57 protein-coding genes and 2 tRNA genes (2 of these 59 cut by a window edge) are annotated in these 57,671 nt (G+C 43.0%); 19 read left to right on the forward strand and 40 right to left on the reverse strand.

Annotated elements, in window-relative coordinates; all coding sequences use genetic code 11:
• The 8 genes from NZ583_05020 to NZ583_05055 all read right to left on the reverse strand — a co-directional run.
• A protein-coding gene (locus NZ583_05020; GenBank protein ID MCS7280974.1) for a 2-oxoacid:acceptor oxidoreductase family protein crosses the window boundary here: on the reverse strand, positions 1-455 show its 5' portion. 124 nt of this gene lie to the left of the window's left edge; only the first 455 of its 579 coding nucleotides appear in the window; the start codon lies at positions 453-455; the stop codon falls past the left edge of the window.
• Positions 452-1,294, reverse strand: coding sequence for a 2-oxoacid:ferredoxin oxidoreductase subunit beta (locus NZ583_05025; protein MCS7280975.1), 843 nt, complete (start codon positions 1,292-1,294; stop codon positions 452-454). The genes NZ583_05020 and NZ583_05025 overlap by 4 nt, the downstream gene beginning before the upstream one ends.
• Positions 1,294-2,439, reverse strand: coding sequence for a 2-oxoacid:acceptor oxidoreductase subunit alpha (locus NZ583_05030; protein ID MCS7280976.1), 1,146 nt, complete (start codon positions 2,437-2,439; stop codon positions 1,294-1,296). Before NZ583_05030 ends, NZ583_05025 begins: the two co-directional genes overlap by 1 nt.
• Positions 2,390-2,632 (reverse strand): 4Fe-4S binding protein, encoded by a 243-nt coding sequence (locus NZ583_05035; protein ID MCS7280977.1) that lies wholly within the window; start codon positions 2,630-2,632, stop codon positions 2,390-2,392. The genes NZ583_05030 and NZ583_05035 overlap by 50 nt, the downstream gene beginning before the upstream one ends.
• Positions 2,629-3,081 (reverse strand): D-aminoacyl-tRNA deacylase, encoded by a 453-nt coding sequence (dtd, locus tag NZ583_05040; GenBank protein MCS7280978.1) that lies wholly within the window; start codon positions 3,079-3,081, stop codon positions 2,629-2,631. Before dtd ends, NZ583_05035 begins: the two co-directional genes overlap by 4 nt.
• Positions 3,078-5,171, reverse strand: coding sequence for an elongation factor G (gene fusA, locus NZ583_05045; GenBank protein ID MCS7280979.1), 2,094 nt, complete (start codon positions 5,169-5,171; stop codon positions 3,078-3,080). The genes dtd and fusA overlap by 4 nt, the downstream gene beginning before the upstream one ends.
• A 68-nt stretch (positions 5,172-5,239) precedes the next feature.
• On the reverse strand, positions 5,240-6,292 hold the full coding sequence (locus NZ583_05050) for a hypothetical protein (protein MCS7280980.1): 1,053 nt from the start codon (positions 6,290-6,292) through the stop codon (positions 5,240-5,242).
• Positions 6,246-7,232 (reverse strand): NlpC/P60 family protein, encoded by a 987-nt coding sequence (locus NZ583_05055; GenBank protein MCS7280981.1) that lies wholly within the window; start codon positions 7,230-7,232, stop codon positions 6,246-6,248. The genes NZ583_05050 and NZ583_05055 overlap by 47 nt, the downstream gene beginning before the upstream one ends.
• A gap of 113 nt (positions 7,233-7,345) precedes the next feature.
• On the opposite strand from NZ583_05055, the gene NZ583_05060 reads away from it, so the two are divergent.
• Positions 7,346-8,731, forward strand: coding sequence for a radical SAM protein (locus tag NZ583_05060; GenBank protein MCS7280982.1), 1,386 nt, complete (start codon positions 7,346-7,348; stop codon positions 8,729-8,731).
• A 4-nt stretch (positions 8,732-8,735) separates the two neighbouring features.
• Here NZ583_05060 and NZ583_05065 read toward each other — a convergent pair whose 3' ends face one another.
• Positions 8,736-9,443, reverse strand: a complete 708-nt coding sequence (locus NZ583_05065) for a protein-L-isoaspartate(D-aspartate) O-methyltransferase (protein ID MCS7280983.1) — start codon at positions 9,441-9,443, stop codon at positions 8,736-8,738.
• A 136-nt stretch (positions 9,444-9,579) separates the two neighbouring features.
• Between NZ583_05065 and NZ583_05070 the strand changes: the two genes are divergently transcribed.
• The 3 genes from NZ583_05070 (at position 9,580) to NZ583_05080 (ending at position 12,036) form a co-directional block, all read left to right on the forward strand.
• A tRNA-His gene (locus tag NZ583_05070) sits at positions 9,580-9,653 on the forward strand.
• 137 nt (positions 9,654-9,790) lie between these two features.
• Positions 9,791-10,711, forward strand: coding sequence for a serine hydrolase (locus tag NZ583_05075; protein MCS7280984.1), 921 nt, complete (start codon positions 9,791-9,793; stop codon positions 10,709-10,711).
• Positions 10,712-10,785: 74 nt separating this feature from the next.
• Complete coding sequence (locus NZ583_05080; protein MCS7280985.1) at positions 10,786-12,036, forward strand: M48 family metalloprotease; 1,251 nt, start codon at positions 10,786-10,788, stop codon at positions 12,034-12,036.
• On the opposite strand, the gene NZ583_05085 is transcribed toward NZ583_05080, so the two are convergent.
• Positions 12,014-12,844 carry a hypothetical protein gene (locus NZ583_05085; GenBank protein ID MCS7280986.1) on the reverse strand — a complete coding sequence of 277 codons (831 nt, stop codon included), beginning with the start codon at positions 12,842-12,844 and terminating at the stop codon, positions 12,014-12,016. The two genes, NZ583_05080 and NZ583_05085, sit on opposite strands and share 23 nt — an antisense overlap.
• A gap of 111 nt (positions 12,845-12,955) precedes the next feature.
• On the opposite strand from NZ583_05085, the gene NZ583_05090 reads away from it, so the two are divergent.
• Positions 12,956-13,444 (forward strand): metallophosphoesterase, encoded by a 489-nt coding sequence (locus NZ583_05090; GenBank protein ID MCS7280987.1) that lies wholly within the window; start codon positions 12,956-12,958, stop codon positions 13,442-13,444.
• Entirely contained in the window at positions 13,445-15,583 is a 2,139-nt protein-coding gene (locus tag NZ583_05095; protein MCS7280988.1) for a glycoside hydrolase family 57 protein, read from the forward strand.
• 7 nt (positions 15,584-15,590) lie between these two features.
• Here the strand turns inward: NZ583_05095 and NZ583_05100 are convergent, their stop codons facing one another.
• Entirely contained in the window at positions 15,591-16,214 is a 624-nt protein-coding gene (locus NZ583_05100; GenBank protein ID MCS7280989.1) for a response regulator, read from the reverse strand.
• 5 nt (positions 16,215-16,219) lie between these two features.
• A complete protein-coding gene (locus tag NZ583_05105) occupies positions 16,220-17,167 on the reverse strand; it encodes an AAA family ATPase (GenBank protein MCS7280990.1) in 948 nt (315 codons plus the stop codon).
• 78 nt (positions 17,168-17,245) lie between these two features.
• Here NZ583_05105 and NZ583_05110 point away from each other — a divergent pair, with 78 nt between their 5' ends.
• Positions 17,246-17,938 (forward strand): glycosyltransferase family 2 protein, encoded by a 693-nt coding sequence (locus NZ583_05110; GenBank protein MCS7280991.1) that lies wholly within the window; start codon positions 17,246-17,248, stop codon positions 17,936-17,938.
• Here NZ583_05110 and NZ583_05115 read toward each other — a convergent pair.
• The gene (locus tag NZ583_05115) at positions 17,931-18,917 is read right to left on the reverse strand and encodes a flippase-like domain-containing protein (GenBank protein MCS7280992.1); all 987 of its coding nucleotides are present in this window, start codon (positions 18,915-18,917) and stop codon (positions 17,931-17,933) included. The genes NZ583_05110 and NZ583_05115 overlap by 8 nt on opposite strands.
• 89 nt (positions 18,918-19,006) lie before the next feature.
• Between NZ583_05115 and NZ583_05120 the strand changes: the two genes are divergently transcribed.
• Entirely contained in the window at positions 19,007-19,993 is a 987-nt protein-coding gene (locus NZ583_05120) for a ketoacyl-ACP synthase III (protein ID MCS7280993.1), read from the forward strand.
• 22 nt (positions 19,994-20,015) lie between these two features.
• Positions 20,016-20,103: transfer RNA gene (locus tag NZ583_05125), tRNA-Ser, on the forward strand.
• Positions 20,104-20,163: 60 nt separating this feature from the next.
• Here NZ583_05125 and NZ583_05130 read toward each other — a convergent pair.
• The 5 genes from NZ583_05130 to NZ583_05150 all read right to left on the reverse strand — a co-directional run bounded on the left by NZ583_05130 (position 20,164) and on the right by NZ583_05150 (position 24,297).
• Positions 20,164-20,901: an amidohydrolase family protein gene (locus NZ583_05130; GenBank protein MCS7280994.1), complete on the reverse strand. Its 738-nt coding sequence runs from the start codon at positions 20,899-20,901 to the stop codon at positions 20,164-20,166.
• The gene (locus NZ583_05135; protein ID MCS7280995.1) at positions 20,901-22,202 is read right to left on the reverse strand and encodes a dihydroorotase; all 1,302 of its coding nucleotides are present in this window, start codon (positions 22,200-22,202) and stop codon (positions 20,901-20,903) included. The genes NZ583_05130 and NZ583_05135 overlap by 1 nt, the downstream gene beginning before the upstream one ends.
• On the reverse strand, positions 22,199-23,122 hold the full coding sequence (locus NZ583_05140; GenBank protein ID MCS7280996.1) for an aspartate carbamoyltransferase catalytic subunit: 924 nt from the start codon (positions 23,120-23,122) through the stop codon (positions 22,199-22,201). The genes NZ583_05135 and NZ583_05140 overlap by 4 nt, the downstream gene beginning before the upstream one ends.
• Positions 23,123-23,127: 5 nt before the next feature.
• Positions 23,128-23,661, reverse strand: a complete 534-nt coding sequence (gene pyrR, locus NZ583_05145; GenBank protein ID MCS7280997.1) for a bifunctional pyr operon transcriptional regulator/uracil phosphoribosyltransferase PyrR — start codon at positions 23,659-23,661, stop codon at positions 23,128-23,130.
• A 108-nt stretch (positions 23,662-23,769) separates the two neighbouring features.
• Positions 23,770-24,297: a ferritin family protein gene (locus tag NZ583_05150; GenBank protein MCS7280998.1), complete on the reverse strand. Its 528-nt coding sequence runs from the start codon at positions 24,295-24,297 to the stop codon at positions 23,770-23,772.
• Between the two features lie 149 nt (positions 24,298-24,446).
• Between NZ583_05150 and NZ583_05155 the strand changes: the two genes are divergently transcribed.
• The 3 genes from NZ583_05155 to ruvB are packed head-to-tail and all read left to right on the forward strand — an operon-like array spanning position 24,447 to position 26,551.
• Positions 24,447-24,959 (forward strand): crossover junction endodeoxyribonuclease RuvC, encoded by a 513-nt coding sequence (locus NZ583_05155; protein ID MCS7280999.1) that lies wholly within the window; start codon positions 24,447-24,449, stop codon positions 24,957-24,959.
• The gene (locus NZ583_05160; GenBank protein ID MCS7281000.1) at positions 24,928-25,563 is read left to right on the forward strand and encodes a helix-hairpin-helix domain-containing protein; all 636 of its coding nucleotides are present in this window, start codon (positions 24,928-24,930) and stop codon (positions 25,561-25,563) included. The genes NZ583_05155 and NZ583_05160 overlap by 32 nt, the downstream gene beginning before the upstream one ends.
• Positions 25,538-26,551, forward strand: coding sequence for a Holliday junction branch migration DNA helicase RuvB (gene ruvB, locus NZ583_05165; protein MCS7281001.1), 1,014 nt, complete (start codon positions 25,538-25,540; stop codon positions 26,549-26,551). The genes NZ583_05160 and ruvB overlap by 26 nt, the downstream gene beginning before the upstream one ends.
• Here the strand turns inward: ruvB and NZ583_05170 are convergent.
• Positions 26,543-27,919 carry a S1 RNA-binding domain-containing protein gene (locus tag NZ583_05170; GenBank protein ID MCS7281002.1) on the reverse strand — a complete coding sequence of 459 codons (1,377 nt, stop codon included), beginning with the start codon at positions 27,917-27,919 and terminating at the stop codon, positions 26,543-26,545. The two genes, ruvB and NZ583_05170, sit on opposite strands and share 9 nt — an antisense overlap.
• Positions 27,920-28,031: 112 nt before the next feature.
• Here NZ583_05170 and NZ583_05175 point away from each other — a divergent pair, with 112 nt between their 5' ends.
• The gene (locus NZ583_05175; GenBank protein ID MCS7281003.1) at positions 28,032-28,682 is read left to right on the forward strand and encodes an HAD family hydrolase; all 651 of its coding nucleotides are present in this window, start codon (positions 28,032-28,034) and stop codon (positions 28,680-28,682) included.
• On the opposite strand, the gene pssA is transcribed toward NZ583_05175, so the two are convergent.
• Genes pssA through ilvB form a run of 5 tightly spaced genes read right to left on the reverse strand, consistent with a single transcriptional unit; the run spans position 28,645 to position 33,238 of the window.
• Positions 28,645-29,391, reverse strand: a complete 747-nt coding sequence (pssA, locus tag NZ583_05180; GenBank protein ID MCS7281004.1) for a CDP-diacylglycerol--serine O-phosphatidyltransferase — start codon at positions 29,389-29,391, stop codon at positions 28,645-28,647. The genes NZ583_05175 and pssA overlap by 38 nt on opposite strands.
• A complete protein-coding gene (locus tag NZ583_05185; protein ID MCS7281005.1) occupies positions 29,351-30,028 on the reverse strand; it encodes a phosphatidylserine decarboxylase family protein in 678 nt (225 codons plus the stop codon). The genes pssA and NZ583_05185 overlap by 41 nt, the downstream gene beginning before the upstream one ends.
• Positions 30,025-31,023 (reverse strand): ketol-acid reductoisomerase, encoded by a 999-nt coding sequence (ilvC, locus tag NZ583_05190; protein MCS7281006.1) that lies wholly within the window; start codon positions 31,021-31,023, stop codon positions 30,025-30,027. The genes NZ583_05185 and ilvC overlap by 4 nt, the downstream gene beginning before the upstream one ends.
• The gene (gene ilvN / locus NZ583_05195) at positions 31,016-31,534 is read right to left on the reverse strand and encodes an acetolactate synthase small subunit (GenBank protein MCS7281007.1); all 519 of its coding nucleotides are present in this window, start codon (positions 31,532-31,534) and stop codon (positions 31,016-31,018) included. The genes ilvC and ilvN overlap by 8 nt, the downstream gene beginning before the upstream one ends.
• A 9-nt stretch (positions 31,535-31,543) precedes the next feature.
• Entirely contained in the window at positions 31,544-33,238 is a 1,695-nt protein-coding gene (ilvB, locus tag NZ583_05200; GenBank protein ID MCS7281008.1) for a biosynthetic-type acetolactate synthase large subunit, read from the reverse strand.
• Positions 33,239-33,458: 220 nt separating this feature from the next.
• Between ilvB and NZ583_05205 the strand changes: the two genes are divergently transcribed.
• The 6 genes from NZ583_05205 to NZ583_05230 all read left to right on the forward strand — a co-directional run bounded on the left by NZ583_05205 (position 33,459) and on the right by NZ583_05230 (position 38,948).
• On the forward strand, positions 33,459-34,202 hold the full coding sequence (locus NZ583_05205; protein MCS7281009.1) for an MBL fold metallo-hydrolase: 744 nt from the start codon (positions 33,459-33,461) through the stop codon (positions 34,200-34,202).
• A 9-nt stretch (positions 34,203-34,211) separates the two neighbouring features.
• Complete coding sequence (locus NZ583_05210; protein MCS7281010.1) at positions 34,212-35,672, forward strand: menaquinone biosynthesis decarboxylase; 1,461 nt, start codon at positions 34,212-34,214, stop codon at positions 35,670-35,672.
• Positions 35,648-36,541, forward strand: a complete 894-nt coding sequence (gene ubiA, locus NZ583_05215; GenBank protein MCS7281011.1) for a putative 4-hydroxybenzoate polyprenyltransferase — start codon at positions 35,648-35,650, stop codon at positions 36,539-36,541. Before NZ583_05210 ends, ubiA begins: the two co-directional genes overlap by 25 nt.
• Before the next feature lie 9 nt (positions 36,542-36,550).
• A complete protein-coding gene (locus tag NZ583_05220) occupies positions 36,551-37,495 on the forward strand; it encodes an ABC transporter substrate-binding protein (GenBank protein MCS7281012.1) in 945 nt (314 codons plus the stop codon).
• Positions 37,492-38,226, forward strand: a complete 735-nt coding sequence (locus NZ583_05225) for an ABC transporter ATP-binding protein (protein ID MCS7281013.1) — start codon at positions 37,492-37,494, stop codon at positions 38,224-38,226. Before NZ583_05220 ends, NZ583_05225 begins: the two co-directional genes overlap by 4 nt.
• Before the next feature lie 95 nt (positions 38,227-38,321).
• Positions 38,322-38,948 (forward strand): ABC transporter permease subunit, encoded by a 627-nt coding sequence (locus NZ583_05230; protein ID MCS7281014.1) that lies wholly within the window; start codon positions 38,322-38,324, stop codon positions 38,946-38,948.
• A 4-nt stretch (positions 38,949-38,952) separates the two neighbouring features.
• Here NZ583_05230 and NZ583_05235 read toward each other — a convergent pair whose 3' ends face one another.
• From NZ583_05235 to NZ583_05310, 16 genes are all read right to left on the reverse strand, one after another.
• A complete protein-coding gene (locus NZ583_05235) occupies positions 38,953-40,665 on the reverse strand; it encodes an FAD-dependent oxidoreductase (protein MCS7281015.1) in 1,713 nt (570 codons plus the stop codon).
• A complete protein-coding gene (locus tag NZ583_05240; GenBank protein MCS7281016.1) occupies positions 40,662-41,342 on the reverse strand; it encodes a heterodisulfide reductase-related iron-sulfur binding cluster in 681 nt (226 codons plus the stop codon). The genes NZ583_05235 and NZ583_05240 overlap by 4 nt, the downstream gene beginning before the upstream one ends.
• Positions 41,339-41,800, reverse strand: coding sequence for a (Fe-S)-binding protein (locus NZ583_05245; protein ID MCS7281017.1), 462 nt, complete (start codon positions 41,798-41,800; stop codon positions 41,339-41,341). Before NZ583_05245 ends, NZ583_05240 begins: the two co-directional genes overlap by 4 nt.
• Positions 41,787-42,797: a 4Fe-4S binding protein gene (locus NZ583_05250; GenBank protein ID MCS7281018.1), complete on the reverse strand. Its 1,011-nt coding sequence runs from the start codon at positions 42,795-42,797 to the stop codon at positions 41,787-41,789. Before NZ583_05250 ends, NZ583_05245 begins: the two co-directional genes overlap by 14 nt.
• Complete coding sequence (locus NZ583_05255; GenBank protein ID MCS7281019.1) at positions 42,787-43,182, reverse strand: hydrogenase iron-sulfur subunit; 396 nt, start codon at positions 43,180-43,182, stop codon at positions 42,787-42,789. Before NZ583_05255 ends, NZ583_05250 begins: the two co-directional genes overlap by 11 nt.
• Complete coding sequence (locus NZ583_05260) at positions 43,167-44,858, reverse strand: CoB--CoM heterodisulfide reductase iron-sulfur subunit A family protein (GenBank protein MCS7281020.1); 1,692 nt, start codon at positions 44,856-44,858, stop codon at positions 43,167-43,169. Before NZ583_05260 ends, NZ583_05255 begins: the two co-directional genes overlap by 16 nt.
• A complete protein-coding gene (locus NZ583_05265; protein ID MCS7281021.1) occupies positions 44,855-46,147 on the reverse strand; it encodes a CoB--CoM heterodisulfide reductase iron-sulfur subunit A family protein in 1,293 nt (430 codons plus the stop codon). The genes NZ583_05260 and NZ583_05265 overlap by 4 nt, the downstream gene beginning before the upstream one ends.
• A gap of 2 nt (positions 46,148-46,149) precedes the next feature.
• Positions 46,150-47,091, reverse strand: a complete 942-nt coding sequence (locus NZ583_05270) for an electron transfer flavoprotein subunit alpha/FixB family protein (protein MCS7281022.1) — start codon at positions 47,089-47,091, stop codon at positions 46,150-46,152.
• Positions 47,088-47,867 carry an electron transfer flavoprotein subunit beta/FixA family protein gene (locus tag NZ583_05275; GenBank protein ID MCS7281023.1) on the reverse strand — a complete coding sequence of 260 codons (780 nt, stop codon included), beginning with the start codon at positions 47,865-47,867 and terminating at the stop codon, positions 47,088-47,090. Before NZ583_05275 ends, NZ583_05270 begins: the two co-directional genes overlap by 4 nt.
• Positions 47,864-48,961 carry a (Fe-S)-binding protein gene (locus NZ583_05280; GenBank protein ID MCS7281024.1) on the reverse strand — a complete coding sequence of 366 codons (1,098 nt, stop codon included), beginning with the start codon at positions 48,959-48,961 and terminating at the stop codon, positions 47,864-47,866. Before NZ583_05280 ends, NZ583_05275 begins: the two co-directional genes overlap by 4 nt.
• A gap of 148 nt (positions 48,962-49,109) precedes the next feature.
• Complete coding sequence (locus tag NZ583_05285; GenBank protein ID MCS7281025.1) at positions 49,110-50,453, reverse strand: sigma-54 dependent transcriptional regulator; 1,344 nt, start codon at positions 50,451-50,453, stop codon at positions 49,110-49,112.
• Between the two features lie 4 nt (positions 50,454-50,457).
• Complete coding sequence (locus NZ583_05290; protein ID MCS7281026.1) at positions 50,458-51,822, reverse strand: PAS domain-containing sensor histidine kinase; 1,365 nt, start codon at positions 51,820-51,822, stop codon at positions 50,458-50,460.
• A gap of 111 nt (positions 51,823-51,933) precedes the next feature.
• Positions 51,934-53,511 carry a long-chain-fatty-acid--CoA ligase gene (locus NZ583_05295; protein ID MCS7281027.1) on the reverse strand — a complete coding sequence of 526 codons (1,578 nt, stop codon included), beginning with the start codon at positions 53,509-53,511 and terminating at the stop codon, positions 51,934-51,936.
• A 15-nt stretch (positions 53,512-53,526) separates the two neighbouring features.
• Positions 53,527-55,047, reverse strand: a complete 1,521-nt coding sequence (locus NZ583_05300; GenBank protein MCS7281028.1) for an acyl-CoA/acyl-ACP dehydrogenase — start codon at positions 55,045-55,047, stop codon at positions 53,527-53,529.
• 15 nt (positions 55,048-55,062) lie between these two features.
• Positions 55,063-57,357, reverse strand: a complete 2,295-nt coding sequence (locus tag NZ583_05305; protein ID MCS7281029.1) for a xanthine dehydrogenase family protein molybdopterin-binding subunit — start codon at positions 57,355-57,357, stop codon at positions 55,063-55,065.
• 3 nt (positions 57,358-57,360) lie between these two features.
• Positions 57,361-57,671, reverse strand: partial view of a (2Fe-2S)-binding protein gene (locus NZ583_05310; protein MCS7281030.1) — the 3' portion only. The gene runs 169 nt beyond the window's last position; 311 of the gene's 480 nt are visible here — the last part of the coding sequence; the start codon falls outside the window, past its right edge; the stop codon is at positions 57,361-57,363.

Below are 57,671 nucleotides of genomic sequence, written 5' to 3' on the forward strand. Positions count from 1 at the left end.
CGTCGTGATAATGCTTCTTTTAAAGAGCTCGGTTTTACAAACTCCGTAAGGACAGAAAAAGCGCCAAGAGCGACTATGTTTGCCACAAAGTCTTTTTTGAGCTTTTCTTTCGCTAACTGAGTAAATGGGATCCTGTATGCTTTTTGAACTGCCACCTGTTTGACAAAAGTGGAATCAACTATTAGGATACCCTCTGGCTTCAAGTCCATGTAGTAGTCATCGCAGGACTTTTGGCTCATCGCAAGGAGACAGTCCAGTCTCTGGGCTTTTGGATAGTCTATCTCTTCGTCGCTTATCACAATCTCCGATTTACTCGAACCCCCTCGCGCCTCGGGCCCGTAACTTTGAGTCTGGGCCACGTTTAGTCCTTCGAGAATTGCAGCCTCCGCAATTATGATACCTAGAAGTACTATTCCTTGGCCTCCCGACCCACTGATCCTTATGTCGTACCTCATAGTGGAACTTGCGCCAACTCTTTTGCCTTCTTTCTTATCTTTTCGTATTCTTCTTCAAAGACCGGAAAGTCCCTGTCCACAAGAACACCTATTAAAAACTTGCCCTCCAAATCCTCTTCTTTCATTTCCCTTGCCCTATCGACTTGCACTGCATGCTCTTTTTGCCAAAGGAGCATATCCACAGCAGATCCGATCTTGTTTATCTTTCCGTAATGAGTATGGCAGTGAGAAATCACTTCTACAACTGAAAACCCTTTTTTTAGAAAGGCCAGTTTTAAAACTTCGTCCAAAAGCCTTACGTGGTAAACTGTTGACCTTGCAACGAAGGCGGCCCCACTTACAACTGCAAGCTCAGCCACCTGAAACGGTCTCTCAATATGGAAGAACTGTGAGGTCGTTGTTCTTGCACCATAAGGAGTCGTTGGAGAATGCTGTCCACCTGTCATTCCGTAAATGCTATTATTCACCACTATAGCTTTTAGATCAACGTTTCTTCGCGCAGCGTGGATGAAATGGTTTCCACCTATAGCCATCGCATCCCCATCGCCCATGATCACAATAACTTTAAGGCTAGGTTTGGCAAGCTTTATACCTGTCGCAAACGCGAGTGCTCTTCCATGGGTCGTGTGAAGGGTGTTAAAGTCGACGTAGACTGGCAATCTTCCCGTACAACCTATTCCAGAGACAAGAACTATCTCATCCTTTTTAAACTTACATTCATGAATTGCCCTTATGAGTGATCCAAGAAATATCCCTATCCCGCATCCCGGACACCAAACATGGGGAAACTTTTTGTCGTGCCTTAAATACTGGTGGATGAGCTTTGTTACTCCTTCCATCAGTATATCTCCTTTATTTTTAAGAGAATCTCATCCGGGGTGATTGGGGTTCCATCCACTTTGTTTATTGTAAAGATCTTCGATGTCCCCCTGTTTACCCTTTTTACCTCTCTAGATATCTGACCCATGTTCATCTCCGGAACAAGAACGATCTTTGATCTACTGAGCACCTTTTCAACCTCCGTTCTCATAAAAGGCCACAAGGTGTTGAGTTTTAAAAGACCAACCTTCATCCCCCTTTCTCTTGCTTCAACACAGGCTCTCTTGGCAGATCTTGCAACGCATCCGTAAGCTACTATTGTAAGGTCCGCATCTTCGGTTAAGAAACTCTCCCCGATCTGCACATCATTAAAGTTCTGGCTTATCTTTCTAAAAAGCCTCCTTATGAACGGATCGACCTCTTCTGGCCGATTCGTCGGGAAACCTCTTACATCGTGGGTGAGCCCAGTTACGTGGTAGCGATAACCTTCTCCGAAGTTTGCCATAGGAGGTACCCCGCTTGGGGTATCCTCATATGGAATGTACCACTCAGGAGGGACAGAAGGCTTAACACGGTTTACGATTTCTATTTTTTCATCATCCAGGCAAATATTCTCCCTCATGTGAGCCACAACTTCGTCAACAAGCAAAATAACAGGGATTCTATACCGCTCAGAAAAATTAAACGCGGTGATGGTGAGTCTATAGCATTCTTTAACAGTAGATGGGCAGAGTACTATAATTGGATGGTCGCCATGGGTGCCCCACCTTGCCTGCATGACATCGCCCTGAGCTGGAGATGTAGGAAGCCCGGTGCTCGGTCCTGCCCTCATGCAATTGACGATCACACATGGAATTTCCGCCATTATTGCAAACCCAATATTTTCCTGCATAAGGGAAAACCCGGGACCGCTTGTTGCAGTCATCGCTTTGACTCCGCAAAGGGAGGCACCTATAACTGCCGCAATACTTGCAATCTCGTCCTCCATTTGAATAAACGTGCCGCCAACCTGCGGAAGCCTAACGGAGAGAACCTCGGCTATTTCAGTGGCAGGAGTTATAGGGTAACCGGCAAAGAATCTGCAACCGGCCCTTATTGCCCCTTCCGCTATAGCCTCATTTCCCTGTAAGAGAATTTCGTTGCGTCTGTTCTTTTTTTTCAAAATCTTCTTGTCCTTCAAGAACGGTTATTGCAAAGTCAGGACACCTAAGTTCACACCACCTACATCTTATGCATTCGTCGGGCTTTTCAACGAAAGGATATCCTAGTTCATCTTTTGCGAGAACCCCTTTGGGACAAAAAGCTACACAGATACCACAGCATTTACACCAGGCCCTATATATGTCGATTTTTGTCACGATTTTGACCTTTTAGAATCGACGATCAAGGTTACAGGACCCTCGTTTACAAGGTAGACATCCATGTGGGCTCTAAAAACTCCTGTCTCTACCTTTTTAACCCTCCTTTTTACCCTCTCTACGAAATCGTTAAACAGTTCTTCCGCCTTTTCTTTATCCATAGCTTCAGTGAAAGACGGTCTTCTTCCTTTGGAACAGTCACCGTAAAGTGTGAACTGGGAAACAACTAAAAGTTCCCCATCCACATCGAGGAGCGAATAGTCTAGCCTCCCTTCCTCCTTCTCAAAGATACGAAGATTTACTATTTTTTCTGCCATCCACTCGGAGTCCTCTTCGGTATCATCCCTTCCCACGCCAAGAAAGACAAGAAGACCTTTCCCTATACTCCCTTTCGGCTTTCCATTTACTTCCACGCGAGCCTCTTTGACCCTCTGAACTATGGCTTTCATTTTTCCTGTTCTTTCTCTTTTTTCGCCTGCTCGATTATTTTTTGCGCAATGTGGGGAGGAACTTCTTCATAATGCGAGAATTCCATAGTGAATGTCCCTCTTCCACCTGTCATCGACCGGAGATCCGGAGCGTACTTTAGGATCTCTGCCATCGGCACATAGGCCCTGATTATCTGGTTACTCCCCTTTCCCTCAACACCTAAGATCTTTCCCCTTCTTGAGTTTAGGTCTCCCATAACATCGCCCAAGTTTTCTTCGGGTACTATTATCTCCATCTTCATAATCGGCTCAAGAAGGACAGGATTAGCCATCTCCATGCATTTTTTAAATCCTATAGAAGCAGCTATTTTAAACGCCATCTCCGATGAGTCAACTTCGTGATAGGATCCATCGTAAAGGGTGACTTTCACGTCTGTTACTGGGTAACCCGCCAAAATCCCTTGCTGCATCGCCTCCAAGACACCCTTTTCCACTGCAGGAATGTACTGTTTTGGAATAACGCCACCAACTATCTTATCCTCAAATACGAAACCTTCTCCCCTCGGAAGAGGAGAGATCTCAAGCCATGTATCCCCGTATTGTCCTCTTCCCCCAGACTGCCTTTTGTATTTTCCCTGCGCCTTAGCAGTCCCTTTGATAGTCTCTTTGTATGGAACCTTAGGTTCTTTGAGCTCAACTTCAACCCCAAACTTTCTTTTGAGCCGTTCAACTATGACCTCTATGTGAACCTGTCCCATCCCAGAAAGGATGAACTCCTTTGTCTGTTCGTCCCTTGCGTATCTTATGGTTAGGTCTTCGTCCATAAGTTTTCCAAGTGATGCATTAAGCTTATCCTCATCCCCCTTTGTCTTGGGCCTCAACGAAAATGAGATGAGGGCCGGTGGCACTTTCACTGTATCGTATCTTATTGGAGATTTCTCATCACAGAGTGTGTCCCCTGTGCTCACATTTTTCAGCTTGGCCACAACCCCGATGTCTCCCGTTGTTGCGGAGGGTATGGGTTTCTGTTTCTTTCCTACAAGCGAAAATATTTGCCCTATCTTTTCTTTCTCGTCCTTTGTGGAGTTAAGCACACTTGTGTCAGGGTATAGTTCTCCAGAGTAGACCTTAAAAAGATTTAGCCTTCCGGCGAAAGGATCGCTTATCGTTTTGAATACATATGCGCTAAAGGGTTCATCCAATGAGATCTTCCGTTTCACCTTTTCTCCTGTCTTTAAATCGTAGCCCAAGACTTCCTTTCTGAAGGTAGGAGGGGGCATGAATTTGATTATAAAGTCAAGAAGGTGCACGATACCGATATTTTTTAATCCAGACCCACAAAGGACGGGGATTATCCTCGTTTCCCAAATTCCCTTCCTTAAGCACTCTTCAATCTTTGATGGTTCTATCTCCTCACCGTTTAGGTATTTCTCCATCGTTGCGTCATCGATTTCTACAATCGCTTCCATAAGCTTTTCCTTAAAATCCTCGTAAGTTCCTCTCAATTCTTCCGGTATCTCTTTTTCTTCAAAGTTTCCCTGGAAGTCATTGGAGTAGATATACGCTTTGGCATCGAGAAGGCTTACTATCCCCTTAAAGCTTTCCTCTCTCCCTATGGGAATCTGAACTGCTAAAAAATTAGCGTCTTCAAAACTGGCCTTTAGATTCTCTAAAGTTCTATAAAAATCTGCCCTCTCTCTATCTAGTTTGTTGACGAAGACACATACCGGGTTTGAGTTTTCTCGAGCAAAGTTCCAGACCTTTTCTGTCTGAACCTTAACCCCATCGATTCCACTGACAACTATTACAGCGGAGTCAACAACTCTCATACACAGTTTGGCGTCCCAGATAAAGTTATCGTCTCCGGGCGTATCGATCAAATTCACTTTATGTTTCTTCCAGTCAAAGAATGCCAAAGAGGAAGAGATGGTAATCTTCCTTGTAATTTCCTCCGGTTCATAATCCATTATTGACGTTCCTTCATCCACACTGCCTAGTCTCGTGTTTTCACCGGCCAAAAAGAGCATTGCCTCGGCTATGGATGTCTTTCCGTCTCCACCATGGGCAAAAAGTCCCACATTCCTTATCAGCTCAGGTTCATACCTTTTCATGCCGACTCCTTTCAAAAACTAAGATGGAAGAAAATTACGGTGAATTTTACCTGTGGTTTCCGCAAAAATCAAGAGCCGGAATAGACATAGAAAGGTCCAGAACTCGAAAGAAGGGGTGGGAACTTCTTCCATTTTAAAAAATGTACTGCATCTAGGTCGATGTAATCTAACTCTCCCTTTCCCATAGCAAAGAAAATCCCCGCTTTAAGACCGATTATGCTCTCCATCATGCACCCGATCATGAGTTTTAAATTTTGAGCTTTTGCAAGGTCATAAATCTTTTTCGACTCTGAAATTCCACTTTTTGGAATCTTTATGTTGATACCACCTTTGAATCCAATAAGCCCGATCCTATCTAAATCCTCCACTGACAACACAGATTCATCTAGGATGATTTCGAAATCTGACCTCTTTATAAGCTCTTTCAAACCGCGATAATCTTCTTTTGGTAAAGGCTGTTCTATGAACTCAATCGAAATTTCAAGTTTTTTTAGGCTCTCTGAAAAACTGTAAAAATTTTTAAGACTGTAACTTCCATTCATGTCCAGCCTTATTGAGTGCTTGTCTTTTAAAATCCTCTTTAGAGTTTTCGATATCCCTTCCAAAAAACGGAGATCCTCTGTAGGATCACCTTTTAGCTTTATCTTAAAAGAGCGAAACCCTTTTTTTGCGAAAAATGAAGCCCAGTTTTTCGAAAGGTTGATCTCAATATTGGGAATAGTAATATCTGTCTCGAGTACCCTTCGCTTACCTCCCCAGTAGGAAAATTCGGAAACACCTATTAAGGCGAGGTATGCCCGAAAAAGAGCAACTTCTAGACCTGAAAGTGCAAATATACTCTTATCCTTCCTTTTTTTGAGCTCCTCAATTAGAACCGGGTAATCTTCGATCTCATTGCCCACTAAATTGGGAATTACGGTTTTTATAAAGCCTTCTATTCTTTCTATAGATTCTGACTTATAGACAATCGATGTCGGTGACTCCCCTACCCCTTCATGTCCGTCTTCAAGGATGACTCTCACAATGAGACTTTCTGCGGCTCGAGATGCACCAGATGCGGTCTTAAATGTGAGTTTAAGAGGTATCTTCTGTCTTTTTGTCTCGATCGCCTTTATTCTCATTTTCTTTCACGAATCGTCCAAAATAAAAAGTCGTGTCCTTGAAGTGAAAAAGTTTATTATCCACTTTTTTTGGATCGACAGGTAATCCGTCTTTTACAGATAAATACCGAACTTTTCCTTCTTTGCCTGATGCCTCAACGATGAAACCATCCCCGCAGTAGATCATTACGTGATCGATTTTACCTCTTTCCTTCGATGAAACGAATATGAGATCCCCCTTTTCCAGTTCCGATCCCTTTATCTTTTTTGCTTTCATAAACTGCTCATGGGCATCTCTGGGGATGTCAATTCCAACTCCCCTAAATACGAGATTCACAAGTCCAGAACAGTCGACTCCGGTAAGGCCTATACTCTTCTCAGTCGGTAAAAAAGAAGGGCTTCTCCCTCCCCAGAGATATTTGCATCCCACAAACGTAAGAGCCAAAGTTACAGGGTCTTTAGCTTTCCGTTCATTTCGTATTTCGCAATTTAGCAGACTGATTTTACTTGGTTCCAGATATCCTTCACCTTCTTCCTCCAAAAAAAACAAGCTACCATCGGTCATATATCTCACAAAAATGCGACTTCCAAAGGGGATGTAGAAGGGTCCTGTCTTTCCCTTCACAGAAGTAAAACTCGATATCACTACGGCGTTTACACGATTCACCCCACAAGTTTTCCTCAAAGCGTTCATCTTTACCCAGCCCCTATACGGAGCCCATCTCCTTCTTTGACGGAACGATAGCTGTTCCGGCGCCTCAACGAAACACCATTCTCCTTCATTTCGGATTATGCGAACTTCTTCATTGTAAAGGAGCTGTGTTAACCTTTTTCTGTCAAAGTAATTCTGGATTTTTGGCTCGGAGGGTCTTCGTAAAAGGTCAGTAAAGGGAACACATACGTAATATCTAGGTTCCACGTTCAAATTATAGCACACTATTTTTGCAGATCCCTCATCCAACCTAATTTTTTCTTGAATTATTTACAAAATGGTGTAAATAGTTAATTACGAGAGGTTGGTACTGAGAAGTTTAGGACTTAGTTTTTTGCGCATCTAAAAAAGGAGGTGGGGGGATGGATGTCATAAGAGAGCTTGAAGATTTTGCAACGAAAAAGATAGCTTCAACAATAGTCGACCTACTCGGTACCATTTCCGATGAAAATTTCATACGTCTTACCTACCTAGCTGAGAAATTAACTAACGATAAGGAGATACTTGCGGGCATTAGAGGAATAAGGCACTACTTGCAAAACCCTGACCATGCTGCAAGAAAGCTCTTTAGAAGAGTCTTCGACTATCTGCCGGAGAGAAATAGAAGGATAATTTTCGAAACTCTCTTCCTTAGGGCATGGTTTTTGGGAAACAAGAAGAGAACCCAGTTTCAAAAGGAGTACGGCTACAGACCTCCCTTTGTAATGATCCTTTCCCCCACCCTCAATTGCAACCTAAGATGTAAGGGATGCTATACATTGGGCTACGGAACAAAGCCGGAACTTTCATACGAAGTTGTAAGTAGAGTTTTAAAGGAATGCGAAGAACTGGCTATTCATTTCATAACCATCCTTGGAGGAGAACCTCTCACATATCCACACCTTTTGCGAATGATAGAAGAACATCCCACAATCTTTTTCCAGGTTTATACAAACGGAACACTCATGACCAGAGAGATAGCCAAGCGATTTGCCGAGCTGGGTAATGTGATGGTGGTAATAAGCATTGAAGGTTACGAGGAAGAGACGGACAGATGGAGGGGAAAAGGTGTATTTAAAAAGATTATGTCCGCTTTCGAATATCTTAGGGAAGCGAGGGTCCTTATTGGGTCATCCGCTACGGTTACAAGTCAGAATGCAGAAGTCGTGGCTTCAGAAGAATTTGTGGATTTCATGATAGAGTGCGGTTCTTTCCTTCAGAACTACTTTTTGTACGTCCCCGTAAATGGGAGGGCAGACTTTTCCTTAATGGTTACGCCAGAGCAGAGGAATCTCTTAAGGAAAAATGTAGCTTATTTCAGGCATACTAAGCCCATGTTCTTTTTGGATTTTTGGAATGATGGTCCCCATGTAGAAGGATGTATCGCAGGAGGTAGACGTTACTTCCACGTGAACGCAAAAGGAGATGTGGAACCGTGTGTTTATACACATATCGCATACGACAACATAATGAATACAACTCTTAAAAAGGCCCTAAACAGTCCCTTGTTCCAAGCAATAAGGAAGAGGCAGCCCCACTGTTCTAACCATCTGAGACCATGCATGATCATAGACAACCCGAAAATCATGAGGGAAATAATAGAGGAGGTCAAACCTTACTTTACCCACCCCGGCGCAGAGGAGATTTATACCGTAAAAAGCAAGGAGATGGATGAGTACGCCGAAGCCTATAGAGTATTTGCAGACAAAATATGGGAAGAGGAGTACCTGAAAAAGCAGGCAAGCTGCGCAAATGTCGGAGGGGGCTAAATTTTTACCTTTTCTTGGCTTTTCCTGCCATCGGAACAAATACCACTTGCTGAAGCTCTCTAACTCTCAAACCTTTCTTTTCTTTTATGACAAGAGTCAGGTTCTGGTAAAAAACTGTACTTCCCAACGGAATGATCAATCTTCCCCCTTCCTTTAGCTGGGAGAGTAAGGGTGGGGGTATGTGGTTGGCAGATGCGGTAATCATTATTGCGTCAAAAGGAGCATATTCGGGCCAGCCAAAATAGCCATCTCCATGTTTAACAAAAACATTTTTATAACCCAGACTTTTCAATCTTTCTTTTGCGGTCTCGCAAAGCCTCTTTCGGATCTCGATCGTGTAAACCTCCTTGACTATCTCGGCTAGAATTGCAGCCTGGTAGCCTGATCCGGTTCCAATCTCCAAAACTTTTTCATCTCCTTTAAGTTCTAAAGCTTCCGTCATAAGGGCCACAACGTACGGTTGGGATATTGTCTGGCCTTCCCCAATCGGCAATGGGTGATCTCCGTACGCTTTATCAACGTATTTATTTTCAACGAAGAGATGCCTTTTGACTTTAAGCATCGCATTTATTACTTTTTCGTCCTTTATCCCCCTTGCCTTTATCTGCTTTTCAACCATCTCTATCCTTTTTCTTTCGAATATGTCATGGTCTGCCTTTGGAAAGGACTCGTTCGGAATAATTATGAAGATAGCGAAGATTAAAAGGATCATAGTTCAAATTTAGCACAAAATCGTTGCATAATCGAGGAAGTTCCATTCCGAAGTCAAAAAGGAACTTCACGTTGAAACTTTTACTTTCAGTCTGTTTGACTCCACTTGATGAGGTGTGTTACATAAGAGGGCAACGGTGGGTGTAGCTCAATTGGATAGAGCATCAGGCTGTGGCCCTGAGGGCTGGGGGTTCGAAGCCCCTCACCCACCCTGAACCTTCGAGATCTCTTTTAAATCGCGCAAATATCGAAGATTTTTAGCCTTGTGCAGCTAAAGTCAGCTTTCGACATAAGTTAATACTTTTCCTTGCCTTGACAAGAGAGGGCAAAAGTTGTATGGATTGATTGGTGAAATCGGTTCTTGTCCGTTTCTTTTTTACTTTTTTTTTCGTTTCCTCTTCCTCTTTTGGACATTACGACTTCATTACTGCCCAAGCCTACCTTCTAGTTGAAAAAGACTCATTAGAGATAATAGACGGCAAAAACTTTGATAAAGAGTTTCCGCCCGCGAGTACAACGAAAGTGGTCACATCGATTGTTGCTTTAGAAAGGCTGTCTCCCAACGAGTGGATTGTGGCTCCAAAAGAGGTTCTATCCATACCCCCTTCAAAGATGGGGTTAAAACCTAAAAAGAAATACAGAGCTATAGACCTTATAAAAGGCATGCTCGTAAAATCAGCAAACGATGCAGCCTACGCCATCGCTTGCCACGTGTCAAAAACTGAAGAAAGGTTTACCGAAATTATGAATGCTACGGCGCGAAGACTCGGTGCATTAAAGACCAATTTCAAAAACGCATCAGGCCTCTACGACCCGGAACAGTACACAACGTGCCGCGATCTTGTCCTTATATTCAGATATGCCTTGGATTTGGAACCTTTCAGAAGGATCGTTTCGGCCAAATTTTTCGATTTTCAGGATGGTCGGAATCTCGTAAGATTCCAAAACCGTAACCGCTTCCTTTTCTGCTTCGAGCCCGCCATAGGGGGGAAAACCGGCTACACGAAGGCCTCAAGGCACAGTTACGTAGGAGCATTTGAAAAGGATGGAAAGATCTACATTCTCTCCATTCTTGCAAGTGAGGATCTTTGGGGTGATGCAACATTAATTCTTTCAAATCTTTACGATTCTGTTCCAGGAAAGGAAGAGATTGAAAAGGCGAAGGCAAAAGACGTAGTTCTCGCATCCTATAAGCCGAAGAAACATTCTGCGATGAAGGATCGTATAAAGCTCAAATCTGCAAAGCCCAAAAGGAAGCAAAGGAAATGAAGTTTTTAGTTTGCATTTTTTTTACCTTTGTATCTTTGTTTCTTTTTATATCCCAAAAGGTCTATCCTTTGACTTTGGAAGAAGAGAAAAAATACGGCAGAGAACTCCATAGAGAAATCTTAAAGAGCGTAAAAATAAATTCTGATTTCTTTGTAGCTTTCTACGTAGAAGAACTTAAACGGAAATTGGAAGAGGTGGCAGATCCTCCTCTCCCTGTCAAATTAACAGTGATAGAGTCGAGAAGCGTTGAGGCATTCGCTACAATCGGCGGGTATCTGTACATAACAACTGGCCTTTTGGAATTCTGCGAGACGGAGGAAGAACTTGCCGGTGTTTTAGCACACGAACTCGCCCATATCCAGAGAAGACATATTGCAAAAAGGTTTGAAAAGGAAAAATACATAAATATAGGCAGACTGGCTACAGTCCTTTTGGCCTTACTCGTTGGTGAGCCAAAGACCAAAGAGGCGATCATAGCATCTGGAATGGGAACTTTGCAGTCAGTATCACTTATGTACTCTAGGGAAGATGAATTAGAGGCAGATTTTGTTGCGGCCACAATACTTGAAAAGGCAGGTTTTGGGTGTTTAGGGATTGTGGAATTCTTAAAAAGACTTCGCCTTAAAGGTAAGGATCCTGGACTTCCCCAATACCTTCTTACCCACCCCCACCATGAAGAGAGAATGTCAAAACTAGAGCCTTTCTGTAGAAGAGATGAGAAAAGGGAGAGAAAGGATGATCTTTTCAAATTTATATCCGTAAGAACGAAAATTTTAAATTATCCCTCAAAGACTGAGCTTTTAGCTCATTACCTGCGAAAGTACCAGGAGAATGGAAGTGACGTGCTAGCCGCTTACGGTGCCTCTCTGATTAAGAGCATTTTGGGAAAGAGAGAGGACGCTTTAAAGATAATTGAGTCTATCAACTCCCGTTTTAAAAAGATTTTTCTAGGAGAAATCCTCTTGCGGATTCGAAATTACGAAGAAGCTGCTCAAGTCCTAAAAGGCGAAGAGTCACCTTACGGAAAATACCTTCTTGCTCGTGCTATAGAGGAGTCCGGAAAGTTAAAAGAGGCAAATAGGCTTTACAGTGAGCTACTTTTTTTTGCTGATTCATTTCCCGAAATTTATTTTAGACTCGGTATGAACTATGGAAGATCTGGAAACGAGGCAAAAGGTTTCGAATATCTCGGAAGATACTACCTAGGGATTGGAAGGGAAGATGAAGCAAAAACTTACCTAAAAAAGGCAATTTCTAAGTACGGTGTGAACTCCTCGGAGGCGCAGGAGTTGCTAAGCCTCCTCAGTGGTTTAAGCAAAAGGTAGAGATTACATCTAAGATCGCTTTTTCTAGCATTTCAGAAGACAATCTTTCTGCTTTTAGGCTAAAGCTTATGTTTTTTCCCCTTGGATGCCATATGTCGGGGTCGGAAGCTGAAAAGATCGTAAAAGTAGCAAGTCCGCACACACCAGCAAGATGAGCAATTCCCGAATCATTGGAGACAAAGACCCCACCGTTTGACTCGAAGAATTTTTTTAATTCCTGAAGGTCCTCTATGTAGAGCGCATCCGGATCATCTGTTTTAGCCTCAATCTGTCCAAGCCTTATCGTTTTAACCCCTTTTTCTTTGAGTTTCTTTTCGAGCTCTAAGAAATTCTCGATTTTCCAACTTTTCTTCTCGGACCATCTTTCCGGATAGAGAATCACCAGTGGCTTTACATTTGGTTCGATCTTTTTCTTTTTTGCTCTAAGTCCGTAAGTTTCGATCTGTCTTAACTGATATTCCTCAACATGGATCTTTTCTCGTTGAGGATACATATCCACAAAGATCAGCGGATCCTTAGAATAACGCTCCCATTTTTCTCTTAGCCTGCCTTCTCTGTCTTTACCGATAAAGACTATTCGTTTCCACGCAAGGTCTCTTTCTTCTTGGGAAAAAAGGAAAAGCCACCTTAGCGACTCAATGTTTTCTACCCGCACAAAGTATTGGGAAAAAAGGGAAAGATATCTTTTAACACCCAAGGCCACTAGCTTATTTTGAAACTCCAGACTCAAGGACAAAAAGAGCGATTCAGAAAGACAGACATCACCGAGACCTCCCAAGTGGATCAAAAGAACTTCATCAAATTCCATATGATTTTGAGAGATAGTTTACCGAAAAATCGATCAGTTGCAAAATTCTCGCCCATAGCTTCCAAATGATGTTGGGTTGACAGAAAGGCCACTTCTAAGTAAAGTTAAGCTATGGTTTTAATTGGAGTGATCTCTGATACCCATCTTAGGTACCCTACTGATGAATTCAAAAGCTTTATTGAAAGAACTTTTGGCCAGATGGACATGATCTTACACGCAGGCGATATGACTTCGATAGAAGTGTACGAGTTTCTGAAAATATACAACCTCAAAGCCGTGAGAGGAAACATGGACGACTTCCAATTGCGCTCCCTCCTTCCAGATAAACTCTCATTCGAAATTGAGGGTTTAAAGTTCGGACTCATACATGGACAAGGTGCACCTTTCGGAATTGAACATGTTGTCTTGAAAGAGTTCGATAATGTCGATGTGATAGTCTTCGGGCATTCCCATGTCCCAAAAGTTTCAAAAATAGGAGAAGTTCACCTTTTCAACCCAGGATCCTTCAAAAAACCTTATAGCCCACCTCCAACGGTAGGCATCTTAAGAGTGGAAGGAAAAAAAATAGAGTTTGATCACATTCCAGTGACCGGACTTTAAATGGAACCTCTCTACGTTCTCTTTCTCTGGCACATGCATCAGCCATTCTACAAAAATCTTCGCACCAACCAGTATTTATTACCGTGGGTCCTCCTCCACGGAACAAAGGATTACCTGGATATGCTTCTTATAGCCCAACCCTTTGACACTATTAGGCAAAACTTCAACCTTGTTCCCTCGCTTATCGTTCAAATTATGGATTATGCAAATGGCACGGCCGAGGACATCCACTTCTCCCTTTTTAAAAAACCGGCGGCTGCCTTAAGATTGGAAGAAAAAGTTTTCATTCTCAAGAACTTCTTTAACTCCAATTGGGATAACATGATTAGACCATTTAGCCGTTATTTCGAACTTTTAAAAAAGAGAGGATTCTATTACCGGGAAGGTGACCTTTTTCGGATCGCAGAAGGATTTACAGAAGAAGAGCTCAGAGACTTACAGGTCCTTTTTTTCCTTTCCTGGATAGACCCGTACTTCTTTGAGGAGAACGGAAACCTAAGGTACTTAAAGGCCAAGGGTAAATTCTTCTCCGAAGAAGATAAAACCATAATTGAGGAAGCTCAAAAAGAAATAATAAAAAGGATACTTCCCACATACAAAAGATTAAACGATGATGGAAAGATAGAGCTTACAACTAGTCCCTTCTACCATCCAATAATTCCACTTCTGATAGATACGTCCATAGCGAAAGATTCGTCTCCGGACATTTCTTTCCCAAAAAAGGGTTTCTCTCACAGAGAAGATGCGAAAGCCCAAATTGTCAAAGCAAAAGAGCTTTTTTTTGAAGTCTTCGGATTTTATCCAAGGGGTATGTGGCCTCCCGAAGGTTCGGTAAGTTACGATGCCTGTCTTTTATACAGTGAGGAGGGTATAGAGTGGCTAGCAACAGATGAAGGTATCCTATTTAAGACTTTACGTATGGATTTAACTAGAAGCGCTTTAGGAAAAGAAGTCTATTCCGATCTTCTTTACAGGCCGTATCTTTTCGAAAGTGAGGAGAAACGCTTAATCCTCCTTTTTAGAGACAAGGTTCTTTCAGATCTCATATCCTTTCATTACGCTAAGCTCGATCCAAAAGAGGCCGTATCCGATTTCTTAAGAAGACTGAGAAAAATAAGAGACTGTGTGGAAGGTAAAGTCAGAAACCCGTGCGTTCTTATCGCTATGGATGGAGAGAACGCATGGGAGTTTTACAAGAACGACGGAAGGGATTTCCTAATGTTTCTTTACGAAGCAATTTCAAAAGAAAAATATCTAGTCTCAAGCACCGTATCCTCATACCTCGACAATTTTTCAGACTATGAGACCTTAAACAACATATATCCTGGATCATGGATTGATAGCAACTTTAAGATCTGGATTGGCCACCCGGAGGACAATCTGGCCTGGGAACTGCTCTCTAAAACCAGAGATTTTCTAGAATCTCAAGACAGAGAAAGGCGAAATACTTTGGCCTGGGAATCGATGTACATTTCTCAGGGGAGCGACTGGAATTGGTGGTTTGGCGATGAACACTCCTCGGAGAATGATGAGGTATTCGATTTCCTATTTAGGGAGAATCTTTCCAACGTGTACAGATTTTTGGGTGTCGAGCCCCCCAATGAGCTCAGTATCCCGATAATCACCGAAGAAAGAGAAATAAGGCCTAAATACGAACCGACAGCTTTTATCTATCCAAAAATAGACGGTCAGGTTACCAACTATTTTGAATGGCTCGGATCGGGATACTTCGAGTCTTGGGCGAAGGGGGTTGCCATGCATGAGCCATCCCATTTGATGAGAAAGCTTTATTTTGGTTTCAATGATAAATCGTTCTTTATCAGGGTAGATGTGGATAGAAAGTTTCTTCAGGAAGAAAGCGATATGGTGTTTGAAGTCTCCCTTATCGGAAAGGAGACTATTACGATTTTATATCACACCCAAGAGGAAAGAATCGAAGCCCCTTTCCCTGCAAAAGCTGCTTTTAGTGATTGTCTTGAAGTCGAGATTCCAAAAGAGGCATTGGGAAGTGTGGATCGCGTACTTTTTTGGTGTACGTTGAAGTTGAAAAATCTAACCTGTGACAGGATCCCGAAGAAGGGGTATATCCGGGCAAGAGTACCTGACGAAAAATTTGAGGCTGAAATGTGGTATGTCTGAAAGTTTCTCATTTCTTTAGCAGAGCTATCATTTTTTCTATTTTTTTCTTTAAGACCTTCTCTGCAATCTCCGGGAGCTTTTTTTCGACGTAAGTTTCGATGTGGTTTTTTACGAGAGGTTCAAGTTTTGCCAAAAGCCTGCTTTTTGCCTCATTCACTGTCTCGTAAACTACCATTTCTAAATCTTTTTTCAAGTCTAAAAGCTCTTTTTCCAGTTCCTCCTTTTCAAATTCCCGAAACACTTCCTCGGTCTTTGCCCTTCTCTTCTCCCTCAAAAGTTCGGATTCTTCTACGCCTCGCAAAAGGAGGTCGATGACGTAAAGATAATTTATCGGTTTTTCAATAATCCCATCTATTCCCTCCTCTTTCAGGTCCAAGTCTTCTGACTCTTCCTTTAACACGTAAAAACTTCCTTTTATCCCTTTTTCTTTAAGGTTCTTTAATAAATCCTTTCCCCTCATATCAGGAAGGTTCAGGTTCACAATAAATACGGATGGTCTTTCTTTGAACGCGAGCTCCATGCCTTCTTTTCCTGTTTTTGCATAGAGTATGTCGTACTCCTCTCTAGGAAGGATAAGTCTGAAAGACTCTTTCAAAGTCTCATCTTTGTCCACGAGAAGTAGTCTTTTCATCAAGTCTACCTCCCAAAAAGATTGAAGAAGCCAGAAATCAAGAGTCGGAGGAAAGATTCTTCTCCAAAAATCAAAACCAAAAAAAGAAAACTGTAAAGGATAACAAAAAACAACACCCGCAGAGTCTTTAGTGTACCTTTTGAATCGGTTCTTCCACTTTCAAGTGCAAGATTTGCTATCTTTTCGTCGATAATTTCGGATCTCCGGTATTTAGCAAGACAATACGCCTCACTCAGAGTCTTATTGAACTTGTAAAGATTTCCTTTCGATTCAGAAAAGATCATCTCCAAAGCTTTTTCTTTTATAGTCAAGGTAAGAGAAAGAGCCATATTTAGCCTGTGATTTATGTAGAATTTTGCCTCAGAATAGAGCATAGGGCGCATAAAGTGTATGACGCTTATCCTTTTTACTATTTCCGCCATACCTTTCTTTTTGAGTCTTTCTAGAAGAAGCCAATTTCCCGCAAGAATAATGTGAAAAAGTCTATAAGGACCAAACTCGAGCCCGGAAAGACAAAGGAGGAATTTAAGAGTTTCCTTACTTAGAAAATGGGCGTCGTCTACTATCAAGACGAGCTCTTTACTGATCTTTAAACTGATCGATACAATATCCGCCAAAACCTCTTTAAAATCCATTCGAGTTGAAGTGACTGGCCTATTTATGAATCTTTCAAATATCTCATTGACCAGTTCTTTTTTCTCTTTGTGTTTTCCGTCAAGAAAAATCGGGAGATATTTATCTGCTACCCGATCCGCGAACTTTTTCAAAACTGTGGTCTTTCCTGCTCCATCTTCTCCTATAAGGAGGGCAATCCCCTCTCTCAGGTTCAGAAAGAAGAAGAGGTGCTCTAAAGCCTCTTTGGAAAATCCCGTTTCGTAAAATATATCTTCTTCAGTCTCACAAAAGAACGGGTTTCTTATTGGACCAAACGCGACTCTAGTGTGAAAATCCACTCAATAACATTACTTCAGCCCTACGTCACTTTTCAACGAATTGTTTGAATCTTCCCATTTTTCCAGATAAAATTAAGAATGCTCCTTTCTGTGATAATCCCTGTGTACAACGAGGCAAAAACAATTATTGAGATCGTAAAAAAGGTCCATGGGTCTCCCTATGAAAAAGAGATAATAGTAGTAGATGACGGATCCACTGACGGTACAAAAGAGATACTTGAAAATAGTTTGGAACTCAAAAAGATCCCCAACATCAAGATCATTTTTCACAAAAAAAACATGGGAAAAGGGGCTGCCATAAGATCAGGTCTAGAAGTGGCGACCGGTGAAATAATCCTCATTCAGGATGCAGATTTTGAGTATGACCCAATTGAGTACCCGAACCTTCTTTCTCCTATTCTGGAAGGAAAGGCCGACGTTGTTTATGGATCGAGATTTCTCGGTGGCCCCCACAGGGTTTTGTATTTCTGGCACTACGTGGGGAATAAACTTATTACCCTTTTATCGAATATGTTTACTGATCTTAACCTTACGGACATGGAAACAGGATTCAAGGTCTTTCGGCGAGAGATTATAAAGGACATAAACATCGAATCTAACGACTTCTGTTTTGAGCCCGAAATAACAGCAAAGGTGGCAAAGAAAAGATGTAGGATATATGAGGTGCCCATATCCTATTACGGTAGGACTTACGAAGAAGGTAAAAAGATCACTTGGATTGACGGAATAAAAGCCATATTTGCCATACTTAAGTACAACCTTTTTAGGTAGCCTTATCATCTTTCAACGAATAGAGTTCCTTAAATCCTAGGTGTTCTGATACAAAAAATATGGCCCCAAGGAAGGTGTAAGGGAAATACCATGTGGCATGATAGATGATAGACACTGAAAATCCTTCGTGTTTTGGTACGTCAAAAATTGAAAGAAGGTAAACAAGGAGAAACTGATATAACCCCACGTACCCAGGTGAAGAGGGAAGGGTTATTCCTATGTTTAAAAAGGCGCAGACAAAGGGTACGTAGAATGGATTTATGGAGATCCCAAAAGATTTGATTACCATATAAAGGCTAAAGCTCATACAAAGCCACTGAAAAAAGGAAATGAATGATATGTAAGCGAGTGAAACTGGAGAGTTTATTCTTCTTACGTTTTTGTGGATCTCTCTAATTCTGCTTACAATCTTTCCTGAGCACTTCTTACCCTTTTTCGTGATTTTTTCGATTATGTAAGAAAAGACCGTATCCTTACCTGCAGAGATGAGGATTATGACACCCAAAACCATAAATCCAACAAAACCCACAAGCAACTTTGAAATCCAAAGGGGAAGACCGGTTCTAGGAAAAAAAACGAATACCAAAAGTAAAAGCCCTACAAGGTCGAAAAACCTGTCAATGATAACCGTGGAAAAGGAATAAGAAAAGGGTATGGCCCTCTTTTTTGCGAGGACATACGCTCTTACTATCTCTCCGATCCTTGCAGGAAGAACGTTGTTTATAAAGAGTCCTATAATAAGTGAAACAAAGGTCTCTTTCACAGAAACACCATACCCTACTATCTTTGACCATTTGGCTGCGCTGAGAAAAGAGGCAATTAAGACAAAAAAAACGGGAATAAAAAGCATTTTTATATCTAGTCTCCGTAAGGTCTCGAGAACTAGTTCTGGCTTTACACCACGAATTGCTAGATAAAGGAGTGCTAAACTCAGCCCTATACCTGATATCTTTATCCACTTTTCCTTTTGAATCTTCACCTCTGGCGCTAAGTATAACACATGTTCTTAGGTTTTGCTTGACAAGTCTGCCTTTAATGTTATCTTAAATTAACGCCTGGAGCTGTGCAATGAAGAAGATATCGATTGTCGGAACGGGTTCTTACGTACCTGAAAAGATTCTTTCCAACCACGATTTGGAGAAAATTCTCGACACAACCGATGAGTGGATCTACACCCGAACCGGAATCAAAGAAAGGAGGATAGCCGAAAGTAATGTAGCAACTTCCGACCTGTGCAAAATTGCATGCGAAAGGGCAATGGAGATGGCAAAAATCAAACCTGATGATGTAGATCTAATCATTCTTGCAACTATTACTCCTGATACCCACTGCCCCGCTGGAGCGAATTGGCTTGAGGCTAAGCTCAGGTGCAAAAATGCAGTATCTTTCGACATTACGGCCGCATGTAGCGGGTTCATCTTTGCCCTCCATGTGGCTGTAAACCTCATAAGAGCAGGGACAAATAAAACAGCTCTCGTCGTCGCCGGAGAGATAATGAGCAGGGTTGTGAACTGGAACGAGAGGGAGAGTTGTATCCTCTGGGGGGACGGTGCTGGTGCGGCTGTTGTGACGGAGTCCGAAGAAGGAGCTGAGATTTTATCTACCCATATCCATACGGACGGAGAAAACGGAGATACTCTCCTTATGCCTGGAGGTGGCTCAAAAACCACTCCAATAAGCCACGAAAGCGTAGATAAAGGTCTCCATTACCTCAAGATGATAGAGGCAAACAAATCGTTTAGAGTCGCTGTTAACAGGTTCGCTGAAGCCTGTGAGGAGGCTGTGAGGGCCAATAACGTGAGATTGGAGGATATTTCCCTCATAATACCCCATCAAGCAAATCTAAGAATAATCCAGGGAATGGCTAAAAAACTCAATTTTCCCATGGAGAAGGTCTATGTGACGATCGAAAAATACGGCAACATATCATCGGCAACAGTTCCTATTGCCCTCGACGAAGCGGTCCGTGACGGAACGATAAAAAAAGGAGATTTGGTCCTTCTTACCGCCTTCGGTGGCGGACTTACGTGGGGAAGCTCGTTGATAAGATGGTAAATTGTGGTTATAATTGAAAAAAGGAGGGGTGGCTGAGTGGTCGAAAGCGGCGGTCTTGAAAACCGTTAGGCGCATTGGGCGCCTCGTGGGTTCGAATCCTACCCCCTCCGATTTGACACCTCAAACATCTCCAACCCTTAGAAAAATTGAACAATCTACAAGTTTTTCAGCTAGATGTTAAATCCTGTAAGTCTTATGAAGTTTCCGGAAAGGATAAGTGACTTTTCTCTGTGGGACAAAGGAAGACTCAGCACTTTATCAAGCTCTGTCTCCATCCGTCCAAAGGGGACGTCGGAGGCAAAGAGTATCCTTTCCGGCCCAACTGTATCACAGAATTTAAGAATGGTTTCCCTTGGTGCAAGCGAGGTATCAAAGTAGACGTTCTCCTTGTCTTTAAAAGCACGTAAAAAATCTATTGGATTTCCACCGAGCATGCCAAGATGGGGTATTATTATTTTGAGATTCTCTGCCATCTCAACGAAGATCTCAGTGAATTTTAACTCTTCCTCGAAAAGGATAGGTTTACCTTTCTCCTCCAATTTTTTTATGAGTTTTGGGAGACTTTTCTCTTTTAGTACCGAGTAGTTAGATGCCATGTCTTGTTTACCCCGCATCCAGTGCCATTTTCCACCGTAATAACCCGAGGGGATTGGATCAAAATCCTCCCTGTCGAAGTCTTCCCTTATATAGTGATACGGAATGAAGGATTTTATCTTCTCTGCCTCAATGAGGATCTGGCGATTGATCTCGTCTGAGGCAATGGCAGTTGATGGGAATGGGATTATCACTACGTAATCTATCCCACATTTTGCCATCTGGGATAAGAGATCGGACTCGCTCACCTCTATTCCTAAGGTGAGTGAGGGTCCGAAATGAGAATGGCTGTCGATTATTAGGCCTTCTTCCATCAATCCTCTTCTACTTCAAAATCTGGATCTTTATAGACTATTCTTCCTCCAACCATCGTTAGAAGATTCTTCCCCTTAAGCCTCATTCCGTGGAAAGGCGTGTTTTTCCCTTTGGATGCAAACTCTTCTTTATTGACGATCCACTCCAGATATGGGTCAAAAACGATGACGTCAGCAATCTTTCCTTCCCCAAGAGTTCCGTAGGGAACATTTATGAGCCTTGCTGGATTTACCGTCATCTTTTTTATTATTTCTTTAAGGTCCAACACACCTTCGTGAAAAAGTGAAAGGGAAACGGCAAAGGCGGTCTCCAGACCAGAGATCCCCGAAGAAGCAAGAGCAAATTCGACCTCCTTTGATCCAGTTTCGTGGGGTGCATGGTCAGTGGATATAATATCTATCACGCCCTCTTTAAGAGCCTCTTTTATGGATTCCACATCTTTTTTAGACCTAAGCGGTGGGTTAACCTTGTAATTCGCGTCAAATGTCAAGATCGATTCGTCCGTTAGGGTGAAGTAATGTGGACACGTATCGCATGTTAGTTTGTCAAACTTTTTTTTCTCCTCCCTTATTACGTTTATGCTTCCTTCAGTAGAGACGTGGGTTATATGAATACGGGAGTTCACATACCCCGCTATTTTTATGTCCCTTATGACCATCAACTCTTCTGCTATAGGTGGGGAAGCTTCAAGTCCAGTAAGAAGGGAAAAATAACCTTCGTTCACGCATCCAGTGGAAAGGTCAGGATCTTCACAATGGGAAAGAAGGGGAATTGAAAATATTTTTATGTACTCGAGTGCCCTTCGTAGGACAGCTGAATTCCTAATGGGATATCCATCATCGGAGACGGCTACTATTCCTGCTTTGACCATCTCTCCTATTTCCGACAATTCCTCACCTTTTAGCCCCTTCGTTACCGCCCCGCATGGAAATACCCTCGCGTACCCTTCCTCCTTCGCTTTTCTTATTATGTACTCTGTGACACTTTTATTGTCGTTTACTGGATCAGTGTTGGCCATCGAGACTAAGGATGTGAAACCACCTTTTACCGCGGCTAAAGTACCAGTTTTTATCGTCTCCTTGTACTCGTATCCAGGCTCCCTCAAATGGCAGTGAATGTCTATTAGGCCCGGACAGACAACCAGCCCTTTGGCGTTTACAATTACGGTCTTATCCTCTGGCTTTACATCTATCTTTTTTCCAATCTTCGATATCTTTCCTTCTTCTATCAGGACATCCCTTTCGGCGTCGAAATCTGTTTCAGGATCTATTACCCTTCCGCCTTTTATCAAAATCCTCACTGTTCCCTTCCTAAAAGCAAATAAAGGATTGCCATTCTTACAGCTACTCCATTTTCCACCTGATCTAGAATTACAGAGTAAGGACCGTCCGCCACATCATCCATAATCTCAACTCCCCTATTCATCGGCCCGGGATGCATTATAATCACGTCTTTTTTGGCGAGATGCAAGTGTTCAGATCGGAGGCCATAAAGGGAAGAATACTCTCTCACAGAAGGTATAAAGGATATACCTCCCCTTTCCTTTTGGATTCTCAGCATCATAATTACGTCTGTATCTTTTATCGCTTCTTCGATCCTAAATTCTACTTTCACCCCAAGTTGGTCAAGGCATGGAGGGATAAGACTCGGTGGTCCGCAGCATACAACTTCGTTGCCAAATTTCTTAAGACAATAGATGTTCGATCTAGCAACTCTACTGTGAGCTATATCTCCGATTATTGCTACTTTAAGATTTTCTACCCTCCCTTTTTTCTCCCTTATGGTATAAAGATCGAGGAGGGCCTGTGTTGGGTGCTCATGAGCACCGTCTCCTGCATTGACAACGGAGGACTTTAGAATTCTAGAAAGGATATGAGGAGCCCCTGCCATGCTATGTCTTATGATGATCACATCGGGTTGCATAGACTGAAGGTTTAAAACGGTATCTTTTAGTGTTTCACCTTTTACCACACTGCTTGTCGTTGAAGAGATGTTTATAGTGTCGGCGCTCAGTCTTTTGGCTGCTATTTCAAAGGATGTTCTCGTGCGGGTGCTCGGTTCAAAAAAAAGCGTAATAACGGTCTTACCCCTCAAAGTAGGAACCTTCTTTATGTCCCTCTTTGAGACCTCTTTGAAGGATTCAGCGGTATCGAGTATGAAAAGAATCTCCTCCTTTGAAAGATCCCTAATACCCAGTAGATCTTTCCTTTTCCATTCCATATCGTTTACTCGGTCTTTGTCACAATTACCTCATCAGCGCCGTCCACTTCTTTTAACCTCACCAACACCTCTTCACCTGGGGACACTCTGTAGTGGATCCCAGTATAGTCAGGATGAATGGGAAGTTCCCGTTCATTTCTATCGACGATTACCGCAAGCTGGATCTTTTTTGGTCTCCCGATATCCATTATCGCATCTATTGCGGCTCTAATCGTCCTTCCTGTGTGGATCACATCGTCAACTAGTACAACGACCATGTTATTAACATCAAATGATATCTCCGTTTTTCTCACCCTCGGAGACTTAAGCTTAAATATATCGTCCCTGTACATAGTTATATCGAGTATCCCCATTGGAACTTCAACACTCTCAATTGACTTTATCCCTTCCCTTATTCTAGATGCCAGATAGACCCCTCTTGTCCTTATACCTATGAGGCTCAGATTCTGACATCCGTGATTTTTTTCGACAATTTCGTAGCAGATCCTGTTTATAACCCTTTCTAAAGCCTTTTTTCCAAGTATGAGGACTTTCTCCATAGAACCTGCTAAGTATATAGGGTTTGAATGAAAAAAATCAATCGATATTTCTTTTGGGTAAAATTTACAATTCTTGAGCTTTTAACGCCATTAAATCAAAACTCCAGATTATCCTCCGTTCCTCATGGATCTTTCTTTCAAAAGAAGGAATGATCCCGGATCCTTTAGATACTCCAAAGCGTCAAATATCCTCAAATAGTGACCCCTTTCTTCGTAGGAGAGCGTCAAAAAGAACCTTTTTAGCTTTGGGTCGGTTTCGAAAGCCTTTGCTAGTTTCTCATAATGCTCTATCGATTTCTCCTCAATGCCCATGGCCATGGAAGTGGCACTTATTTCGTCTTCCAAGACTTTTACATCTTTTATTACTGCCTCATCAAAGATACTTCCAAAAACTGGAGGCCTGTTTTGGGTGTTAACTATCCAATCTTCGAGTTTTCCTTCGTTTTTTATCTTTTCGTAAACCTTTTTTACAGTTTTTATGTGATTTTCCTCCTCCAATGCCAACTCTTTGAACATTTCTTTTAACCAATTACCACGGACGTTCTTAGAAAACTCCAAATAAAACTCTTTCCCTTCCTCCTCCATTCTTATCGCCTCTCCTAAGGCTTCTTCTAAAGAATAGTCCTTTGTTTCCATGTTGCGCCCCCTTGTTCATAACTACTAGCTCTAATTATAGAAGGCCAGATTAGCAAACTCAAGCTTAAATCTTTTTAAAATCCGAAGACACATTTATTGCCCATGGAACTATTTACACGGAGCACGTATAATTGCTATGATTTTTTGAAATGAAAATACTCGGTGTCGATCCTGGGTTAAGAGCTACCGGGTACGGTGCAATAAAAGTTGAAAATGGAATCATTCGCTTAATGGAGAGTGGATACATAAAAACCACACCAAACTTAAAAAGACCGGAAAGACTCTTTAAACTTTACTCAGAGTTCAGTAATGTTTTAAACAGAACCCTTCCAGATTTCGTAATCATAGAGCATGTGTTTTCCCTTGTGCGATATCCGAAGGCGGGCATAACACTAGGCCAGGTCTTGGGAATTCTCTACCTTACTATATGTGAAAGAAGGATCCGGTATCTTGACCTAACCCCGAAGGAGATAAAGAACGCTATAACTGGATACGGCGATGCGAAAAAGGACCAGATAAAGAGGGCAGTTTTGGCTATCCTTGGCTTGGACCAGCTCAATTCCTTTCATGCCTCTGATGCTCTGGCTGCGGCTGTGGCCGGGTTTTTTAGGATCACCAGAGGATTGAAAGGTGATAAGGTATCTCTCCGGTCAGCTTATTAGTTTAGATGACGATCGGGCAACGGTCCTTGTTGGAGGTATTGGGTACGAGATCCTTTTGCCTTTTTACGTAATGCAGGAGATTAAGGGATCTGTAAGAATAGGAGAGAACATATCCTTATTCATCTCTTACAACCAGAGCCAAAGGAATCCAAAACCGGTTCTTGTCGGGTTTACAAGAGAGTTGGATAGAGAGTTTTTCGAACTGTTCATTTCCGTGGAAGATATGGGTCCCCTTGCAGCTGTGAAAGCCCTCGTTTTACCTATAGGCCAGATAGCGAAATATATAGAAGACAGGAACGTAAAAGCCCTTACTTCCCTTAGAGGTGTAGGCGAAAGAAGGGCAGAAAAGATAGTCGCTACACTTAAGGGAAAAGTGGCAAAGTACGCTTTGAGTTCTGATGTAAAGCTTCCTCACTACTTTCCCGAAGATTTCAAAAAACCGGTTGAAAACGTCCTTACAAACCAGCTTGGCTACACAGTGAAGGAAGCCAGAAGAATGATTGAAGAGGCTTTGAAAAGGAATCCTTCCGTTTCCAGTTCGGAGGAACTCTTCGAGGAAATATACAGGGTAAAAAAGAATGGGCGACGGAAACAGAACTCTTGAGCTTTTAACGCGTCAAAAAGACGACGAACAGTCCCTTTCCTTAAGACCCCGATTTCTCAGAGAGTACGTAGGCCAGGAGAAGATCGTTGAAACACTAAAGATAGCAATTGAAGCAGCCCTCTTAAGAAATGAACCTTTGGAACATATTCTCCTCAATGGGCCACCAGGTCTTGGAAAGACAACACTTGCCCATATTATCTCGAACGAGATGGGTGCACGGCTTGTCACATCTTCTGGACCAGCCTTGGAAAAGGGTGGAGACTTGATGGGTATCCTTACGAACCTAGAAAGAGGGGACATACTTTTTATAGACGAGATACACAGGATACCAAAAAGCGTAGAAGAATTTCTGTATCCCGCCATGGAAGATTTTGCTGTGGATTTCGTATTTGACAGAGGTATACACGCTAGAACTCATAGATTCAGGCTTGAACGGTTCACCTTGATCGGAGCAACAACAAGAGCTGGTCTACTTTCCGCACCTTTAAGGGAAAGATTTGGAATCATAAGAGATCTCGATTTCTATAGAGAGGAGGATCTTGTAAAAATAATCAGGAGATCCGCATCGATACTGAACATTCCTATAGATGAAGATGCAGCTTATGAGACTGCAAAAAGGGCGAGAGGTACTCCGAGAGTAGCGAATAGACTTCTAAGAAGGATCAGGGATTACGCTCAGGTAAGGGCAAAAGGTAGAATAACAAGGTCTGTTGTGGTAGACGCATTAGAGCTCGAAGGTATAGACTCGGAAGGATTAAGTGATTTGGACAGAAAACTCTTAACCACTCTCATCGTAAATTACAAAGGTGGTCCTTGTGGAATAGAAGCCCTTTCTTCGACCCTTCTTATCGAACCGGACGTTCTTGTGGAAGTTGTAGAACCGTACTTACTCAAGTCGGGTTTCATTATCCGGACCCCCCAGGGAAGAAAGGCAACTGAAAAAGCATACAATCATCTTGGGATTCCGAAAACCGGTCCTTTACTCTAGTTTATCCCTTATGAGATCCCCAAGTCTTAAGAAACCCTGATTCATTTTCTCCATTCTCTCTTTGTACTCCAAGTAAGCCTCCTTTTCTTCGAAGTCCTTAACTTTCTTTTCGCTAAGGACAAGCCTTTCTTTCTCCACATTTATAACGGCAGCTCTCATTTTCGTCCCTGGAAGATAATGTTTTGATTTAGCTTTTTCTCCCTTTAAACTCAATTCACCTTCCGGAACGTATCCGAGTATCCCTTCTTCCGTCTCCACAAGAAGCCCTCTTTGCAGGGCTTTAACTACCTGACACTCTATAATCCGACCGACATGAGGATAGGCTATCTCTTCTTCCTCTTCCACTGCAAGGAATATTCTCCTCTTAGCCCGATCCACATCGAGTATTCGCACCTTAAGTATCTGGCCTTCTTTGAAAAACTCCTTCGGATCCTTTATCCTTCTTTTTTTGCTCAGCTTCGAAAGAGGTGCAAAACCAAAAATTTCTCGATCGAGCCTAACTAGTATTCCATTCTCCTCTACCTTTGCCACAGTTCCAGAAACTAGATCTCCGATTCCGTATTTTTCCTGAAATTCTACGAATGGATCAGGAATGAGTTCCTTTATGCTCAAAATTATCTTTTCACTTTCCCAGTCGACTTCTTTTACGGCGACCTCTAGCACTTCGCCATTTGAGAACAACTCATGCAAGTTTTTTACGTTGCTCCAGCTTATCTCGCTTTTCGGGATGAATCCATCTAACCCCCCAATATCCACAACCAAACCGTTTTCTTTTATACTCTTAACTTTTCCTTTCACACGTGAATTCTCTTTTAACACATCTTTGAGCTCTTCCTTTAATTTCTCCCTCTTTTCTCTTAGAAGCTCTTTTCTCGAAAGGACAACGTTTATCCCGTCCTCTTCTAAGGAGAGGACTTTAAATTCAAGGACTCTCCCTATAAAATCCTCGAAATTTTCATCCTTTTCTCCCATCTGAGAGTGAGGACAGAAACACTTCACAGTTCCCACGTGTACCTCGAATCCACCTTTCATCTTCCCAAATACTTTACCCTCCACCTTGGTATTTGTTTCGTAAGCTTTTTTAATCCTCTGCAAGTCTATGGTTGAAACACCCTCCCGTAGGATCGTAAAGAGCTTAAAACCTGAAACCTGACCAGCGTAGTATGCTTCTAGTGTCTCATCTTCCCTTACAGAGACTTCTCCATTTTCGTTCAAAAATTCCTCTATTTTTATGAGACCCTCCTTTTTATCACCGTAATCAACGTAAACGAATTCCTTCGTCCTACCTGTAACCCTTACAGTGTACTTTTCTCCAATTTCCAGTCGAACCTTTGAGACACTTTCCACCATCTGTCTTATTTCATCCATTTCCAACCCCTCGTACGGACTTTTAAATCGCGCATAATTATCCATCAGATCCGGTTTTTCGGTCAACGGTGTTGAATCTGGCCTAATCTTATGTTAAACGAAAGGGACCCAAATGGTCGCAGAAATCTCTCTTCAATGTGTCATCTATGACTGTGATGGGGTCATGTTCGATTCACTGGAGGCGAATAGAAGGCTCTACAACCACATTGCAAAATCTTTAGGAAGGGAAGAACTCTCCGATTACGAGCTTCAGTACTGCCATACTCACACTGTTCAGGAGTCTTTAAAATTTTTATTTAGAGACCAGCCACAGGAGTATGAAAAGGCTTATCATTTTTTGAAAAACAACGTAAACCTTAGCGATTTCGTTACCTACCTCAGGATGGAACCTAATTTATTGGAGACCCTTTCGATCTTAAAGAGGAAGTGCGTAAAGACAGCCGTATGCACGAATAGAACAACAACGATGAAGCATATAATGGACAGGTACGACCTTTGGCCCTATTTCGATATTGTAGTGACAGCACTCGATGTGAAAAATCCGAAACCTAATCCGGAATCTGTAATGAAAATACTCGCCGAACTAAAAGTCGAAAAAGAAAAGACCGTGTTTGTAGGCGACTCCGAAATAGACAGGATGACGGCTTATGAGTCCGGTGTGCGATTCATCTCCTACAAAAACCCAAATCTGGCTGCGGATGCCGTAATAGAGGACCATCTCGATCTCATACTTCTCTTCTTTCCAAATGAAAGTCTTCGATAGTCTTTCTCTTCGACTGAAGGATCGCACTTAATGGACCCGAGATCACATAGGCAGAAGAGATGAGAAAAATTGTCACTTTCGGCTCCATGAAGATGACAACCAGTGCGAGGATCGCTCCTATTCCGGTCCTGAAAGGTTTTGCCCTCACAAAATCAAAATCCTTGAATCCGTAATATCTAATGTTGCTGACCATGAGAAAAGCGAGCAGATACAAAAGTAAAGGGATGAAGACCGAATCGCACTCTCTTCCATACCCTAAATAACTGCAGAAAAGCACAGTAGACGCAATCATAGATGCGGAGGCAGGAATTGGAAGACCAAGAAAATGCTTCTTTTGTACAGTTTCCACCTGGATATTGAACCTTGCAAGCCTTAGAGCGCCACAGGCCACATAAAGAAAGCCAGCGAGCCATCCAAATCTCCCATAGGCAGAAAGTGCCCAAAGATAAGCCAGTATCGCCGGAGCCACCCCAAATGAGACGAGATCCGCAAGCGAATCGTATTCGACTCCAAACCTGGTCGTCGTGTTTGTTATTCTGGCCACCCGACCATCAAGAATGTCGAAAACGCATGCAATGAAAATGGCAGAGCTTGAGTGCACAAAGTTTCTTTCCAAAGCTTCAGCGATAGCCCAGAATCCAGAAAAAAGACTAAGCGAGGTAAATATATTAGGAAGCAGGTAGATCCTCCTTACTTTTTTCTTCCCCATAACCCCTCCTTTTCGCAATAACGGTAATGCCTGCTTTGACTTTCTGGCCTTCTAAAACAGTTATCTCATATTTTGCCGGAAGACAAACGTCAACCCTTGACCCGAAAGCAATCATACCTATTCTATCTCCCCTTTTGACCTTTTCCCCTTCTTTGACGTACGAGAAGATCCTTCTAGCCAAAAATCCTGCAATCTGAATCAAAAGAACTACTTCCCCGTGAGTTTCCAACACGATGTAATTTCTCTCATTTTTAGTTTCGATATCCTTTTTGAAAGCGCAAAAGTGCTTGCCAGGCTCATATCTTACGCTTTTTACTAATCCATCGCAGGGTGACCTGTTTACATGCACATCAAAGGGCGACATAAAGATTGAAATACAATTGTGCCTTTTTATTCCAAATTCTTCGTAATCGATATGTCTGATCCACATAACTTTGCCATCTGCTGGAGAAAGGATGTAAGAACTATCGACATTGGCAACTCTCTCAGGATCTCTGAAGAAATAGAGGATGAAGATGGCGAAGGCAACCGAGATAATCGAGAGAGATTTTAAGTTTAAAACGAAAGAGAGAAAAAAAATGGCAAGCGAGATAAAAAGGACCCTTTTTGCTTCGCTTGCCACAGGGATCTTTTTCAATCTTTTCTCCCTATCCAGCTCATCATCGATCTTAGCCTTTTTCCCACCTCTTCTAGAGGGTGCTCGCTCTCTTTCTTTTTCAAAGCGTTATAGACCGGTCTTCCGCACATGTTTTCAAGGATCCACTCCCTGGCAAACTCCCCAGTTTGGATCTCTTTGAGTATCTTTTTCATCTCTTCCCTACTTTTCTCATTTATTATCCTTTTACCCCTCGTCATGTCTCCATATTCGGCTGTGTCGCTTATGGAGTACCTCATGAACGATATGCCACCCTCGTATATCAGGTCGACTATTAACTTCAATTCATGTAAGCATTCGAAATAGGCTATCTCTGGCTGGTATCCAGCTTCCACAAGTGTCTCGAATCCAGCCTTTATAAGTTCACTTACGCCCCCGCAAAGAACTGCCTGTTCCCCAAAAAGGTCAGTTTCGGTCTCCTCGGCAAAGGTCGTCTCGATGACCCCTGCTCTTGTGGCTCCTATCCCTTTTGCGTATGCCAAAGCCTTAGCCAATGCCTTTTTCGAGTAATCCTGATAAACAGCAACGAGGGAAGGAACCCCAGCACCCCGCAGGTACTCCCTGCGGACTAGGTGTCCGGGTCCTTTCGGAGCCACCATTATCACGTCCACATAAGGTGGAGGGGTTATTTGACCGTAATGGATGTTAAAACCGTGGGAAAAGACCAAAGTTTTTCCTTCCTTTAAGCTCTCTTCAATCTCCTCCTTGTAAAGTTTGGCCTGAACATTGTCCTGTGCGAGGATTTGGATTATGTCGGCCATGGCGGAGGCCTCTTTTGCACTTAGCGGTTTGAAGCCATGTTCGATGGCAAGATCGTAATTCTTTGTCCCTTTAAGCTCGGCCACAATAACATTGAGTCCGCTGTCTCTTAGGTTCTGAGCCTGTGCATGGCCCTGGCTCCCATAACCTATTATGGCTATGACAGAATCTTTAATAACTGAAAGATCGGCATCACCATCGTAATAGATTCTAGCCATGATCCTCTCCTTTCTTTTCTTTTATCTTCATCGCCTTGTCACCCCTTGGGATGGCTATGGGACCCGTTCTTACAAGTTCCTTTATCCCGAAGGGCTTAATGAGGTTCAAAAAAGCTTTTATCTTTTCCTCGTCTCCTGTGATCATTACTGTGTAAGTTTTCGGAGAAACATCAACTATACTTCCTCTAAATATCTCCGTAAGTCTAAGTATCTCTTCCCTCTTTTCGTTCTCCGCTGCGACTTTCACAAGTATCATCTCTCTTGAAACATAGTCGATATCCTTAAAATCGACAACCTTTATGACATTTATGAGTTTGTTAAGCTGCTTTAGGATCTGTTCCAGAATGAACTCGTTTCCCGTTGTGACGATAGTCATTATGGAAAGAGTGGGATCTAAAGTTTCGGCCACACAGAGGCTCTCTATGTTAAAACCCCTTGCACTGAAAAGGCCGGCAACCCTTGCAAGCACTCCAAATTCGTTTTCCACAAGGACCGAGATTATGTGTCTCAATTTAACCTCCTAAACCAGTAACATATCCTTTAACGCAGCACCTGCCGGTACCATAGGGTAGACGCATTCTTCTGGATTTATGTGGACATCCACAAACGTAGTTTTGCCATTCGAGAAAGCCTCCCTGAGACATTCTTCAACCTCTTCCTCTTTTGTGATTCTCATACCCTCGGCGCCGTAGGCTTGTGCGAGTTTTACAAAATCTGGCGAGTAAATCTTCGACCAAGTGTATCTTTTCTGGTAAAAGAGCTGCTGCCACTGTCTAACCATTCCTAGGTATCCGTTGTTGAGAATTATGACTTTGACGGGCAAATTATACTGGATTGCAGTGGCAAGTTCTTGGATATTCATCTGAATGCTCCCATCCCCAGCGATGTCTATCACAAGTTTGTCCGGAAAAGCCACCTGAGCCCCAATACTTGCAGGAAACCCATATCCCATGGTCCCAAGACCACCGGATGTGAGTATGGTTCTCGGTTTTATGAACTTGTAAAACTGGGCAGTCCACATCTGGTTCTGTCCAACCTCTGTTGCCACTATTGCATCGCCTTTTGTGATCTCGTATACCTTCTCTATCACAAACTGCGGTTTAAGTGTGCCATCCCTCACGTAGGTTAAGGGATACTCCTTCTTCCAGTTCTCTATCTGTTCATGCCAGGCACCTATGCTTTTGTGGAACTCAGCAAATTCGCCTTTTTCCTCCTCGTATATTTCTATCATTTTCCTTAGAGCTATCTTTGAGTCTCCGACGATTGGGATATCCACTTTTATGTTTTTGCTTATAGATGTTGGGTCTATATCGATGTGGATAATTTTGGCCTTTGGCGCGAATTCATCTATCTTTCCAGTTGCCCTATCGTCGAATCTAGCACCGATCGCTATTATGACGTCGGATTCCGTTATTGCCATGTTTGCGGCATACGTTCCGTGCATACCGAGCATTCCTAGAAATAGGGGATGGGTACCGGGAAATCCGCCAAGCCCCATAAGCGTACTCGTTACAGGAATCGAAAGCATCTCAGCAAATTTTACAAGTTCAGCCGAGGCACTCGATGAGATGATACCGCCGCCAGTGTAAAGGATCGGCCTTTTCGACTGGGCAATTAGTCTCAGGGCCCGTTTTAGCTGTCCCAAGTGGGGATTATAGTTGGGCTGGTAGCCTCTTATGAAGACCTTTTCAGGTATTTTTGCATCTGTGAGCGCGCTCGTTACATCTTTTGGTATATCAACCAAGACGGGGCCTGGTCTTCCAGTCCTTGCGATGTGGAATGCCTCCTTCATTATTCTAGGAAGATCCTTTACATCCTTTACCAGGTAGTTGTGCTTGGTGCAGGGTCTCGTTATTCCAACTATATCTGCTTCTTGGAAAGCGTCGTTCCCAATAAGGCTCGTATTCACCTGACAGGAAAATACGATAACGGGGATCGAATCCATATAAGCCGTCGCCAAACCGGTCACCGTGTTTGTTGCACCGGGACCCGAGGTTACGAGACAGACCCCCACCTTTCCAGTTGCCCTTGCGTAACCGTCCGCCGCATGAACAGCACCCTGTTCGTGTCTTACAACTATCTGTTTTATTTCTGGACAGTCCGCCAAGCGATCGGTAATGTTAAGGGTTGCTCCACCTGGATAGCAGAAGATCGTGTCGACCCCTTCGGATTTTAAGACATCAACAAAGATCTGTGCTCCAGTTCTTTTAAGCATACGCTTTTTGGTGTCCTCCCAGTATGTCGTTTGGATGGAACATGCTAAAAACATTATCCTATTAGATATATCGACAAATGTCAAATCACTTCCTTATTGCCAAAGATCGACCATATTTTGTAAAAACTGGCTTCGTTGAGTTTTTAACCCTTATATGATAATATTCGGCCGAACTTTGCTTCTTCTTCGCTTTGAAATTTTGTTAACTACGGGGGCGAAAATGGCGAAAAAGAATTTGATTTTTCTCACTACCTTACTTTTGTTTTCCTTCTTTATTTCCTCATTTGCTCAAACAAAAAAGGAAAAAGATGTCATTAGAACTGCTAGGGGTGACCTAACGATACACTTTATAGGTCACGGAAGCCTCATGATGGAGTGGCAAAACAAAGTGATCCACATCGATCCTTACGGAAAAATGGCAGATTATTCAAAGCTTCCAAAGGCTGACCTAATACTCATCACCCATCATCACCCCGACCACTTTGACCCAGACGCAATTGCAAAAATAAAGAAAAATGACACAGTTATAGTCTACACAAAAAAATGTGAAGAGAGGCTAAAAGGCGGAATCGTGATCGCAAATGGCGAAAGAAAGACTGTCCTCGGAATCCCTATCCAGGCGGTTCCGGCTTACAACTTAGTGCACAAAAGGGAAACAGGTGTACCTTTTCATCCAAAAGGCGAAGGGAATGGCTATGTCTTGACTTTCGAAGATGTACGGATCTACGTTGCTGGTGATACTGAGAATATCCCTGAAATGAAGGATTTGAAGGGAATAGACATAGCTTTTTTGCCCATGAACCTGCCATACACTATGACCCCAGAGATGGTAAAAGACGCAGCCTTAATGATAAGACCGAAGGTCTTATATCCTTACCACTTTGGCGAGACGGACCCTACTCGAATAGTTGAGCTTTTAAAGGATCATCCTGAGATCGAAGTGCGGATAAGGGATATGAGGTAAAGAGCTCCCATGAAGGACCTTCGAGAATTTTTGGATCTTTTAGAGAGCAAGGGTGAGCTGAAAAGAGTACGGGTTTCTGTCTCAAAAGATCTGGAGATAACCGAAATCACAAACAGGGCTTGCAAATCCGATCCACAGTTTAACAAAGCACTTCTTTTTGAAAACGTCGAAGGCTATAAAATTCCCATTTTGACGAATCTTTTCGGTTCGGAAAGAAGAATGGCCTTATGCTTTGGCCTTAATAGTCTTTCAGAGCTTTCAGAGAAGGTGAAAGATCTTCTCAATTTCGATCTCAAAGGATCTGTCTTTGACCTACTCAATACTGGGTATGAGTTTTTCAAAAGAATAAAGGAAGCCACATCTTTGAAGACCGTTAATAATGCACCTTGCCAGGAGGTCCTATTTGTCGAAGATGAAGTCGATCTTAGGATTCTTCCCATTCCTAAGTTTTGGCCCCAAGATGGCGGTCCGTATCTTACTCTTCCACAACTTATAACCCATAACCCTTTGACAAAAAAAAGGAACGTGGGGATGTACCGTCTCCAGCTGATTGATGAAAAAAGGCTCCTTGTCCACTGGCAAACTCACAAAAATGGCAGAGAACACGAAGATATAGCACGTAGTCTCGGCATTCGTAAGATCCCGTGTGCTGTCGCTTTAGGTGGCGATCCCCTGTGTATTTGGGTGGCAGTGCTTCCCCTTCCCATAGATTTAGATGAGTACATGCTCGTTTCATTCTGGAGGAGAGAAGCTGTAAGATTAGTAAAGTGTAAAACTCAGCCAATTTACGTTCCGGCCTTCTCTGAGATCGTAATTGAAGGTTATGTGGATATAGAGGATAGAAGGATGGAAGGGCCCTTCGGCGATCACACTGGTTATTATACGCCTCAGGCGCCGTATCCTGTTTTGAATGTGACCGCCATTACTATGAGGAAAAACCCAATATTACCTGCTACAGTTACAGGGATCCCCCCGATGGAGGACTACTGGATGGGGAAAGCCGTAGAGAGGTTCTTCTTACCCTTCCTTAAGCTCCTCATCCCAGAAATAAACGATATAAACATGCCATCTTTTGGCGTTTTTCACAACCTTCTTCTTGTCTCAATAAAAAAGAGGTATCCGGGGCAGGCAAAAAAGGTCATTTCTGCTCTTTGGGGTTTGGGCATGCTTGCCCTTACAAAAGCCATTGTAGTCTTGGACGAGGATGTGGACCTAAAAAATATGGATGAGGTTTTTTGGCACATCTTCGGATCCGTTGACTGGATAAGGGACGTAATCTTAATGGAGGGACCTATCGACGAGCTGGATCACGCATCATCGAAAGCCTTATACGGTGGTAAAATAGGCATTGATGCAACAAGAAAGTTTAAAGAAGAAGGATACACCAGGACTTGGCCAGAGATTGTGCGGATGGATCCTGAAATCGTAAAAAGGGTGGATGAGAAATGGAAGGCCATAACCTCGCTTTAAGAAAGACGTTTTCGTCTCTTCTTAATTTTTTGGAGATGATAAAGTTTGAACATACGATCTTTGCCCTTCCTTTTGCCTACATCGGCATGGTTATGGCAGAGGGCGGCTTTCCGGAGATAAAGAAATTCTTGCTAATTACCCTTGCCTTTTTGGCCGCAAGAACCTATGCCATGACCCTAAACAGGATAGTTGATCTCCCCTATGATACAGAAAATCCGAGAACAAGAAAAAGACCACTCGTTACAGGTAAGGTAACAAAGAAGACCGCCTATTTTGCCCTCTTTTTTTCGCTTGCTCTTCTTTTTGGTGCGGCTTACGGGCTCGGTACTTTCGTCCTTAAACTTTTACCCTTCGCTCTTTTTTTTCTAACTTTTTACCATTTCACAAAGAGATTTACCTACCTTTCCCACTTCATTTTGGGATTCACAGATGGTCTTGCTCCGCTGGGTGCGTGGATAGCAATCCGTAATTCAGCTTTTTCAAGTTCGGATCTTCCCGGCTGGTTACTTCTATTTATCGTCACATTCTGGATCGCCGGGTTCGATATAATATACCAGTGTCAGGATGTAGAGTATGACAGGAAAGCGAATCTTCATTCTATTCCCGCAAGATTCGGCCTAAAGACTGCGCTGTCTCTGGCAAGAATCTGTCATGCCACAATGTTTTTGGGGCTTTTAGTTCTTTTGAAATTTTTAGATTTCTGGCTACCCTACGTCATCTCCCTGGCAATAACTCTTTTTCTTTTGATTAAGGAGCATATGATAATCTCCCCTTATAATCTTACACGCTTAAACGAGGCCTTTTTCAATATTAATGGCTACATAAGCATCATTATCTTTAGTGGGCTTACGATTTCCATCCTATTGTAGGAGGCAAAAATGGGAAAAAAACTTCTGTGCGCGATGATTTTCATTCTTTTGCCTTTAGTTTTAGGCCACACAAAAGAGGCCCAGTTTAAGTTAACAGTTGGTGTTCTTCCGATTCTCGATGTTCTTCCAATCTACGTGGCAGAAGAAAAGGGATACTTTAACGCTTCAAATCTCGACGTCGAAATCATTCCCTGCGCATCTGCAGCAGAGAGGGACCAGTTGGTCGCTGCAGGAAGCTTGGATGTAATCATAAATGACCTTGTCTCCCTTGCCCTTTTCAATAAAGAAAGGGTTAGCGTCATTGGGGTAAGGTACGCCATGGTCCCTAAAGAAAAGTTCTTCCAGTTCGCTATTGTCTCATCCAAGTCTTCCAATATCACTTCTGCGAGCGATCTTAAAGGTGTTCCTATTGGGATTTCTCAGGCAACGATCGTCCATTATTTGACAGAAAGGTTGCTTTTAAAAGAAGGTTTCAAATACGAAGAGATAAAAACGGTCCCAATTCCTAGAATCCCTGACAGGCTTGCTGCCTTAACACGTGGAGAATTAAAAGCGGCCTGTCTACCAGAACCATTTGCTACCCTTGCAATGTCTATGGGTGCCCGTTTAATCCTGGACGATAGAAGAATCCCGACATTAAGCGGTAGTTTATATTCCGTAAGTAAGAGGCTTCTAGAAAAAAACCCAAAATCCGTGAAAGTATTTTTGTCCTGCATCGACAGAGCCATAACCGACATAAACGCCGATAAAGAGAGATCCGCAAAACTTCTTATCGAAAAAAAACTTATTCCTTCGCCGCTTTTTGGATCTTACCCAGTTCCTGAATTTCCAAAACCAAAAGTTCCTGAAGAATCGGCTTGGAATGACGTTATCCAGTGGCTTAGTGAAAAAAACTTAATCGGAAGATTCATTCCTTATTCTGAATCGATAAGCACTCAGTTTTTGAAAAGATGATAGAGTTTAGGAACGTGACCTTTTACTATGAGCGTCAAAAGATTCTTTTTAAAAATTTCTCACTTTTTGTTGAAAGGGGTGAGTCCCTTGCTGTTCTTGGTCCTTCTGGATGTGGAAAGACTACTTTCTTGTATTTGGTTGCGGGGCTCCTTGAACCCAAAGAGGGTGAAATAATAATCGGAAACCAAAGACTAAAAGGTCCAAGAGAAAAGACGGCTCTTATTCTTCAGGACTACGGACTACTTCCCTGGAAGACGATCAAAGAGAACGTAGAGCTCGGTCTCAAATTTAGAAAACCCTCATCTGACAATCTATCCGATTACTGGATCCGAAGACTGAACCTTTCGGATGTAAAAGATAAGTACCCGCACCAAGTTTCAGGAGGCCAAAAACAGAGGGCAGCAATTGCAAGGTCTTTGGTCCTAAAGCCCGATCTGATTCTTATGGACGAACCCTTCTCCTCCCTTGACGCACCAACTAGGGAAAGCCTTCAGGATCTCATCCTCGACCTTAAGCGTGATGAGAACTTGACTATTATCCTTGTGACCCACACCATCGAGGAGGCAGTCTACGTTGGAAGAAAGATTCTCATCCTTTTAGACCCACCCCACACGAATCCTCCGATAATAGTAAACGAGGAAAAAACGATCCGAAGAAATGACGAAACTTTCACGTCCCTTTGTCTTAAACTCCGTGACCATATTGGAAAACTATGGAATCGAAGGGATTGAGCCTTCTTTTGGCTTTTTGCATAATCTTGGGTGTTTGGCAGATCGGGGCTACTATTCTCCAAATGGATATCTTTCCCACTCCTTATAAAGTTTTCATGGCATTTTTTGAAAATCTCTCAAAGGATTTAGGCAAACACTTTCTAGCAAGCCTAAAACGGGTCGTCATAAGCATCTTTTTTGCCATAGCCATTGCCTCTCCTCTTGGGCTTATCATAGGACAGCTGGATTCGTTAAACAGGCTCTTTTCCCCTTTCATTTATCTTATGTACCCCGTCCCAAAGGTTGTTTTTGTGCCAGTCATCATTCTCTTTTTCGGAATGGGAGATTTCGCAAAGATACTCATGATATTTATCATTCTCTTCTTTCAGATTTTGGTTCTCACAAGGGACAGTGCCACGAATTTAAGACCCGAGATCATCATCTCTATAAAAAGTCTTGGTGCCAAAAGAAGGCATCTATTTTTGCACGTCTATCTTCCTTTTTGCCTTCCCGCAGTCTTTACCGGTATTAGGCAATCTATCGGAACGGCTATTGCCGTACTCTACGTGGCTGAGCTTTTCGCGACGAAATACGGTCTCGGATACTACATTTACCTTACAGGAAGCACTCTCTTTGATTACCCTTCCATGTATGCCGGTATTTTTGCGATGGGGATTTTGGGATTCGGTTTATATTTTGTAACTGATCTTTTAGAGCGTATTTTCTGTCCCTGGAAATTTTAACGGTTTAAAGTTCTATTGCGTGGGAAGGACAGGTTGCGACACAGGAGCCACATCCTACACAGAGATCTTCGCTCACATGGGCCACGGGTTTAGAGAATTTAAGGTAGGGACCGAAAAGCGTAACTTTTGTCTCCCTTCTTAGAATCTCTATCGCCCCCGATAGGCACGACTTCTCACAAGAGGCACATCCACTACATCTCTCTTCTTGAACTTTGGCCACCTGTTTTTTTTCCGGTTCCAAAAACATCTCCGCCAAAGCCGCATAGTACTCCCTCATCTCCCATCTTTTTTCGCGTGGGTATCTCGCTAAACCCACATGGTATCTATCATTTGCCCACTTCGTCGGTGACCATCTAAGCTGAGGTTCTGATCTTGTAAATCCAAGTATCTCGCAATCTTTCAGGTCCTTTACAAGGTCCTCCATAAGAATGAGTCTATCAGCCTCTATTTTTATGGATCTTTGCCCTTTTATATGGACAGTATTTCCTTCGAAGACCACTTCATCAGATTCTTCAAGGTGTATGAAGATTACCCCTTTTTTTCTTGTCTCTTGGTAGAGGAGCTCTCCGTAGGAGGGAGCTACGACGTTCCTTGTGAGCACGTAAATTTCTTTGCCCTCTTCTTTGAGTCTATATGCCAGCTCCAAAAATCTGTGGGAAAAGAACTCATAAAACATTGCTGTATAAGGATCACTGGCCCCCAGATAGAGTACAAATCTACTCCCGCCATCCGAAAAATGATCCGGTCTAGGATCATCGAGCCGAAAAATCTTTTTCCTTTCTCTCTCCCGTTCCTTACCACCGGATGCGAGATATCCCGCCGCGTATCCTGTTATGATTGAGTCCTTTATATTCATAGGTTCTAGACAACCGCCACAGGCAAAAATATTTTCTGCGTCAGTTCTCAAAGGTGAGGGCTCTGAAACGAATCCGTACTGATTGAGAGAAAAGCCGAAAATCTCCGCAAGCCGGATGAGTTCTGAGTTAGGCCTCAACGAACTCGTAAGAACAACGTAGTTGAAATCTTCGTTTACGACTTTCCCGTTAAGATAGTACCTTAACCTTACAAAATCTTCAGTCTCTTCTATGTTCTGAGTATTTGTCCTCAGAAACCTAACATTGGCCTCTCTGAACAACCTTTCTAAAAAGTACTCCTGTCCGAAGAATCTGAGATCATTGTAAAAAACGGTAATTTCTGGCATCGATCTCATAAATGTCCATTTTATTTGCCTAAGGGTATAGGAACAGCAGACCGCGGAGCACAAAGGATATTCCTTCCTTCTTGAGCCCGCACAAAGGACAAATGCGATCCTTCTAAAATCTTCAGGAAGGGTTTCATTTCTTTGATCGATTATGGAATCGAAATCGAAGCTAGAAAGAACCCTTTTTTTTCTGAATTCCGGTTCGTAGACAGAAAGTCCTACGGCGATTATGATCCTATCTGCCTCTATTGTCTCGTAACCGTTTAGGGTAAGAAAAAATCGTCCGTTTTTCTTCTCCAGTCCCGAAACGACCTTTTTTGTCATGACTTTAAGGTTTGGCTCATCTTTTATTTCGTCAAAGAAAGTCTTAAACCCAACCCGACAGTTGGCTATTTTTGCCATAAGGCCGCCAAGAGATTCTTCTTTCTCTATGATCACGACCTCGTGGCCGAATCTTAAAGCTACTTTTGCCGCAGAGATCCCGCTTATCCCCCCACCTATCACCGCTATCTTCATAGCTTTTTTATATCCCCCAATACGTAGAGTAAAAGCTCCGTAAAATAGATTACTTTTCTATCACCCGAAAACGTTTTGAGTATTAAGTGACAAAAAGGACAGAAGACAACAAAAGTTCCTTTCGATCTTTCAAGGATTATTTTCGAAAGATTGAAGGCCAGATCTTTGTCTATGAAGAATCTGTTTCCGCCGCAGCACTTATCCTTTATTTCCGTTCCACACACTTCTCCTCCGAGGGCTTTTATTATCTTTTCCATCACCTCCTTGTCCTTTAGCGCCGTCTCTTTCGGTCTCATAAGGAGGCACCCATAATAGGGTGTAAATATGTGATTCGTTAAGTCGTTTTTTATTTCCGCCGATAGGATAAGTTTTACGTTGAGTAGGTCCAGTGGGTGGAAAATCGAGAACTCTCCGTCTTTTTCACTCTCTTTCAAGTTTTTCACACACAAAGGACATGCCGCAATAACCATTCGGGATATAAAAGACGCTTTATTTAAGTTTTTTTTAGAGTTAAGTATTATTTGCTTTCTATCCCCGTACTCCAGTGCCCCACAACAAGTCCAATCCGGTATTTCTTTCATCGTCAAGCCGAGCCTACTAAAAAGCTTCCTTAATGTGAGATCGAGCCTTTTTGCCGAACCTTTAAGGGCACAGCCAGGATAGTAAGCGTATGTCATCCTTTTTTTCCCGCAAAAGTTGGTAGGTGAAAGTTTATGTAATCTTTCCACCTCTTGAGGTACTTTACATATCCCTTGAGGATGATAGTCGGAAGGACCCTCAATATGACGTAGGGTTCATAAACCCTTCCGAAGATTCTTATAGATTCCTTCATGGCTTTGGTGAAGCTTTCTTCTTTATCTGTAATCTCCTTTATTGCCCGGACAAGCTCGGGAATCCTTATCTCCCACGGACACGACTCCGTGCATCTATAGCAACTCGTGCACAAATTTATAAGCACGTGGTTTTTGATCTTTAATCCCATAAAAAGGGAAAGGAGTAATTCTTGAGGGTTTACTTTAAAACCAACGTCATTTAAGGTGCAAACGGAAGCACAGATCTTACATCCCAAGCAGACGGAAAAGTCTTCCTGTTTGTATCCTGTGTATTCGAATATTCTTTCCTCAATCTTCTGCATAGGGAAGTTCATCTTCTTTGAAAGTTGTGTAAGGGATCTTTTCGTCAAAGTTCTTGCCCGGCAAGTAGTCGAATATACCTTGTAGGCGCCCGGAGATTCCTTTGAAATACTTAGTTAAGGGTATGCTCTGAGGACAGGCCTCTTCGCAACTTCCGCATCCGACACATGTTTGGGAGACGTGGTACATCCTTATGAAGTGGTAGATCTCCACATTTTTTGGTAGCTCCGTATTCCCACATCTTAAAATCGTATTTATGAGTTCATCGCCTTTTGGGAGGTATTCTAAAGTATTGAAGAGACAATCAACACAGAAGCACACAGGGCACATATTTTTGCAATTCAAGCACATGATGCATCTTTCAAAATCTTTTCTAAATTCGGAAAGGCTCGTTTTAAATGTTGTCTCATCTTTTTTTTCCTTCACCTCCAACTCAAACGGTATCTCCGTTTCTTCTGAGGGGATAAGATCGAATAGGACCCTTCCCCTCTCAGTGTATGGGATGAACCACAGATTCCATTCTTTGTCGTACCTTAATCCAAAGTCACCGAAGATACCTTCTTTATGGCCGCACACTTGGCATGCGTATCTTACAAGACCAGAGCTTTCTAAAAAGACTTTTAATTCCCTGGGGTCGTAAGGAAATGAAAAATCCTCTTTTTTCGAGGAGACAGTTCCGAAACAGTCAAAAGAGCCACAAATCACCGATCTACTTTCAATTTGCGAAAGTTTCGTCAGTTCCACGTAAGCTCTCGTCTCACAGGGTCTGAGAATCGCAACTATCTTAATACTTTCAGAGAAGACGCGCCTAAGGTATATGGAGGAGTTGACATAAAAGATAGGATTCAAAAAGCGTATATCTTTGGGCAGCTCTTTAAACATCTTCGTTTTATAATTCTTATTCTCCACGTCAAAGGCAAAGAGGATGCCCCTTGTCTCTTTTAGGTATACATCCAGTGTCTTTATGAGGTCACCGTTTTCTATTCTTTTACCCTTCATCTTTTTCCTTTTTGATTTGGCTATACATTTCCTGGACTTTTTCCACGAACCTCCTAGCCTCGGATGCACTTATCCAGAAAAGTTTTAACCTACCTTTCATCGAAAACGCATCCAACATCTCCTTTAAAGCATAGATTCTTCTTCTCGTGTAATAGTTACCTTTTATGAAATGGCAGTCACCGGGATGGCATCCCGCAACAAAAACAGCATCAGCTCCTTCAAAGAGGGTTTTTATTATTAGGGCGGGATCCACCCTGCTCGAACACGGAACCTGTACGATCACCACTCCTTCAGGATATTTAAGCCTAAGACTACCGGCCATCTCTGATGCCTTATATGCGCAGTAAGAACAGGCAAATCCTACTATATTTATGCCACTTTCCATAATTCCTCCCATCCCTTTTCGACTAATCCACTTATCTCGTCAGCTAACTCACGGTCGCTATAACCTTCAAGGGTGATTGCGGATGAGGGGCACTGAGAAGCGCAAAGTCCGCATCCCATGCACTGGGCTTCTTCCACTCTAACTCGCTTAGTACTTTCATAGACTATGGCTTTTGCAACACATACCTCTTCGCACATGCGGCAGCCGCTGCACCTTTTTTCGTTTACTTTCGCGATGTAAGGCTCAATAGATACAAAACCTTGATTTATAAGAGAAAAAACTTTAAGTGCCGCTGCCCTTCCGTGGTTTATTGACTCTTCTACGTCTTTTGGTCCGGAAGAACATCCGGAAATATATATTCCCTTAAGCGGCGTCTCAAACGGTCTAAGCTTTGCATGGGCTTCTAAGAAAAAACCGTCCTTATCTAGGGGGATCTTCAAAAGCTGTGAGATCCTTTTTGCATCTTCTCGGGGCCCAATTCCAACTGAAAGGATGACTAAATCGAATAGCCTTTCGAAAATTTCTCCAGAAAGGGTATCCTCACCCCTTATAAGAACCCCACTTTTCGTGGAGATTATCTCTGACACGTTTGAGCGCGTAAAAATAACACCCTTTCTTTGTACCTCTTCGTAAAATTCCTCTCCACCTTTTGGATGAGCTCTTACGTCCATATAGAAGCATTCTATTCTAGCATCTGGGTATTTCTCTTTGAGTTCATAAGCCGCCTTCAATGCGTTCATACAGCATATCCTAGAACAGTAAACCCTTCCAACTCTCTCATCCCTTGAACCGACACAGTGTAGAATCGCAATTTTTAGACTGCCATCTGCCTCGATTTTTCCTTCCTCCTTTTCAAGATCTACTGTTGTAAGAATCCTTTCATCATGCCCGTAGGGAATTCCGAGCTTATCTTTGGGATCGAATGGAACGAAACCGCATGCGACTATAATTCCACCTACGCTTACGCTCCTTTTTTGACCGTGCTTTATGAGAGTCACCGTATAATTCCCAAGATATCCTTCGATTCCTTCAATCTCTGTTTCAGTGAAAATCTCAAAGTTATCCTTCTCAATCTCAAGCAAAATCTCTCCGATTATTTCTTTTCCGCTTTTTTTCGTTGGCCAAACCTGCCTTATGATTTTTAAGTTTCCGCCGAGTTCCTTTTCCTTTTCCACAAGGTAGACCTTGATTCCCATCTTTGTGAGAAAAGAGGCGGCACTTAGACCGGAAACTCCACCTCCTATGATAAGGCACGATTTTAGCGTCTCCGATCTCATCTCCTCCCTAGGAACGCTGTGCCAGACCGAGTAAAGACCGGCAATAATCAATCTCTTTGCTTTATCTGTGTTGCCTTTTATGTCTTCGCCAACCCAAGAGCAGTGTTCTCTGATACTTATCCTTTTTAACATATATGGGTTAAGTCCAGAGCTTCTAAGCACATCCTTAAATAGTTCCGAGTGGAAAGAGGGTGCACATGCTGCAACAATTACGCGGTCGATACCATTTTTCAGAATGGCCTCTTTCATCAAATCTTGACCCACTTCCGAGCAGAGGAAGGTGTAATCGATGGAGACTCCTACGTGTGGCAAACTTTTAAAGTAATCCCTTAGCTTTTCCACATCCACACTTCCTTTTATGTTGTGACCGCAGTGACAGATGAAGATACCTACTTTCACCTTTTCCCCTTTATATACTCTATGACCGATGCCGATGCTTCCGTTGCGTGGGCAACCACATCTGGTATGTCTTTTGGCCCACTCGCAAATCCACACACAAATACACCGCTAATATTCGTCTTACTCGATCTTTGAGGATCGACTTTTACGAACCCATACTCATCGAGCTGGACGCCGATCATCCTTTTCAGGTCAAAAATACCCTCCTTTGGCTTAACTCCTAAAGCAAGCACAGCGACATCCACTTCTATCTCGCTTACTTGTCCGCTTAACATATCCTCAACCTTCACTAAAAGGGTCTCTCCCTTATTCACAATCTCCCCAGGAATACCCTTTATGTACAAGACCCCTGCTTCCTGAACAGTTTTGAAAAACTCCTCGTAACCTTTGCCGTACGCTCTCACATCGATGTAAGAGATCCATATTTTGGCATCCTTTATCCTCTCTTTAACAATGAAGGCATGTTTTGCCGTGTACATGCAACAGACGCGCGAACAGTATCTTACACCCCTTTGAGAATCTCTCGAGCCCACACATTGTACAAAGTAGAATCTTTTTGGCACTTTACCGCCAATTACAATCTCTCCATTCGTTGGACCCGTTGCGGAAAGTATCCTTTCGAATTCGAGGGATGTCAAAACGGAAGGTATTCTTCCGTAGCCAAACTCTTTTATCTGTGAAGCGTCTATGAGGTCAAAACCAGTAGCTATAACGATTGCCCGGCATCGAATTTCAGTTATTCTTTTCAATTCTGTGAAATCTATAGCCTTCCTTTGACATACTTCTTCGCATCTTCTTTTGCACTTACCTTTGGTGAGGTAAAGACAAGAACTACTATCAATTAGGTATTTCTGGGGAACAGCCTGCGGAAAAGGTAAGTATATCGCTCCTCTCTTACTCATGAAAAGGTTGAATTCGTCAGGAACCCTTCCTTTCATCGCACAGACATCAGCACAGGCTCCACAGGCTGTACATTTTCTTTCATCGACATACCGAGGTAAAGAGAGAACCTTTACTAGAAAGTCAGAATCTCTGTCCCTTTGTACTTCGACAAGTTTCGATAGGGTAAGAAGAGAGATCCTTGAATTAGAAGATACCTCTGCCATCTTTGGCGTTAGTATGCACGAGGAACAGTCAAGAGTTGGAAATGTTTTATCGAGCATAATCATCTTGCCGCCTATGGAAGGACCCTCTTCGACGATAGTCACGGTAATTCCCAGAGATGCTATCTCGAGTGCGCAACTGATTCCGGCTATTCCTCCACCGACTATGACGACATCACTGTCCAAGTTTACGACCCTTTTAGAATTTCAAGTAAACGGTCCCTTATTCTGTGCATGTCCCCAACTATTGCGTAGTGGGCATATTGAAATATGGGGGCATCCGGATCCTTGTTCACCGCGATTATACATTCCGAATCCTTCATACCCTGTATGTGCTGGAAAGCACCAGAGATCCCCATGGCCAAATAGACTTTGGGCTTCACTGTCTTTCCAGATGTCCCGACCTGTCTTTCCTTTGGAAGCCAAAGCTTATCTATGACGGGTCTTGATGCGGAAAGGGTGGCTCGAAGACGTAAAGCCAGTTCTTCATATAGAGGAATCTCTTCCTTTTTACCCACTCCCCGTCCAATAGATATCAAAAAATCAGCTTTCGTAATATCCACTTCCTCTTTTTCTTCTTCCAGGTAGCCCAAAAATATCCTTTTGTCGGTATCGGCAAAACCATCTATTATCTCTTGGGAAGTCTCTTCGTATCTACTCTTTATATGGTCTTTGAAACTCCCACTTCTTAGAGTCAGAACGTAAAACTTCTCCTCTTTTAATTTTACGTGGGCGAATACTTTGTCTGAATAGTAACTTTTGAAGAACACTTTTGAGTCTTTGTCGTAGTCTGCCACATCTGTGACAATAGGGACCTTAAAGTAGCCTGCCACATAAGGGGCTATCTCCATACCAGAAGCCGATGCGGAAAGTACAATGGCAAAAGGTTCTTTGAATCTCTCTATAACCTTTTCCAATATGTGGACCATGATTAATGGGTTGAGAAACCGATCCTCATCCACATCTGCAATTAAGACTTTTTTGAAAAGGGAAGATTCGATCTCATATTCACCTTTTGGTAAAAGAAGGTAAGGATCTATTCCGGCCAGATTACAAAAACCGACTAAATCTAAGTTCCTCTCCTGAAACACGTTTCTTCTTACATCGGCGATTAAAAGACCGTAACTCATTGGTATACCCCCTTTTCGCGAAGAATGTTCAATATTTCACGACAGGCAGTATCTATGTCGGATGACAAAAGGGTTGCTCCTTCTTTCCTCGGTGGGTAGCTCCATTTTATAACCTCAATAGTCGCGGAAAGCCCATCCATGTACTGGTGTGCATCGTAAACCTTCCTCTGTATCTGGGATGCCTTCCTGATACCCATTATGGAAACGTAACGTGGTTCATTTATACCCGTTTGAATCGAAAGGACACAAGGAACATCCACTTTTACCCTCTCCATTAAGCCGCCTTCCAGCTCTCTCCTTACAACTGCGTAACTTCCGCTCCACTCTTCGATTCCACAGACTAGTGAAACGTAGGGGAGACTGAGTAGCGCTGCCAGATATCCACCGAAAACACCGTATTGATCGTCTTCGGCCTGAACTCCTGTGAGTATTACGTCGAATTTTATCTTTTCTTTTGTGAGAAAGTTGTAAGCCAAAGATGCTCTAATCACCGGATCCAAAAGAGTCTCAGGTTTTTCAAGAAGTAATCCATCTTTGGCCCCCATTGCCAAAGACCTTCTTAGTACTTCATCAGCCTCTTTGTCTCCTATAGTTATGGCTGTTACCTGGCCTCCCAGTTTTTCAACTGTTCTACACGCTTCTTCCAACGCGTAATTATCCCAGTCATTGATCTTGTACGGCAGTTTGGAAAGGTCTACCCGCTCCCCGTCTCCAACTATTCTTAGTTCCTCTTCTTGGGCTGCCTGGACCCTCTTTACGAAAACTAAGATGTTCATTCCAAAACCTCCATTATGATCTCTGATATTTCCTTTACTTCTATGCCTTGTTCCACTGCCTCTTCCTCAAGAGTCATAAGGCAGAAAGGACAGGCAACCGCTATGATTTGAGCTCCCAGTTCCTTTGCTTCGGCAACTCTTATCTTTGCATTCCTTACGTATGTGATATCGACTTCGTAGAACATCCTTCCTCCTCCTCCCTCACAGCAGAGGGAATTTTCCCTAGATCTTGTAAATTCCAAAAGTTCGAGACCATCAATCGATCTCAAAATGTTTCGTGGTTCTTCAAAAATTCCATTCTGTTTACCTAGAAAACACGGATCGTGGTAAATAACTCTTTTTCTGTAGCTTCCTTTAAGCGTAAGAAGCCCTTGGACTATGGCAGACCACAATAGTTCGCTATAGTGGAATACCCTAAAACCTCTCCCATTGTACTCGTTCTTTATGGTGTTCATGCAATGGGGGGAAACTGCTATAACTTCCTTTATTCCGTACTTTTCGAAGTTAGAAACGTTTTCATCCCTTAGCTCTTCAAAGAGGCCCATCTCTCCTAGTCTTTTTATCTCATTTCCACAGCACGCCTCTTCTTCTTTGAGCACTCCGAATTTTATGCCGCAGGAATTTAGAAGCTTAGCAACATTTGTAGGAATCACCATACATCTTGGATCGTAGGCATTAACGCAACAAGAAAAGAGGATTCTCGAATCCGGGATCTTGTGCCCGTGACTTATCTCAAGGCCAGATTTTTCAACCCATTCACCCCTTTTTGAGCGAGCCCGTCCGAAGGGATTCTTCTGTAAAAAAGTATTTTCAAGGGCCCTTTGAATGGAAGGAGATACTTCGCCAGACTCTACGAGTATGCTTCTAAGATGGAGCACTACTTCTTGTGGCTTCACATCCCTCGGACACCTGATGGTACATGAGCCACACGTCGTACAATACCACAGATCCGAGCCTGTGGAGGCTATTCCAAACTGATTTTTTCTCACAATCATTCTGACATTAAGGGGGGTCCTTCCCGATTCTGGACACCCTCCTGTGCATTTCCCACACTGGATACAAGCGTATATCCTTTGGTTCTCTAAAGCATCCATAGCGCGAAAAAGAAAGTTAAAATTTTCACATAATTTTTAGCATATTCCGTGCCATAATTGACACAAGAAAAAAGGCCCTTTATTCACCATCCATCTCTTTGACTGTTTCCTTTGGAGACAAAAGCGACCAAAGTGAGCAAGAGTTGGCCTATGAAGGTTTGAGAAGGTTATAAAGTTTTTTTCGACTTATACCAAGGATCTTCGATGCTCTACTTTTGTTACCCTTTGTCAGTTCAAGAACCCTTTGGATATGCATTTTTTCTATCTCTTTTAGGTTCAGCTTATTATTATTTCCAAGCTCCGGGACGAAGATTTTCGATTGTCTAGAACTTAAAAGATTTATTGGCAGATCCTTTAGATCGATTTCTTCCCTCTCTCCCGCTACTAAAACGGCCCTCTCTAGTACGTTGAAGAGTTCCCTTACGTTGCCAGGCCAGTCGTAATTTATTAGGGCTTTTAGAGCATCATTGGAGATTGACTTCACCTCACTTTTTTTTACGCGGAATTTCAAGAAGTAGTCAACGAGTAAAGGGATATCCTCTTTCCTTTGCCTAAGTGGCGGGATTTCAATAACAAAGGTACTTAGTCTAAAAAAAAGATCTTGTCTAAATCTGCCAGCTTCAATTTCTCTTTCTATGTTCTTATTCGTAGCAGATATAAAGCGGACATCCACTGTTATCTCCCTTAAGTCTCCGAGTCTTCTGAAACTGCCTGTCTCTAAAACCCTAAGAAGTTTTGCCTGGATGGCATGGCTCATATCGGCTATCTCGTCTACGAAGAAAGTTCCAGAATCAGCTATCTGGATGAGCCCAAGCTTGTCTGAATTAGCTCCTGTAAATGCCCCTTTTTTGTACCCGAAAAGCTCACTTTCTAAGATGTTCTCCTGGAGACAACTCGCATTTACGACAACGAACGGATTTTCCGCCCGACGGGATTTCTCATGTATGGCTCTTGCCACAAGCTCCTTTCCGGTTCCGGTCTCTCCAAGTATTAAGACTGGTGCATCAGATTTAGAAACAAGCGAAATTGTCTCCTTAATCCTTTTCATCCCCTCGCTTTCCCCAACGAGGGTATCGCGAAATTTGAGTCTTGAGAGATGTTCTTCCAAAATCAAATTCTTTTCTGTCAATCTCTTCTTTTCATGGGCCTTTATTATGACATTTAGAAGTTCTGAGAGTTTGCATGGCTTTGTAAGATAATCGTATGCTCCAAGTTTCATGGATTTTACCGCCGTTTCAACCGATCCAAATCCAGTAAGGATTATGGCCTCCGATGTGGGCTGCAGAGATTTAAAGGTTTTTAAAAGTTCAATTCCGTCGATATCTGGCAACTTTATATCCAAAAGGGCAACATCCAGGCTCTCATTCTTCATGATGGATATGGCATCTTTTCCAGTCGTCGCGGTAAAGACCTGCATCCCTTCTTTTGATAACTTTTTTTTGTAAACGTCAACCAAAGACTTTTCGTCGTCAGCTATAAGAACCTTTATCATTTATTTAGTCCTTTTTGGCAGCCGGAAAGATAACCTTGAAGCAGCTTCCCTTTCCAAGGGTGCTTCTTACCTCAACCCGACCGCCCATCCGCTTTACGAATTCGTGGCAAAGAGTAAGCCCAAGCCCTATCCCCCGGCCATCATTCTTCGTGGAGAAAAAAGGCTCAAAAATTCTGTCTAACAGAGCCTCGTGAATTCCGACTCCGTTGTCCTCTATTTCTACTACTACGTGTCCGTCGTCACGATGGGCCTGAATCTTTATTATTCCTTTCTCTTTTGTCTCTACTGCGTCAAAGGCATTCTGGATAAGGTTCGAGAGGCACTGTTTTAAAGCGTTAAAATCCCCAAGGATTGGTGGCAGCTTTCTTTCCAATCGTACTCGTATCTCTACATTTGGCTGTTTTTGGCGGTAATCGGCCAGTACTTCCTTAATACATATGCCAACATCTATTTCCTTAAACTCAAAACTCTCTTTTTTTGTCAAATTAAGCATGTCCCTTATGATTCTTTTGCATCTGAAGGCTTCCTTCTGGATAACCTCCAGGCACTCGTAGATCTCGTCCATCTCTTTGTTCCTTCTCTTTTTCATTTCTTCGAAGAGTTCGCAGGCAAGTTCGGAGTTGGCACAGATTGTCGCAAGCGGATTATTGAGTTCGTGGGCAACTGCTGTCATAAGTCTTCCTATAACCGACATTTTTGCGTCTTGGATCGATTGTAACTTTGCCATAACTTTTTCAGTAGTCTCTTCTATGATACAGAGGAGACACTCCACGTTCCCATCTTTGTCCCTTATGGGAACGCCTCTAAAATGTAAAAACTGTCCCCTTGTCCCCTTGTAATTCGTAAACGGAAAGTCGTGAAGTTCAAAAGGCTCGCCTTCTAAACCCCTCTTTATGTAATCTGCAAGTCCGCACTCTATCGTATACTTGTTTTGAAGCCAGTTGAATTTTAACAATTTCTTTTCGGCTTCATCCCCGAGCCCCGATATGGCCGCAAGAGCTGGATTAACACTCATGAACTTTCCTGTCTTATCAATTGTAAAAATTGCAACAGGGGCGTTTTTTATAATAGCCGCATTAAAATCACTGAGCTTTTTTAGTTCCTCTTCCGCTTTTTTCTGTTCCGTTACGTCCTGGATCATCTCTACATAGAGAAGACCATTCTTATCTCCTTCATAATCTAACGGGAAAACGGAGATCTTCAAATATTTGCCAGAAGCGCGATCTTCAACTACGGACGTACGCACACTCCCTAAATCTTCAGACTCGCAAAGAGGACAGAAATCGCACTTAAGATCTCTTCGGAATAGAACTTCGAAGCATTTTTTCTCTTTCCAATTTTTCCAATCTGACACACGTAAACTTTCCATAGTCTTACTGTTCATCCAAATTAGCTCGTAATTACGATTAAAAACCAGGATCTCCATCGGTAAAGAGTTGACCAATTTCTCGAGGAAGGCAGCTAACATAGCTAAGGCAATCTATTTATAAGACTGCGGATCACAAGTGTCAACAGTTCTGCGCTTAATTATCTCCTTGATCTCCCTCCTTAGAATTTTTCCTTGAGGACTCTTTGGAAGTTCTTTCCAAAATTCAACTGATTTCGGTTTTTTGTAGCTTGCAAGATGCCTTCCACAAAACTCGATTATCTCTTCCTCTTTAGCCTCCATTCCTTCCTTTAGGACTACAATCGCTTTGACAATCTCGCCCCAGTGTTCGTCCGGCACGCCTACGACGGAAACTTCCGAGACTTTCGGGTGCATGTAGATCACTTCCTCCACTTCCCTCGGATAAATATTCACCCCACCTGATATGATCATGTCGTCTTTCCTTTCAATTATGTAGACGTAACCGTCCTCGTCAAACCTACCAAGATCACCTGTGTACAACCAACCGTTCCTTAGTTTCTTTTTTGTTTCCTCCTCAAGTTTCCAGTAGCCTTTCATCACCGATTCGCTTTTAAGAATTATCTCGCCCACTTCTCCGCAAGGCACATCTTTTCCTTCTTCGTCGACAATCCTTAGCTCGAAGTTGATTACCGGTTTCCCTGATGAGGCAAGCCTCTTTTGAGCCTTTTCGTCATCAAGTACATGGTCCTCTGGTTTAAGTACCGTTGTCAGGGGACCCGACTCTGTCTGACCGTAAAGCTGGGCAAACCCACATTTGAAAACTTTGAGTGCCCGACGGATGAGTTCAACTGGCATTGGAGCACCAGCGTAAAGGATCATCTTAAGACTGCTTAAGTCATATTTTTCAATTTCGGGTTCCTTAAGCAACGTGTGTATCATAGTTGGGACGAACTGACACCTTGTGATCCTTTCCTGCTCTATGTAACTTAGTATCTCTTTCGCGTTGAACTTTCCCTCCCTTCGGATATGCAAGGCGTTGGGCATGAATGTGTGCCGCACTATGTTGTCCTCGCCTGCCACGTGATATAGGGGAAATGTGATATAGACTCTCTCGTCATAGTCGACCTTAAGCTCTATCACTCCCGTTATGGCATTCATTATTATGTGCCTGTGAGTTCTTAGTGCTCCCTTCGGTCTGCCCGTTGTGCCAGCTGTGAAAATCATACTGCAGACATCGTCATCTTGGACAAGACGAGACGGTTCTTCGGTTTTCCCCTGGGACAGAATATCATCATATTTTATGGCGTAATCCGGGTGGGGACTGCCTAACGAGATGTAATGTTCGACTACCTTTATCTCTTGCCTTATGTTATCGACGATCGGCCACATATCAGGATGAACAAAAAGAACCTTTGGTTCAGAATAATTGATGATGTAAGAGAGTTCCTTCTCTCTGAAGTGACTATTATATGGACAGAATATCGAACCGATTTTAGCAGAAGCAAAATAGATTTCCAAAAACTCTCCCGAGTTGTGTAAAAACAATCCTAACCTGTCTCCTTTTTTAACACCTATCTCCATCAAAGCCCACGCAAGACGGTTAACCCTTTCGTTATACTCCCTGTAGTTAAGCCTTTTACCCTCAAACACATAAGCAATTTTATCTGGAAACTTTCTCGCATTCCTTGCCAAAATTTCGCCAACAACCATCTTTCCCTCCAGGTATTAAAAAATGTTCTTCTTTTCGACCCAGAAAGGAAACCATCTGTAGTATTCAAAGTCGAAAGCTTCGTTCAATCCCTCGTACGTTGCCTTTGCCATCATTATCTGGTTTTTCTGTCTAAAAAGGGAAACAAGGCCTTTTCTCTCCAAGCTTTCGAGAACCGGAACGATCTTTTCTTTTTCGCATCCAAAATACTCGCATATATCTTCCACCTTCATGTAGAGCCCAGGATTCACCCTGTAATCCTCAGCAAGCACCCTAAGAACATTAGACTCGTCTGGTTCTTCATCAGTAGATGTAAAGCCGACAACCGGCACCGGAACCCCTAAATCTTTATCTATCGCCCTCTTTTGGGGCTTGATATGCTCTTTAAGTTTCCTCATTGCAGATCTTAAGATAACAAGCCGACAGGCTTCCATAGTTCCACCAGCTATGTTCTCTACCTTGGAAACGTTCATTATGGAAAGAAGGGGATAAAATGGGGTAAGCCCATCCCCTCCCATAACCTGAATACCATCAAGTGCTGAAGAAAGTACACTCTCACAGTTGTAAACTTTGGCCACGTTCGACTCGATCGTTATATCCCAACCAATATCCCAGAGATAGGCGGTGTAGTAAGTGAGTAACCTCGCTGTGTAGTATCTTATAAAGAGATCTGCGAGTTTGAGCTGATTATTAGTAAAATCTATAGTTGGTCTTCCGAATTGAACTCTTCTTTCGGCATAGGGTATTACGTACCTAATAATCTCCCACATCCATCCCAAAACTTGGGCAGAAATCAGAGTCCTTTCAAAGTTGAGACCGTTTGTCATGACCTTCCATCCTTCCCCTTCCTCCCCTATCCTATTCTCTACCGGACAAGGTGTGTTATTGAAATTCAGAACGCCGTTCTGGATATTTTCGAATCCCGCAATCTCGTTTATCTTTTCGACGTTGAAGCCAGCCATGCCCTTCTCCACGATAAATCCCGTAAGGTGGCGATAATTTGCGATATCTTGAGGATCATCGCTTGTGCGTGCGTAAACCATATATCTCGTTGCCACACCCGCAGAGACTATGAACCTTTTCTTTCCATTTAAGATGTAAACATCTCCCACCTTTTTAGCCCTCACATGCTGGGCGGCCGCATCCGTTCCGGCGAAAGGTTCTGTAATTACTATGGCCCCTATTTCGCCCTTTGCTATCCTTGGAAGAAAACGCTTTTTTTGTTCCTCCGTTCCGAATTCGATTATCTGTCTTAACCCCCCAAGCATGTTGCCAACAAAGACTCTACCGGGTCCGGGCATAATATTTAAGGCCTCCGCCGCAATACAGGCACCGGTCGCTCCTAGCCCCATCCCTCCGTACTCTTTTGGTATTCCCGCTCCGGTATATCCCCTTTCACTTATTTTCTCGAATATTTCCCACGGAAACTGCCTCTTCCACCTGCTTTTCACATCAATGGGTATAAGCTCACGAACAAAGGTCTGTACTTCTTCTGCGAATCTTTTTTGCTCATCAGTCCACCAGGGATACGGAAACATAAAAAAAACCTCCTCTCACTTTCTGTTTCTTAGTGCGAGAGCTATCTTTTCTGGTGTCACTGGCAATTCCGTAAACCATATTCCAGTTGCATCGTGGATGGCGCTTACAATTGAAGGAGGAGTACTCACTATTGCCCCTTCTGAAGCTTCTTTAGCTCCGTATGGTACGTTTGGGTCTTCTGTGAGTACGTGTATCACTTCGATCTTTGGCACATCTTTAATTCCAGGAATCTTGTAATCCGCAAAGTTTGGATTAAGTGTTCTCCCCTTATCCATCTTAAACTCTTCGTATAGCGCCTGACCTAAGCCCTGAACTGCCGCACCCTGGTTTTGAGATTCTACGAGGGCCGGATTAAGAGGTTTTCCACAGTCGTGAGCAATTATCATGTCGGTACACTTTACAAAGCCAGTCTCTGAGTCAACCTCAACCCTAGACAGCTGTGCAGTAAAACTGTACGCTGTGCCCGCATTTCCTATTCCCTTTTCGAAATCTAATGGTTCGATCCCATATTCGGAATACCCTTTTCCGATTAAAACCCTTCCAGAGCCTGAATAACAGGCTATCTGAGCCAATTTCCTAAATGGCAGTGACTTCAGAGGCTGGTCCTTTACAGAAACCGTTCCATTCTTAAAGACGATCTCATCCGGAGTCACATTCCACTCTTTCGCCGCAATCTCTGCGAGCTGTCGCTTTAGATCTCTTGCCGCTTTCATGGCGGCTTCTCCTGCAAGGGCCGTAACTCTACTTCCGTACGTACCGGGATCTATGGGAGTATAAGCAGTATCTACCCGCTTTATATCTATATGTTCAATGGGAAGGCCTAGCTCCTCAGCAATGATTTGGACAAGAACGGTGTCGGAACCTTGACCTGCATCTGTTGCTCCTGTTAGGTACTCCACCGTCCCATCTTCGCAGAGCCTAAGAATCGCACCTGCCGATTGGTGGCCCCTTTGGCGTGCCCCTCCTAGGTAGGCTGTACCAGAAACTCCAACCCCGCACAGTATGTGATTTTTTCTCTTTTCCTTTTCTTTTTCCTTCCAGAGAGATGACTCCTTGAGTCTCATCAATCCCTCTTTTAGGCCGCAAGAATGAACGGTTATCTTATTTACCGTCTCATAAGGTGCCTCGATTGCATTTTTAAGCCTTACTTCTATAGGGTCTAGGCCTAATTCTTCTGCCATCATCTCCATCTGTATCTCGGCCGCAAAGCGGGTGTGGGTTACTCCATGACCTCTCATGGCTGCCGAAACCGGGTTATTCGTAAATACTCTGTAAGCATCGTGTCTGAAATTGGGAAGCTTATATGGAAGCGTGCTCAGACATCCTGTAAGGTACATTGTGAGGGGGCCTATTGCGGTGTAGGCTCCTCCGTCAGCTATCACTTTTGACTGCATGGCTACTATGGTTCCATCTTTTTTCATGCCCATCTTGTTGTATATGACGCAGTTGTGCCTTCTTCTCGAGGTTACCATAACTTCTTCCATGCTATATACGAATTTTACTGGCTTTCCGGTCATTTTCGAGAGCATCACCACGCAAAAGTCGCCGGCGACAGAGTCGTTTTTCGTTCCTCCAAATCCTCCTCCAACGAAGGGTTGTATGACCCGAACCTTACTGAGTGGCAGCTTGAAACACTGAGCTATATGCCTGTAAAGGAAATAAGGGCTCTGCTTTGCAGCATAGATAGTCACCCCTCCACCTTCCCAGTATGCGACTGCCGACGGAGGTTCTAAAAACCCTTGAATCACCCTCGCTGTGACGAATCTATCCTCCCTCACAAGATCAGCTTCTCTAAACGCCCGATCCACATCCCCAAAGTCCATGTGAAACTCCCAGCTTATATTGTTAGGCCTGTAATCGTGGATTACCGGGGCTCCCTCCTTTAAGGCCTCTTCTGCATCGAAGACAGCGGGAAGCTCCTCATAGTCAACTTTTATTTGTTCTAAAGCCTCTTCTGCTGTATCCTCATCGATCGCTGCTACCGCCGCAACCCCCTCCCCGTAATATCTGACCTTGTCTTCTGCCAAAGGTGGCTCATCCCTTGTGGCGGGCATCCATCCCCATCTGAAACCGCCGAAATCTTTTGCCGTACAGATGGCCTTAACCCCTATCACCCTTTTTGCCTTGGAAACATCGATATTTAAGATCTTCGCATGGGGGAGAGGACTTCTCAAAATCTTACACCAAAGCATACCAGCTAGCTCAATGTCGGCCGCGTATTTGGCAGCCCCTGTCACTTTTTCTCTTCCGTCGACTCTTGGAATACTCTTGCCCAAAAGATCGTAATCTCCGATAATTATGGTCTCCATCTATCATTTGCCTCCTTTAAGCCAAGATGATGCCTTTTTAACTGCCTCTATTATCTTTGTGTAGCCAGTGCATCTACATAAGTTTCCGGAAAGGGCCTCCTTTATATCGTCCTCGCTGGGATTTTCATTCCTTTTTAGTAAAGCGTATGAAGAGATGACCATACCGGGAGTACAGAAACCACATTGTAGAGCGTTTTCGTTAAGGAAGGCCTCTTGAATAGGGTGGAGCTTTCCATCTTGAGCAAGGCCTTCTATCGTCACTACTTCTTTTCCGTCTATCTCGGGCGCAAGAACGAGACAGCTATTTACAGGAA

The sequence above is a fragment of the Thermodesulfobacteriota bacterium genome, assembly GCA_025062045.1.
Lineage (GTDB): Bacteria > Desulfobacterota > Syntrophorhabdia > Syntrophorhabdales > JANXAF01 > JANXAF01.

Excerpts from the sequence above, each read along its gene's own strand:
- NZ583_05025 (MCS7280975.1), bottom strand. The coding sequence starts at position 1,294 with ATGGAAGGAGTAACAAAGCTCATCCACCAGTATTTAAGGCACGACAAA.
- dtd (MCS7280978.1), bottom strand. The coding sequence starts at position 3,081 with ATGAAAGCCATAGTTCAGAGGGTCAAAGAGGCTCGCGTGGAAGTAAAT.
- fusA (MCS7280979.1), bottom strand. The coding sequence starts at position 5,171 with ATGAAAAGGTATGAACCTGAGCTGATAAGGAATGTGGGACTTTTTGCC.
- NZ583_05050 (MCS7280980.1), bottom strand. The coding sequence starts at position 6,292 with ATGAGAATAAAGGCGATCGAGACAAAAAGACAGAAGATACCTCTTAAA.
- NZ583_05060 (MCS7280982.1), top strand. The coding sequence starts at position 7,346 with ATGGATGTCATAAGAGAGCTTGAAGATTTTGCAACGAAAAAGATAGCT.
- NZ583_05065 (MCS7280983.1), bottom strand. The coding sequence starts at position 9,443 with ATGATCCTTTTAATCTTCGCTATCTTCATAATTATTCCGAACGAGTCC.
- NZ583_05085 (MCS7280986.1), bottom strand. The coding sequence starts at position 12,844 with ATGGAATTTGATGAAGTTCTTTTGATCCACTTGGGAGGTCTCGGTGAT.
- NZ583_05090 (MCS7280987.1), top strand. The coding sequence starts at position 12,956 with ATGGTTTTAATTGGAGTGATCTCTGATACCCATCTTAGGTACCCTACT.
- NZ583_05095 (MCS7280988.1), top strand. The coding sequence starts at position 13,445 with ATGGAACCTCTCTACGTTCTCTTTCTCTGGCACATGCATCAGCCATTC.
- NZ583_05100 (MCS7280989.1), bottom strand. The coding sequence starts at position 16,214 with ATGAAAAGACTACTTCTCGTGGACAAAGATGAGACTTTGAAAGAGTCT.
- NZ583_05110 (MCS7280991.1), top strand. The coding sequence starts at position 17,246 with ATGCTCCTTTCTGTGATAATCCCTGTGTACAACGAGGCAAAAACAATT.
- NZ583_05120 (MCS7280993.1), top strand. The coding sequence starts at position 19,007 with ATGAAGAAGATATCGATTGTCGGAACGGGTTCTTACGTACCTGAAAAG.
- NZ583_05130 (MCS7280994.1), bottom strand. The coding sequence starts at position 20,901 with ATGGAAGAAGGCCTAATAATCGACAGCCATTCTCATTTCGGACCCTCA.
- NZ583_05140 (MCS7280996.1), bottom strand. The coding sequence starts at position 23,122 with ATGGAATGGAAAAGGAAAGATCTACTGGGTATTAGGGATCTTTCAAAG.
- pyrR (MCS7280997.1), bottom strand. The coding sequence starts at position 23,661 with ATGGAGAAAGTCCTCATACTTGGAAAAAAGGCTTTAGAAAGGGTTATA.
- NZ583_05150 (MCS7280998.1), bottom strand. The coding sequence starts at position 24,297 with ATGGAAACAAAGGACTATTCTTTAGAAGAAGCCTTAGGAGAGGCGATA.
- NZ583_05155 (MCS7280999.1), top strand. The coding sequence starts at position 24,447 with ATGAAAATACTCGGTGTCGATCCTGGGTTAAGAGCTACCGGGTACGGT.
- ruvB (MCS7281001.1), top strand. The coding sequence starts at position 25,538 with ATGGGCGACGGAAACAGAACTCTTGAGCTTTTAACGCGTCAAAAAGAC.
- NZ583_05170 (MCS7281002.1), bottom strand. The coding sequence starts at position 27,919 with ATGGATGAAATAAGACAGATGGTGGAAAGTGTCTCAAAGGTTCGACTG.
- NZ583_05175 (MCS7281003.1), top strand. The coding sequence starts at position 28,032 with ATGGTCGCAGAAATCTCTCTTCAATGTGTCATCTATGACTGTGATGGG.
- pssA (MCS7281004.1), bottom strand. The coding sequence starts at position 29,391 with ATGGGGAAGAAAAAAGTAAGGAGGATCTACCTGCTTCCTAATATATTT.
- ilvC (MCS7281006.1), bottom strand. The coding sequence starts at position 31,023 with ATGGCTAGAATCTATTACGATGGTGATGCCGATCTTTCAGTTATTAAA.
- ilvB (MCS7281008.1), bottom strand. The coding sequence starts at position 33,238 with ATGCTTAAAAGAACTGGAGCACAGATCTTTGTTGATGTCTTAAAATCC.
- NZ583_05205 (MCS7281009.1), top strand. The coding sequence starts at position 33,459 with ATGGCGAAAAAGAATTTGATTTTTCTCACTACCTTACTTTTGTTTTCC.
- NZ583_05210 (MCS7281010.1), top strand. The coding sequence starts at position 34,212 with ATGAAGGACCTTCGAGAATTTTTGGATCTTTTAGAGAGCAAGGGTGAG.
- ubiA (MCS7281011.1), top strand. The coding sequence starts at position 35,648 with ATGGAAGGCCATAACCTCGCTTTAAGAAAGACGTTTTCGTCTCTTCTT.
- NZ583_05220 (MCS7281012.1), top strand. The coding sequence starts at position 36,551 with ATGGGAAAAAAACTTCTGTGCGCGATGATTTTCATTCTTTTGCCTTTA.
- NZ583_05225 (MCS7281013.1), top strand. The coding sequence starts at position 37,492 with ATGATAGAGTTTAGGAACGTGACCTTTTACTATGAGCGTCAAAAGATT.
- NZ583_05230 (MCS7281014.1), top strand. The coding sequence starts at position 38,322 with ATGGCATTTTTTGAAAATCTCTCAAAGGATTTAGGCAAACACTTTCTA.
- NZ583_05235 (MCS7281015.1), bottom strand. The coding sequence starts at position 40,665 with ATGAAGATAGCGGTGATAGGTGGGGGGATAAGCGGGATCTCTGCGGCA.
- NZ583_05240 (MCS7281016.1), bottom strand. The coding sequence starts at position 41,342 with ATGACATACGCTTACTATCCTGGCTGTGCCCTTAAAGGTTCGGCAAAA.
- NZ583_05245 (MCS7281017.1), bottom strand. The coding sequence starts at position 41,800 with ATGCAGAAGATTGAGGAAAGAATATTCGAATACACAGGATACAAACAG.
- NZ583_05250 (MCS7281018.1), bottom strand. The coding sequence starts at position 42,797 with ATGAAGGGTAAAAGAATAGAAAACGGTGACCTCATAAAGACACTGGAT.
- NZ583_05255 (MCS7281019.1), bottom strand. The coding sequence starts at position 43,182 with ATGGAAAGTGGCATAAATATAGTAGGATTTGCCTGTTCTTACTGCGCA.
- NZ583_05270 (MCS7281022.1), bottom strand. The coding sequence starts at position 47,091 with ATGAGTTACGGTCTTTTAATCGCCGATGTAAGAAGAAACGTGTTTCAG.
- NZ583_05275 (MCS7281023.1), bottom strand. The coding sequence starts at position 47,867 with ATGAACATCTTAGTTTTCGTAAAGAGGGTCCAGGCAGCCCAAGAAGAG.
- NZ583_05280 (MCS7281024.1), bottom strand. The coding sequence starts at position 48,961 with ATGGATGCTTTAGAGAACCAAAGGATATACGCTTGTATCCAGTGTGGG.
- NZ583_05285 (MCS7281025.1), bottom strand. The coding sequence starts at position 50,453 with ATGATAAAGGTTCTTATAGCTGACGACGAAAAGTCTTTGGTTGACGTT.
- NZ583_05290 (MCS7281026.1), bottom strand. The coding sequence starts at position 51,822 with ATGGAAAGTTTACGTGTGTCAGATTGGAAAAATTGGAAAGAGAAAAAA.
- NZ583_05295 (MCS7281027.1), bottom strand. The coding sequence starts at position 53,511 with ATGGTTGTTGGCGAAATTTTGGCAAGGAATGCGAGAAAGTTTCCAGAT.
- NZ583_05300 (MCS7281028.1), bottom strand. The coding sequence starts at position 55,047 with ATGTTTCCGTATCCCTGGTGGACTGATGAGCAAAAAAGATTCGCAGAA.
- NZ583_05305 (MCS7281029.1), bottom strand. The coding sequence starts at position 57,357 with ATGGAGACCATAATTATCGGAGATTACGATCTTTTGGGCAAGAGTATT.